This window comes from Bartonella sp. MM97QHHN, assembly GCF_042194285.1.
In the GTDB taxonomy this organism is placed as follows: Bacteria; Pseudomonadota; Alphaproteobacteria; order Rhizobiales; family Rhizobiaceae; genus Bartonella.
This window is the reverse complement of the sequence record NZ_JBHIMS010000118.1, coordinates 1-48,265: the sequence shown is the minus strand read 5'-3', so window position 1 is coordinate 48,265 and position 48,265 is coordinate 1. Positions and strand designations below refer to the sequence as shown.

33 protein-coding genes and 3 pseudogenes are annotated in these 48,265 nt (G+C 38.4%); 6 read left to right on the top strand and 30 right to left on the bottom strand.

The window, feature by feature from the left end; translation table 11 throughout:
* Positions 1-495 precede the first annotated feature (495 nt).
* The 3 genes from pyrF (at position 496) to ACFIJW_RS10445 (ending at position 4,299) form a co-directional block, all read left to right on the top strand.
* The gene (gene pyrF, locus ACFIJW_RS10455) at positions 496-1,341 is read left to right on the top strand and encodes an orotidine-5'-phosphate decarboxylase (protein WP_375634394.1); all 846 of its coding nucleotides are present in this window, start codon (positions 496-498) and stop codon (positions 1,339-1,341) included.
* A 349-nt stretch (positions 1,342-1,690) separates the two neighbouring features.
* A complete protein-coding gene (gene hisS, locus ACFIJW_RS10450) occupies positions 1,691-3,175 on the top strand; it encodes a histidine--tRNA ligase (RefSeq protein ID WP_375634392.1) in 1,485 nt (494 codons plus the stop codon).
* Between the two features lie 590 nt (positions 3,176-3,765).
* A complete protein-coding gene (locus ACFIJW_RS10445) occupies positions 3,766-4,299 on the top strand; it encodes a replication protein (protein WP_375618298.1) in 534 nt (177 codons plus the stop codon).
* A gap of 872 nt (positions 4,300-5,171) precedes the next feature.
* On the opposite strand, the gene ACFIJW_RS10440 is transcribed toward ACFIJW_RS10445, so the two are convergent.
* Positions 5,172-5,696: a peroxiredoxin gene (locus ACFIJW_RS10440; RefSeq protein WP_375634401.1), complete on the bottom strand. Its 525-nt coding sequence runs from the start codon at positions 5,694-5,696 to the stop codon at positions 5,172-5,174.
* A 217-nt stretch (positions 5,697-5,913) separates the two neighbouring features.
* On the opposite strand from ACFIJW_RS10440, the gene ACFIJW_RS10435 reads away from it, so the two are divergent.
* Together ACFIJW_RS10435 and ACFIJW_RS10430 are read left to right on the top strand one after the other, a co-directional pair.
* Positions 5,914-7,542: an alpha-D-glucose phosphate-specific phosphoglucomutase gene (locus tag ACFIJW_RS10435; protein ID WP_375634391.1), complete on the top strand. Its 1,629-nt coding sequence runs from the start codon at positions 5,914-5,916 to the stop codon at positions 7,540-7,542.
* A 1,073-nt stretch (positions 7,543-8,615) separates the two neighbouring features.
* A complete protein-coding gene (locus tag ACFIJW_RS10430; protein WP_375634389.1) occupies positions 8,616-8,951 on the top strand; it encodes a zinc ribbon domain-containing protein YjdM in 336 nt (111 codons plus the stop codon).
* A gap of 1,445 nt (positions 8,952-10,396) precedes the next feature.
* Here the strand turns inward: ACFIJW_RS10430 and ACFIJW_RS10425 are convergent.
* From ACFIJW_RS10425 to ACFIJW_RS10300, 26 genes and pseudogenes are all read right to left on the bottom strand, one after another.
* Positions 10,397-10,975 (bottom strand): NifU family protein, encoded by a 579-nt coding sequence (locus tag ACFIJW_RS10425; protein ID WP_375634388.1) that lies wholly within the window; start codon positions 10,973-10,975, stop codon positions 10,397-10,399.
* A 59-nt stretch (positions 10,976-11,034) separates the two neighbouring features.
* Complete coding sequence (locus ACFIJW_RS10420) at positions 11,035-11,526, bottom strand: universal stress protein (protein WP_375618294.1); 492 nt, start codon at positions 11,524-11,526, stop codon at positions 11,035-11,037.
* 62 nt (positions 11,527-11,588) lie between these two features.
* Entirely contained in the window at positions 11,589-12,659 is a 1,071-nt protein-coding gene (trpS, locus tag ACFIJW_RS10415; RefSeq protein WP_375634386.1) for a tryptophan--tRNA ligase, read from the bottom strand.
* Positions 12,660-12,719: 60 nt separating this feature from the next.
* Complete coding sequence (gene murJ / locus ACFIJW_RS10410) at positions 12,720-14,291, bottom strand: murein biosynthesis integral membrane protein MurJ (protein WP_375634385.1); 1,572 nt, start codon at positions 14,289-14,291, stop codon at positions 12,720-12,722.
* Positions 14,292-15,080: 789 nt separating this feature from the next.
* Positions 15,081-18,317 (bottom strand): BID domain-containing T4SS effector, encoded by a 3,237-nt coding sequence (locus tag ACFIJW_RS10405; protein ID WP_375634383.1) that lies wholly within the window; start codon positions 18,315-18,317, stop codon positions 15,081-15,083.
* A 317-nt stretch (positions 18,318-18,634) separates the two neighbouring features.
* Positions 18,635-20,599 carry a BID domain-containing T4SS effector gene (locus tag ACFIJW_RS10400; protein WP_375634381.1) on the bottom strand — a complete coding sequence of 655 codons (1,965 nt, stop codon included), beginning with the start codon at positions 20,597-20,599 and terminating at the stop codon, positions 18,635-18,637.
* A gap of 304 nt (positions 20,600-20,903) precedes the next feature.
* A complete protein-coding gene (locus tag ACFIJW_RS10395; protein ID WP_375634379.1) occupies positions 20,904-22,184 on the bottom strand; it encodes a BID domain-containing T4SS effector in 1,281 nt (426 codons plus the stop codon).
* 354 nt (positions 22,185-22,538) lie between these two features.
* Positions 22,539-23,384 carry a BID domain-containing T4SS effector gene (locus tag ACFIJW_RS10390; protein WP_375634377.1) on the bottom strand — a complete coding sequence of 282 codons (846 nt, stop codon included), beginning with the start codon at positions 23,382-23,384 and terminating at the stop codon, positions 22,539-22,541.
* Between the two features lie 344 nt (positions 23,385-23,728).
* Positions 23,729-25,174: a BID domain-containing T4SS effector gene (locus ACFIJW_RS10385; RefSeq protein ID WP_375634375.1), complete on the bottom strand. Its 1,446-nt coding sequence runs from the start codon at positions 25,172-25,174 to the stop codon at positions 23,729-23,731.
* Between the two features lie 310 nt (positions 25,175-25,484).
* Entirely contained in the window at positions 25,485-27,083 is a 1,599-nt protein-coding gene (locus ACFIJW_RS10380; protein WP_375634373.1) for a BID domain-containing T4SS effector, read from the bottom strand.
* A gap of 858 nt (positions 27,084-27,941) precedes the next feature.
* A pseudogene (locus ACFIJW_RS10375) lies at positions 27,942-28,061 on the bottom strand (integrase); the annotation flags it as partial.
* A 575-nt stretch (positions 28,062-28,636) separates the two neighbouring features.
* A pseudogene (locus ACFIJW_RS10370) lies at positions 28,637-28,828 on the bottom strand (type IV secretory system conjugative DNA transfer family protein); the annotation flags it as partial.
* A gap of 248 nt (positions 28,829-29,076) precedes the next feature.
* A complete protein-coding gene (locus ACFIJW_RS10365) occupies positions 29,077-30,705 on the bottom strand; it encodes a BID domain-containing T4SS effector (RefSeq protein ID WP_375634371.1) in 1,629 nt (542 codons plus the stop codon).
* A 515-nt stretch (positions 30,706-31,220) separates the two neighbouring features.
* Complete coding sequence (traG, locus tag ACFIJW_RS10360) at positions 31,221-33,140, bottom strand: Ti-type conjugative transfer system protein TraG (RefSeq protein ID WP_375634369.1); 1,920 nt, start codon at positions 33,138-33,140, stop codon at positions 31,221-31,223.
* A gap of 155 nt (positions 33,141-33,295) precedes the next feature.
* A complete protein-coding gene (locus ACFIJW_RS10355) occupies positions 33,296-34,930 on the bottom strand; it encodes a BID domain-containing T4SS effector (RefSeq protein ID WP_375634368.1) in 1,635 nt (544 codons plus the stop codon).
* 10 nt (positions 34,931-34,940) lie between these two features.
* On the bottom strand, positions 34,941-35,114 hold the full coding sequence (locus ACFIJW_RS10350; protein ID WP_375634400.1) for an antitoxin VbhA family protein: 174 nt from the start codon (positions 35,112-35,114) through the stop codon (positions 34,941-34,943).
* Positions 35,115-35,220: 106 nt separating this feature from the next.
* Positions 35,221-36,291, bottom strand: coding sequence for a P-type DNA transfer ATPase VirB11 (virB11, locus tag ACFIJW_RS10345; protein ID WP_375610602.1), 1,071 nt, complete (start codon positions 36,289-36,291; stop codon positions 35,221-35,223).
* On the bottom strand, positions 36,288-37,448 hold the full coding sequence (virB10, locus tag ACFIJW_RS10340) for a type IV secretion system protein VirB10 (protein WP_375612191.1): 1,161 nt from the start codon (positions 37,446-37,448) through the stop codon (positions 36,288-36,290). The genes virB11 and virB10 overlap by 4 nt, the downstream gene beginning before the upstream one ends.
* Entirely contained in the window at positions 37,441-38,307 is an 867-nt protein-coding gene (gene virB9 / locus ACFIJW_RS10335; RefSeq protein WP_375634366.1) for a P-type conjugative transfer protein VirB9, read from the bottom strand. The genes virB10 and virB9 overlap by 8 nt, the downstream gene beginning before the upstream one ends.
* Positions 38,304-39,008 (bottom strand): virB8 family protein, encoded by a 705-nt coding sequence (locus ACFIJW_RS10330; protein ID WP_375618279.1) that lies wholly within the window; start codon positions 39,006-39,008, stop codon positions 38,304-38,306. Before ACFIJW_RS10330 ends, virB9 begins: the two co-directional genes overlap by 4 nt.
* Positions 38,962-39,264, bottom strand: a complete 303-nt coding sequence (locus ACFIJW_RS10325; protein WP_375634364.1) for a type IV secretion system protein VirB7 — start codon at positions 39,262-39,264, stop codon at positions 38,962-38,964. The genes ACFIJW_RS10330 and ACFIJW_RS10325 overlap by 47 nt, the downstream gene beginning before the upstream one ends.
* Before the next feature lie 210 nt (positions 39,265-39,474).
* On the bottom strand, positions 39,475-40,461 hold the full coding sequence (locus ACFIJW_RS10320) for a type IV secretion system protein (RefSeq protein WP_375610597.1): 987 nt from the start codon (positions 40,459-40,461) through the stop codon (positions 39,475-39,477).
* Entirely contained in the window at positions 40,448-40,933 is a 486-nt protein-coding gene (locus ACFIJW_RS10315) for a type IV secretion system protein VirB5 (RefSeq protein ID WP_375634362.1), read from the bottom strand. The genes ACFIJW_RS10320 and ACFIJW_RS10315 overlap by 14 nt, the downstream gene beginning before the upstream one ends.
* Positions 40,930-43,284: a VirB4 family type IV secretion/conjugal transfer ATPase gene (locus ACFIJW_RS10310; RefSeq protein WP_375634398.1), complete on the bottom strand. Its 2,355-nt coding sequence runs from the start codon at positions 43,282-43,284 to the stop codon at positions 40,930-40,932. Before ACFIJW_RS10310 ends, ACFIJW_RS10315 begins: the two co-directional genes overlap by 4 nt.
* A 22-nt stretch (positions 43,285-43,306) precedes the next feature.
* Entirely contained in the window at positions 43,307-43,615 is a 309-nt protein-coding gene (locus tag ACFIJW_RS10305; protein ID WP_212112790.1) for a type IV secretion system protein VirB3, read from the bottom strand.
* Positions 43,616-43,936: a TrbC/VirB2 family protein gene (locus ACFIJW_RS10300; RefSeq protein WP_375634396.1), complete on the bottom strand. Its 321-nt coding sequence runs from the start codon at positions 43,934-43,936 to the stop codon at positions 43,616-43,618.
* A 398-nt stretch (positions 43,937-44,334) separates the two neighbouring features.
* On the opposite strand from ACFIJW_RS10300, the gene ACFIJW_RS10295 reads away from it, so the two are divergent.
* Positions 44,335-45,060: a hypothetical protein gene (locus ACFIJW_RS10295; protein WP_375634361.1), complete on the top strand. Its 726-nt coding sequence runs from the start codon at positions 44,335-44,337 to the stop codon at positions 45,058-45,060.
* Between the two features lie 1,634 nt (positions 45,061-46,694).
* On the opposite strand, the gene ACFIJW_RS10290 is transcribed toward ACFIJW_RS10295, so the two are convergent.
* From ACFIJW_RS10290 to ACFIJW_RS10280, 3 genes and pseudogenes are all read right to left on the bottom strand, one after another.
* Positions 46,695-47,738: a tyrosine-type recombinase/integrase gene (locus ACFIJW_RS10290; RefSeq protein WP_375634359.1), complete on the bottom strand. Its 1,044-nt coding sequence runs from the start codon at positions 47,736-47,738 to the stop codon at positions 46,695-46,697.
* Positions 47,739-47,747: 9 nt separating this feature from the next.
* Positions 47,748-47,960: a hypothetical protein gene (locus tag ACFIJW_RS10285; protein ID WP_375634357.1), complete on the bottom strand. Its 213-nt coding sequence runs from the start codon at positions 47,958-47,960 to the stop codon at positions 47,748-47,750.
* 119 nt (positions 47,961-48,079) lie between these two features.
* Positions 48,080-48,265, bottom strand: a pseudogene (locus ACFIJW_RS10280) (exonuclease); the annotation flags it as partial.

The window sequence follows — 48,265 nt, the reverse complement described above, 5'->3', positions numbered from 1 at the left end:
GAATGCGAGTTTCCATGTTTTATCTCCTTGAATATGCTGGAGATACAATGCCTTTTTGCTAATTATGTTCCAAAAGGGATAGATATGCGCCAAAAGGAATAGGAAAGATCTAAAGTTAAGATCGAGATCATCATGATGGGGCATTTTCTTTTGAAACTTTTGTTTAAAGCGCGTTCATAGAGAGTTTTTGTTGATCATAAAAAAGGGGGGTGAAAACGACAAGGCATGTCTATAGGGCTTTATGAGGTCATTATAATATAGATGCTGTTTTGTTTATATTCTTTCATAAATTTGAATTTTTATCTCATGACAATGTTTTTGTTGATAAACATATGATAAGCGTTACAAATGGGAATATATTTATGTTTCATAAATAAAAGCACATTTTGTATAGAGAGATCTTTCTTTGTGTTTTCGCTATTGTATTCTTTTGACAAATGCTTTTCTTTTTGATTGTATCAAAAAGTTTAAAGAGAGATCTTGTTAGGATATAAAATGTTTCGTTCAACTTTTTTTAAAAATCGTGAAATCTATGGACCTCTTTGTATTGGCTTTGATCCGAGCCATAAAGTTTTGCAATCGTGGAAACTAAGCTTTGATTATAAAGGTCTAAAAGATTTTTGTGATATTCTCTTAACAGCAGTTGTTGGTAAAGTGGGTATTATAAAGCCGCAAGTCGCATTTTTTGAATTATATGGTGTGGAAGGTCTTCAAGCTCTCAAAGAACTGATTGAAAATGCACACGAACAAGGTATATTGGTTCTGGCGGATGCAAAAAGGGGGGATATTGGCTCTACTGCTGAAGCCTATGGTAAGGCTTGGCTTGGTCCAAGTAGTGCGTTCAAGGTGGATGCCATGACAGTTAATCCTTTTTTGGGTTTTGATGCTCTTATTCCTCTGATAAAGGTTGCAGAAGAAACAGGAGCAGGGGTTTTTGTGGTTGTTCAGTCTTCTAATCCAGAGGGGAAACAAATACGAAATGCGCTTATTGGTGATCAGACACTCTCTCTTCATCTTGCACAGTGTATTTGTGATTATAATAGTCAGTCTTCGGTTATTTATCATAATATTGGCCCCATAGGTGCGGTTATAGGAGCGACATTAGGATCTGAATCAAAAGACACAATCGAGCAGTTGAAAAATAGTCTGTTTCTCGTTCCGGGTATTGGCGCTCAAGGTGGAACAATGACACAACTAGCAAATCAATTTCCACAAAGACTTTGGCAGAATGTTATTCCCTCTGTATCACGCTCTATTACAGATGCTGGACGAAATATTGTTGATTTAAAAAATGTTATCAATCATTTTGCAGAACAAGCGCAAAGCACACTGATGTCTTGAGGATTTTTGCATCTGTAATAAATCTGAAGAATTCTGAAAGGGAGGGCTTTTGAGGGGGATGCTTCCGATTTATCCAGAATCAACAGTCGCTTTGAGGTTTCTTTCAACAAGCACAGATGTCTTTTCATTGAATGTTAAGCGGGCATTTCATGTTGAGCGGGGGGCTATGTTCCTATTGAAAATGCAAATATTTTCAGTAGATTGCCTTAAGGGTAAAGGTTTGCATCTTTTAAAAGCAAAAGCTTATGTATATTGTTACCAGTTTCCAGTTGATAAAGTTATTGCAGCGTTTGTTTCTATAAGATAGACACACGTTATCGGTGAATATATATTGTTGTTAGAGAAAAATATGTTATCAAAACAAGAAAAAACCAAAGCCCGTTTACCCCGGGGTTTTGTTGATCGTACAAGTGCACAGTTGTATGCAACTGAAACAATGATTGCGCAAATTCGTGAAGTTTATGAACTTTATGGTTTTGAAGCACTGGAAACACCAATTTTTGAATATACAGATGTGCTGGGTAAGTTTTTACCGGATTCAGATCGTCCAAATGCGGGCGTTTTTTCGCTACAAGATGATGATGAGCAATGGATGTCTTTGCGCTATGATCTTACCGCGCCTCTTGCTCGTTATTTTGCCGAGAATTTTGAAGTTTTGCCAAAGCCTTATCGCAGTTATCGTCTTGGCTTTGTTTTTCGCAATGAAAAACCAGGTCCAGGGCGGTTTCGGCAATTTATGCAGTTTGATGCGGATATTGTTGGAACACCAACGGTAGCAGCTGATGCCGAAATTTGTATGATGGCAGCCGATAGTTTGGAAAAACTAGGGTTTCAGCATCATGAATATGCCATTCGTCTGAACAACCGAAAAATTCTCGATTGTGTTTTAGAGAAAATTGGTTTGGGGGGAAATGAGCAGGCTGAAAAGCGCTTAACTATCTTAAGAGCAATTGATAAGCTGGATAAATTTGGTTCTGAAGGGGTGCGTTTGCTTTTGGGAAAAGGGCGTTTGGATGAAAGTGGTGACTTTACAAAAGGGGCGGAGCTTAAGGATAAAGAGATTGAGTGTATTCTTACCTTAACTGCTGCTGGAGCTGAAACAGCAGAAGAAACGCTTGAGGCTCTTAAAGAAGTGGTTGGTGATCATGTTCAAGGGCGTGAGGGAATTTGTGAGCTTGAGGAAATGCAAGCAATTTTTGCCGCAAATGGCTTTCAGAATCGTATCAAGATTGATCCATCGGTGGTGCGTGGACTGGATTATTATACAGGTCCTGTCTTTGAGGCTACGTTGCTGTTTGATGTTTTCAATGATGATGGGCTGAAAGTTGTTTTTGGCTCCGTTGGTGGTGGTGGGCGCTATGATGGATTGGTGGCACGCTTTCGTGGTGAAAACATTCCAGCAACAGGTTTTTCAATCGGGGTCTCACGCTTGATCGCTGCTTTGCAAAATCTTGGAAAGTTGCCTATGAAGGAGACAACAGGGCCGGTTGTGGTGCTGATGATGGATAAAGAGCCAGAGGCGGTTGCTGGTTATCAAAAAATGGTGATGCAGTTGCGTGGTGCGGGAATTCGTGCTGAGCTCTATTTGGGGGCATCGGGGATAAAAGCGCAGATGAAATATGCAGATCGACGCCAAGCGCCTTGTGTGGTTATCCAAGGCTCACAAGAACGTGAGAGCGGAAAAATACAGATTAAAGATTTGATTGAAGGGGCGCGTTTGTCTCATGAAATTAAGGATAATCAAACATGGCGTGAAAGTCGACCAGCACAAGTGACGGTTGATGAAGAACAATTGGTCAAAACAGTACAGGATATTTTAGCCGCCCAAAAATGATAATGGTAAAGGTCTTTATCGAAGTGCTTGTTTGAAATATTTTGGAAATTTGAAATTCAATTTTTAAAATTTGTGCTTTGCTCGTTTATACGTGTTGGTGCACGCGTTCAAAAGCGGGGTTTTGAAGTGCGTGCGGCATAAAAGAGAGATTTTTTAAGAGATAAATAAGCGCTATTTGCTATAAAACGTGCCCTTCTGAGGATGCGATGATAATGCGTTAAAATGAGCAAAAAAAATTGTAACGAACAAAAACTCTGAGAAAATTAAAGGGTTTCACGTAAAGCTTCTGCAAAAGTTTATAAAAATATTGACAAGTTCATATTGGCTTCATCTTTGAATTCTCATCTATGAGTATCAAATCCTTTGATGTTCTCTTCTTGGACATTACAAAATCTAGCCTTATTGCAAAAGGAGGGAGAACTAGAGCGTTTTATCCTAAAAGACTTTTTAAGCTTCAAAAAACAATGGAATGACTTAAATCGAACAATTTTTTACAGGAGCATGTTTGGATGAATTGTAAGCTGCCATAATGGTAACTTACTAATAATATGCATTTTTCATAAAGTCAATTCTTTAACGGAGAAATGAAAATGGTCCAATATGATTTTACTCTGCTCTATGAACGAAATCCCTTTATTCTTGAAAGACCTGAGAATATTGGAAAATCATTTAAACTTCCTCCTTCAAATTTCGGATTTGAAGATCTTCCGCAAATTACCTTTTCAGGCGCCTCGTCGTGTCGGCGTATGATTTTTGGGCTATCATTTAGTGGTATGAAAGCATTTTTTGTGATGTTGTGGCAGGTAGGGAAAATGTTAGATGAGGGGGATGATGTGGATTTATGGTTTGATCAGATAACATTGGATCATGATATTCTTGAAGAATTTTTGACTTGCGATCTTTCAATTCAAGAACCAGAATATCTTAATTTTGAAAGTTTTAAAGAAGGTATCAAAGAATTAGAAACAAATAAAATTGTAGCGAAGGGGACAAAAAAAGATTGTTATTTCATCAATCCAGATATTTTTGGTCTTCCTGAATGTGATGAAGATTTTGAGTTTGATGAAGAGGAAGAGATAGAAGCACACTTTACGGTAGAATACCCGAATAAACAACTTCTTTAACCGTTTTTCTCTTAGAGAAAAATAAAAGCTTAGAATAAATGGCTATGAGAACAGTAATGAGTCTGTTTATGGTATGTGAATTGGAATGTTTGCGGGATTTTTTTGATTGAATCTTCTTTATAAACGGTTCTTTATGCAGAGCAGTTTTTATACCATATTTGCTTCTTTTTATGAGACATAAGTTAATTTGAACTGTGCGCCTCTTCAAACAAATGTTTGATCTGTATTTTCCCTCTTGATGCTTTTGTGAACCTTGCAGTCTTGATGTTCACAGCTTTCGCCTTTGAAAGCATTTACGAGAAGCATTTCCACTCTTTTTAATCGTTTATTCATATGCCAATCCCACATGTCGTGGGCAAGAAAATGGTTTTGATGGTTGCAATATAAGAAGGGATAAAATGAGACACTCTTATGATATTCAGCTTTCACATTCAATATGCAAAATTATAAATTATCTCTATAAATCAAACCATTTTCAACATAAAGGTTTTCTCAATATGAGGAGCTGAGCGTTGATTTTGCATAGTTTATCTATATGTTAATCCTTGATGTTTCCGAGAGAGTTTTGCATGAATTTGCGCATTTGGCAATTGCATCCTCATTTTTTGATAGCGTGCAACAGCTGTTAACTCTTTGATTTTTTAGTCCCACAACGGGATTTTTCATCGGCAATTTTCCAAGCTTTTGCAAAGCCGTTAAAACATGAAAGATTTATTGAAAAATTATTGTTGGAATATTTTCTCACTGAAGGCGCACAATCAACTTATCGTGTCTGCTTTCACGAATAGAGGTTGCAAAAAGTAAACGACACAAATTTCCTGAGGAGGGAGATTTGTGTCGTAAAATTTTGTTTAAATAGACGATTGGGGGAATTAGCTTTTCAAGGCTTTTAAAACATTTTGTGGTGAAGAAACTTCGTAAGGATCTGTTGCACAATTATCTGAAAAACCTGTTTCTTCGAACCATTGTTCAACCACACCATCATTAATAACAGCTGCATAGCGCCATGATCGCATGCCGAAACCAACATTGTCTTTTGCAACCAGCATACCCATTTTGCGCGTGAATTCACCAGAGCCATCGGGAATTAATTTCACGTTTTTGATATTTTGTGCTTTTCCCCAAGCATTCATGACAAAAGCATCATTGACGGAAAGACAATAAATTTCATCAATACCCGCTTGTTTAAATTCATCATAGAGTTTTTCAAAATCAGGCAGCTGAAAGGTTGAGCAAGTAGGGGTAAAAGCTCCAGGAAGAGAAAAAAGAATAACACGCTTTCCTTTAAAGTAAGCATCGCTGTTAACTTCTTGCCACCGATAAGGATTGTCTCCATCCACTGATTCATCGCGTACGCGTGTGTGGAATGTTACATTGGGAACTGTTTTTTTCATCATCATGATGCTCCTGTATTCTTTTACGAAAATTTTGTTTTAAAACAGCCTTCGTATTTAAAAACATATGGCAAAAAGCGTTTTAAATAAAAGGGCTTCTTTAAAAATTCTTACTTCTGGTGAGTGTGCAAATATTTCACACTTCCGTCAAGTAGAATTAATGGTCGACTTTGGATACTCTTCACCTTAAAATTATAGGAAAGAATATAAAGGTATGAATATGACCATAAAGACAGTTTTGACTACGGCTTTTGAGGGGCAAAAACCGGGAACGTCTGGTTTGCGCAAAAAAGTGTCTGTTTTTCAACAACCCCATTATGTAGAAAACTTTATACAGTCTCTTTTTAATAACATTGGGCCTCTTGAAGGAAAAATGTTGATTCTTGGGGGGGATGGGCGCACTTTTAATCGTACTCTCCTTCAGATTGTGTTGAAGATGGCAGCGGCGCATGGTGTCTCTCTTATTAAAATGGGAAGGGGCGGTATTCTTTCTACACCTGCCGTTTCGCATCTTATTCGTAAAACTCATGCCCATGGTGGACTTATTCTTTCTGCAAGCCATAATCCTGGTGGTCCAGAAGGAGATTGTGGTATTAAATATAATATTTCCAATGGGGGACCAGCTCCTAATTCTTTATGTGATGCTATTTTTGCAACATCGCAACGTCTTTCTTTTTATAAAATTCTTGAAGCACCAGATATTGATTTAGATAGGCAAGGTACGATCTTTATGGGAGCCATGCGGATTGATATTATCGATCCTGTCGCTGATTATGTTGCTTTGATGCAGGAGCTTTTTGATTTCGACTGTATTGCCAAGGCCGTTGATCGAGGTCTTACTTTACGGTTTGATGCCATGCATGCGGTAACAGGGCCTTATGCTCATGAAATTTTTGAAAAATGTTTAGGATTTTCTGAAGGGACGGTGGTTAATGGTATTCCTTTGCCAGATTTTGGAGGCTGTCATCCAGATCCCAATTTGGTTTATGCCAAGGCTCTTTATGATTTATTGATGTCAGAGAAAGGACCAGATCTTGGCGCAGCCTCTGATGGTGATGGAGATCGTAACCTCATTATTGGTCGTCAACAATTTGTCTCGCCTTCGGATTCTTTGGCTATTATGGCTGAACATGCACACCTCATTAAAGGATATCGGAAAGGCGTGGTGGGGATAGCACGTTCTATGCCGACGGGGCGTGCTGCTGATCTGGTTGCGGAAAAAAAAGGACTAAACTTTTTTGAAACGCCAACGGGATGGAAGTTTTTTGGAACCCTTTTGGATGCGGGAAAAGTAACCTTTTGTGGTGAAGAAAGCTTTGGAACGGGCTCTCATCACATCCGCGAAAAAGATGGTTTATGGGCTGTATTATTTTGGTTAAATCTTTTAGCGGTAACAGAAAAAACTGTCGCACAAATTGTTCAACAGCATTGGCACACCTATGGGCGTTTTTACACGTTACGGCATGATTATGAAGAAGTCGAAGCAGACAAAGCTTTGGAAATTATAGAGCATTTGCGTGCGCACTTACCACATGCAGGAACTGAAATTGCTGGATTTTTCGTTAAAAAAGCAGATGATTTTACATATCATGATCCCGTTGATCAGAGCGTTAGTACGCAGCAAGGTATCCGTATTTTTTTCGAGAATGGCGCACGGTTGGTGGTTCGTTTGTCGGGAACAGGGACGCTAGGTGCTACTTTACGGCTTTATTTTGAACAATATGAAAGTGATCCGCGCAAACACAATTTTAATCCGCAAGACGTTCTTAAACCTTTGCAACAGGTGGCATTAAAACTGTTAAATATACAACAAGCATTGGGGAGAGATCACCCTGATATTATCACCTAAGATCATTGGAATGTTTTTTTGTAAAGGTATGATGATTGATCACATGGGTGTGATTTTAGGGGCGTGATTTTATGTGCATAAGGGAGATCTTCCATTTTCAAGCTCTCTTTGTTTTTTCCTCTCTTACATATCAATCGGATTCCTAAAACTGCCGGATTCTTAAAACTAAATGCTGTAGGAAATTATAATCGAGCATAATCGGAGCATTTATGTCCAATGGGTTTGCTCAATGGCTTGATAGAAATTTTTGTTTAATAGGGGAATGTTTCTCATACAAAACAAAATACGATCATTGTTGCACATTTCATATGTTTGTTTTAAAGAATCTTCTCTCTCAAGACACTAAAAACGCATCTTATGCGTGTTGCTTTGAAAGGGATAACCGTCCCTTCATTGAGCAGCACCATTTTTACGCTTATGAGAGAGTAAGACGGCACCATTATTCACTTTGCCCGCTTTCAATGTTGGCTCTTATATTTGAGAGTATTTAGTATTTTGGATAATCGTTTTACACGGCTTTTCCTACTTGTAACATGCAAAAGGTTTTGGTTGTTTCAATGTAAAAGGGGTTGAGAGAATCTCAGCTTATTTATCGGCTCTCATTCAATATACAAAACCATTGACTATGATCATAAATCAGTCTGTTCTCTAACATTATGACTGTTATCTTTACTTAAATAAAAGGTTAAGTTGGGGACATCATTTTCTTGTTTCTCAATGCTGCAATAGTTTTTAGCTCTTTGAGAACGTTTTATTCAGAGATGTTCCTTTTCTAATTGTTTTTTTATCCATTCGTTAATTGCATTGGTGATGTATAAGAAAATGATTTTGATTAATTTATTAGAGAGAATGAAATGCGTAAATTTTATGATATGCGGGGACTCATTTGAGTTGTATAATGATCAATCATTTTTATAAACCCATGTATGGTATGTGATGAGGGCATTCATAAACACTGTTGACAGATGAGGATTGAAACAAAGGGAAACATTTTTCTAAAATAATGGACAATAAGCACTTCTTGCTTTATGACCAGTCATAATGAATGATTTTTCTTTTAATAAGGGGAATTTATGACCCAATATCCCAAATGTCCTCGTTGTGATTGTCTTTATACTTATGAAGATGGTGAAAATTTTGTGTGTCCTGAATGCGCACATGAATGGCCACAAAAAAACGATGATACGGTTCTTGTCAATACTGTTTATGATGCCAATAGTCAGATTTTAACAAACGGAGATACCGTTATGGTGATAAAAGATCTGAAAGTAAAAGGCGCTTCATCTGTTTTAAAAGGGGGGACGAAGGTAAAGAATATTCGCTTGGTGGATGGGGATCATAATATCGATTGCAAAATTCCAGGGATTGGTCAGATGAGTTTAAAGTCGGAGTTTGTGAAAAAAGTTTAGGCATTTATTTTCTTGCAATTGTTTTTGCATTTCATTGGTTTCCTATTTTTACATTCTTCTCTAATTGGGCATATTTTTCTCCAATGGGCTTCTTTTCTTGTTTCATAGATTACACCAATCAGATAGAAGCAATATGTTTTCCTTTATTGCAAAGCCATGTATCGCAGAGAAATAGCGACTCTTTCTTTTCTTTTAATATGCGGTTATGAGGGGACTGGATATTGACTCACAAGCAACAATAAAAGTATGCGCTTTATGAGAAGAACAACGCCGTAAAGTAGACAAACTTATTCCTGCTGAATTGAAAAAATATTCTTTCTTTTTATCAGATAATTTCTCAAACAACCATAATAGATCTGGCTTCGATGTATTTATTTTTTATGGGTAGTTACACCTTTTTCGTCATATTTATGGAAATGAGATTGAAAATGATAGGGGGGGAATTCTTGATTTTAAGAATGGAAAAAGGACGCTATGATCTTGACAAGGTCGTACAGTCATTCATTTTCCAGCTCTTAGTTCTGCAACAGTCTCTTATAAAAGTGTGCATAAGCGCTATTAAAAATAGTTTTTGTTATTATCCAGTTTGTGCTGTGTAAGCGGACGATTTTTATTGGTGCAACATAAACAGAATTGAAATAAGAAGAATGTCAGAATTCTCATTCAAGTTGCAAAATGTGATCTTTGTCAACTTGCTGCTACAACATATTGATTTATAATAATAAATTAGCATTATTCATATTGAATTAGAACCCCGAATAACGTGGGATTCTCTCATTTCAAATCTGTTCCATGTTAAATCAATTAAAATCACTTGCTTGCATACCACAAGCGGGGCTGGCGTGTGGGTAAAAACTGTACAAGAAAGGATTAAAAATGACTCTTATGAATCGTCTTAAGTGCCAAGGGCTATTGAATCGTCTTAAGTGCCAAGGGCTATCGCAACATTGGGGGCTGGCAGATATGATGATGGTGCCGGCTTGCTACAAGAAGTATTTTGCGTGATTTGTCGTTTGGAGAGCTGAGAAAGATGAAGCAAATGGGCACTCTATCTTGCAATGTTTTCTTTTTTTGGGGGCTTTTTTGTAACGAGGTCGTGTTTTCTTGATTAAAATTGCATGACAAGATTATGAGATAAAATAAATTTAAAATGTACGCTCATGCGTTGTACTTCTGTGTACGTAAATTGGTTTGTTGAAACAACGTATGTTTCCTAAAGGGAGCTTTGAAAGCTTTTTAAGGTATATGTGGAGGTGAAAGGTGGGTGAAGGTATCATTATTGGACAGATTTTTTTAACAGTACTCTATTTTTATGGCTGCATAGCTTACTTCTAAAATTTCAGGAATAAAATGACGTAAGATCTTTACATTCCATGTTTGAGCGCTGTTGAAGAGGGGCAATCGGTGTGGTTATTTTACCTATTGAGGTCAATATTTATTGTGATTTATTGTGGCATGGCTTCAACGCCTAAAACTTCAGGGATAAAATGACGTAAAAGATTTTCAATACCATGTTTGAGAGTTGCTGTTGAAGAGGGACATCCAGCGCAGGAGCCGCGCATATTGAGATAAACAATACCATTTTCAAATCCGCGAAAAGTAATATCTCCACCATCATTGGCAACTGCGGGGCGGATACGCGTTTCAAGGAGCTCTTTAATGGTTAAGACAATATCAGCATCTTTTTCGTCATAAAATTCTTCGTTAAGGGCATGGGTTTGTGCTTGTGTTGTAGCGTTGGTGGTGATCACTGGCTCATTGGATAGAAAATGTTCCATAATTGTGCCTAAAATGACGGGCTTGAGATGTTGCCATGCTCCTTCTTTTTTGCTTACGGTGATAAAATCATAGCCTAAAAAAACACCATTGATATTGGGAATATTAAACAGTTTAGCCGCCAAAGGTGAGTTTTTAGCTGCTTCTTCACGGTCACGAAATTCTAATACGCCCTCAGAAAGAACCACGCGTCCTGGCAAGAATTTAAGAGTTGCAGGGTTTGGGGTGGTTTCAGTTTGAATAAACATAGATTCTCCTTTTATAATGAAGGCTTGGGAAGATCTTACGTTGTAGAATATTATATTTTTTAGGCAATAGATCTAATATCTTCATCGGCAAGATTGCTAGGAATAACAATGACAGGGATTGAAAAAGCTGTTCCTTTATTCCCGATTAATTGAACAAGGGGTCCTGGTCCTTCTGTATGTCCACTGGCTGCTAAAACAATTAGTGCAATCCTTTTATCTTCGTCGACCAGTTTGGAAATCTCATCAATTTTTTTTCCTTCACGCACTACTATTTCTGTTTCAAGCGCATGGGTGGTGCGGACTTCACTGGCAATGTCTCCTAATATTTTATGAGCACTTTGCTTTGATTCTGTACGCATAACGTTGTTTACACCCAGAAAATGTTGAAATTCTACACTATCAACGACACAAAGTAATACCAATGTTCTACTGGTATTTTGGGCATGCTGTGCGGCAAACGCAACGGCACGCCGACACTCTGGTGTTTCATCGATAATAACTAAGTTTTTTTTCTTTGGTTCTTTTTTCGGATTTTGGGGTTTGGAAATCATGCACTTTCTCTATTTTGTACAAACGATTTTTTTGCTCTCTACAGTTTTTAGTTTTATTATTTTTATGTATTGTGCAAAAATCCAATAATTTCACGAATTTTTTTCATATTTTCTTCTGCGAGCATACTAGCACGTTTAGCGCCATCATGCAAAACAGAGTCGATATAACCGCTTTCTTGATGAAGGCGACGTAATTCTTCTGTTATAGGGGCAAGCTTATGGATAACAAGGTCGGCTAGAGCTGTTTTAAAATGGGAAAATTGTTGACCAGAAAATTCTAAAAGAATCTTTTCTTTGCTAACTTTGGCAAAGGCGGCATAAATACCAAGCAGGTTATCTACTTCTGGTCGTTCTTTTAAAGCGGCAAGGGTATCGGGAAGTGGAGCTGAATCCGTTTTGGCTTTGCGTATTTTTTTTGCGATAAGATCAGCGTCATCGGTCAAATTAATGCGTGAAAAATCTGAAGGATCTGATTTTGACATTTTTTTTGTCCCATCGCGCAAAGACATAACGCGTGTGGCTGTTGTTCCAATAAGCGCCTCTGGGAGGGGAAAAAAGCCTTGTCTTTTTTCTTCATCTGTTTGCATAGAGATACCAAAATTTAATTCGGCAATACGCTGTGCATAGTCGTTGTTAAATTTTTGTGCAATATCGCGTGTGAGTTCAACATGCTGTTTTTGATCTTCGCCTACTGGAACATGCGTTGCTCGATAGACTAAAATATCAGCAGCCATCAAAGTGGGATAGGCAAAAAGCCCGATGGATGCTTTTTCGCGATCTTTTCCCGCTTTATCTTTAAATTGTGTCATGCGTTGAAGCCAGCCGATACGGGCAACACAATTAAAAATCCAGGCGAGTTCAGCATGTTGAAAAACACGTGATTGGTTAAAAATAATGTGTTTTTGAGGATCGATACCGGCGGCTAAAAAGGCTGCTGTCACTGTTCTGGTGGATTCGCGTAAAGTAAGGGGATCTGGGTTGATTGTGAGCGCATGCATATCCACAACACAATAGAGGCAGTGATGAGAGTTTTGCAGTTCAACCCAACGCTGAATGGCTCCAAGATAATTGCCAAGATGTAAATGACCACTCGGTTGTACGCCGGAAAAGACAAGTGGTGTGAAGGTATCCATAGGAGTGCTCTTTCTTCAATTAAGGTTATTCATTTTATTGTTTTTGACAAAGTATAGATATTATGAGCGTTTTTTCAAATTTTTAAGCGTGTGAAAAAAGGAACGGGTGTTGAATAAAAAATAGGCACTAAAATAGATCAAAAATATGCCAATCATGATCCCAGCTAAGGTGATCGCGCGCAAGAAAAATGATGCTTGTGAGGATAAAGGAAAAGACAAAAAAACAAACACATTCAATCCGTAATAGAGGGCTAGTGCACTCAAAAGAGTTGCCATCATGAGACATAATATTCGCTTTATCAGTTGGAAGTCGTATTTCCAATAACCGCGTTTGATAAGGACACTCCACAGCAAAAGGGTGTTGGCCCATCCAGAGGTAATTTCAGCAATAACAATGCCTCGTGCAGATAGAATAGGAAATAATGTTAAGGCGAGACTGATATTGATGAAAACGCAAATACCTGTAAAAATCATCGGTGTTTTGGTATCTTCATGGGCAAAAAAATTAGGAATAAAGACCTTAATAAGAACAAAAGCTGGAAGTCCTAGTCCATAAAGCTCCAATAATTGTGCAACATGGTGTGTTGATTGACTGGTAAATTGTCCTCGTTCAAAGAGCAAACTGACAATGGGAGTGGAGAGCAGCAAAAAAGCGATGGATGCTGGAAGTGTTAACAACAATGTTAATTCAATAGAGCGATTTTGTAAATGGTGGGTTTCTTTATGCTTTTTGCTCCGCAAAGCACGTGTTAACTCTGGTAAAAGAACGGTTGCAACGGCAATGGCGATTACGCCTAAAGGCAATTGATAAAGACGATCAGCATACATCAAAGAAGAGACAGCACCCGATTGACTAGAAGCAATGTTGGTATTAATAAGCAAATTAATTTGCGTGATGCCACCTGTGATGGCTGCTGGGAATGCTAAAGTTAATAGCTTACGAACATTAGGACTTAAATGGGGCTGGCGGAAGGAAATTTTCATTCCACTTTGACGCAAAGCAAGGGCAATTAAGGTGAGCTGAAGAAGCCCTGCTGCCAATACACCCCAAGAGAGATTTAAGCCAATATGCCAAGCGTCAAGTTTATAGATCCAAGCATAGGCAAGCACACCAATCAAAATAATGTTTAAAAAGAGTGGGGCAATGGCGGCAATAAAATAGCGTCGCAGCGCATTAAGCATGCCCCCCATCATGGCAGCAAGCGACATGCAGGTTAAATAGGGAAACATGATTGCAGTAAAGTGAATTGTAGCGTTAAATTTTGTTGCATCTTCGGTAAAACCTGGGGCAATAATGGTTTGTACCAAAAAAGGCATACTCAGTTCCATCGCAATCGTTAACAGTAAGAGCAGCGAAAAGAGAACGCCAAAGACTTCTTCTGCAAATTTGCATGCCGTTTCGTGACCTTCTTCAGTGATTTTTTTTGCAAAAAGAGGAATGAAAGCAGCGTTAAAGGCACCTTCAGCAAAAAAACGACGAAATGTGTTGGGAAAACGAAAAGCAGCGTTAAAGGCATCAGAAACAGGACCTGTCCCTAGGGCTGCGGCCATAAGCATTTCGCGTACGAAGCCAAAAATACGGCTCATGAGGGTTCCGGAAGCAACTGTTGCAATTTTTTTAATCAATGTCATAAAGATATATCAGCTTTGTTGTAAAAGAGAAGCGATGACAGGAGAAATAAAGCGTTTTAAATCGTAAAAATCTGATCTCTATCCTAATCAAGGATACTTTTTGAAAGCGTTTTACGACGGTGTTTATCTTTCTGTCAACAATGGTGCTTGAAGACTTTTTTATGCTCCTTGTTTACTGTTGCATTAAAATTTTTATTGTTGCCATAAAATAATTAAAATTTCTTTTTCAAACTGAAATATGCGAGTGATATTATAACAGTTTGAAGGGATATGTAGGGATATATAATGATAATTTCTCTTTATGGTGTGATGTCGTGAATAGTGCAACCCAATACCGTTCTGTTTTATGTGAGGGGTGTGACCCTATTAAAGAACGCAAATAAAATAAAAGCGTGGAGCAATACGCAATTTCCATTATTTATTCATTATTAAAAAAACAGCGCTTTAGATGTTTTAAAAAGTCGTAAGGCTGAGCTAAAAGGTGATGGTAAAGCTGGTGATTTATTTTTATCTTTACGGCTTTATATTCTCCCCAAATTTGGCTGCCTTTTCGTTTTAGAGATTACATAAACAAGAGGATAGGAAGACATGATCTTTCAACAGCATTTTTCCTGTTCAGGTTTCTTTTCACAGTTGATGAGGATAAAATCTGAGGAAATAAGATCAATTTGTTCTCTCATGGTTTCCATTCTCGTTGAGGCGCAATTGATTTGCCGATGAAGGCAGAGGGGGGGGTAAAGGCTATCATTTTTACCAGAGGGGGCAAAAAAGTTAAAGTTTATAAACCTTTTAGATATTCATTGCCATTTCTTTTGTGTGCTCCGTTTTGTGAGGTTGAATATTTTCTTGTCTTTTGGGACTCTGATTGACGATTTCTGTCATTTTTTGCACTTTAATTGCTTCTTTATCAAGGGTGTTGGAACATTTTTTTTCATTATTTTTCTTTATAGATTGATGCTGGATAGATTGATACTGGTTTGGTGCTAAGCGCTCATCGAATTTATGGTTATAAAAATACATGGGTTGTATATGCGGTTCTATCTCTTTTATCTGCTTGACTATTTCCATAATCTCTTTTGCTTTGATGGTTGATGTGCCAAGACTCTTCGCAAGTCTTTCAGGATTATTTTCTTTTATAACTTCATGCTCGTTTGAAGATAAGCGCTCATTGATTTTTTTGATATAAGTCCTTATCTCTCCCCTTAATTCAGGAGAGTTTGATAAAGTTTCTTGCTGTTGTGCTTTTGACAAGGAAAGGAGATTTTTCATCCAAGCCTTAGGCATTTCTACCGACTGTTCACACCGCCTTTGTTTTACATGATGGGTATGGAGAATGTCTCTTTCTGTTTGTTTAGAAATATTGATATAACGATCAATGGCTCTACAGAGGGGCAAAATATTTTCTTCAGCATGGGCGCGCGCGTTGTTTTTGATGCCAAATACATTGCTACCAGAAAGCTTAGAAATCGATTGGGGAGAGGTGGTAATTTGATAGGTGAGTTGTTCTCCTTCAGTATGATTTTCATGGATCATCTCAATTCTTTCCCGCAAAATATGACGATTGCCATAAATGATTTGGCACAAAGTTTCTATTTCTTTTCTTCTTGCTTGAATGGATGCGTTGTTTTTTATCCTTGTGGCAATTTCATTGTTGGTAAGGGGGGCTATTGTTTGTGCGGGGATAAGCACTTCTTGCTGGTTTTGAATTTTTGGTGCTGTAAAGGAGAGGGCGTCACCGATTTTTAATGTCTGTATTTGCTCTGGGGTGAGATCTTTTTTATTTCCCAAGATGAAAATTCCGTTAGCATCAAGCATAAAGCCATTGGGTCCACTGCCTCTGTAAAAGCCTTTATAGGTATGACCTTCTTTTGCTGTTATAATAAGATGATGATGAATACTCTCAAGCCCGATATGTTTCATACTGTCCATGAATTCTTTTAAAATAAGTATTTTTTCTGGATTTGAGATATCTTCAAGCAGATGTTTCATTTCTTCTTTATCTTTATGTTTTAGCGATGCAATACTGGCAAGATTCATACGTTTTTCTGTTACAAGAGAAAAGTCGAGTGTGTGGCCAGCAACTTGCCCAAGTTTTTCAAAAAACATTCGTTGCGTGCGTCCATTGCCTTCTCTGAAAGGATGTGTATAGTTGAGCTGTATCAACATTTCAGTGACATGTTCAACAAATGTTTCGCGGGTTAAGCCTTTTAAACTATTCGTTTCTGCAAGTATTTTATCTAAATTTTCTAGACCCTCCTGTATCTGTTTTGCTGAGGCAAAAGAAATACCAGCTTTTTTCATCATTGGCATATAAGCAACGGTACCATCTTCAAATGTAAATGGTTTTTCGCGTGTTTGTCCGGCCCATTCAAAAGTATTTTTAAATAGGGTGTGATGAATATATTGGAGATATGTGGAGGTTAGTTTTTGTGGTGGCGCTTCTTGGCGCAGATGAATGATTGCTTTTGTTGTATCATGGGCACATTGCACTTTTAATTTTCCATAGTCTTTTATTCCATATTTATTCTTTAAGGTGATACTATTGGGGTAAAAGAAATTACGATGTATTGTCTTATTTTCTTCGGTTTCAGGCGGTGATGATAATTTCTCCTGTAAGGTGAGAGGGACGGTGTCCGTTTTTCTTGTACCAGTATCCCAGTATGCCATTGCTTTTTTTGGGGGCTGTTTTGTTCTTTCTTGATGATCAGAGCGTGTTTCCTTTGTCATTTTGACAGATATTGGATTATTTGTCGCTGTATTACTGCTCTGTAAAATGTTTTTTTGAAAATCTTTTTGCATTTGCCTCATAGCGGAAGCCGATTGAGCAATTGGTTGTGCCATTTGTTCTTTTTCTTGTTCTTGCAAACTTTGGGGCATAACTTCAACGCTGTCATGTAAAGCATGAGGGACAATCCACGGTGAAAAATGGGCTTGTTCTTTTTTCTTTGTTTGAATGGATGCGTTGTCTTTGCTCTTTTCAGTTATTTCATCGTTTTTAAGAGTGGCTCTTTTTTCTTCTGGAAGCAATGTTTTTTGCTGGGTTTTTTCTGGGTTTTGAACTTTTTGTGCTGTAAAGGAGAGGGCATCACCGATTTTTAATGTCTGTATTTGCTCTGGGGTGAGATCTTTTTTATTTCCCAAGATGAAAATCCCGTTGGCATCAAGCATGAAGCCATTGGGTCCACTGCCTCTATAGGTACCATGATAGGTTTCTCCTTCTTTTGCAACGACAGCGAGATGATAATTTTTTTCATCCAATCCAAGCTCTCTCATAGAGTTGGTGAATTCTCGTAAGAGGAGCAATTTTTCTGGATTTGAGATATCTTCAAGCAGATGCTTCATAGGCTCTGGGTTGCCATGTTCCATGGCAGCGGCGCGGACAAAGTCTTTACGTTTTTTGCTCACAAGAGAAAAATCTAGCTCATGTCCTGCTGCTTGAGAGAGTTTTTCAACAAACAGTCTCTTTGTGCGCCTATTGCCCTCTCTGAAAGGATGCAAGTGGTGCAAATCTATCATTATACTAGCTGCTTGTTCAACGAATTCTTCGCGCGTTAAGCCTTGTAAATTATTCTTTTCAGCAAGCGTTTTATCTAACTTTTCTAGTCCCTCCTGTATTTTTCTGCCAATCGCAAAAGGTTTTGTAAATTCTTTTCTTTTCAAAATGGGCATAGAAGCAACAGTGCCATCTTCAAATGTAAAAGGCTCTTCGCGTGTTTGTCCGGCCCATTCAAATGCACGGGAAAAGAGTCCTTGATGAAGGTATTTTAGATAAGAGGCATTAAACTGCTCTGGTAGAGGTTCTTGGTGCAGTTTTATCATTTCTTTTTTTACATCATTAGAACAGCATTCTTTTAATATTTCTTTATCTTTGATGCGGTATTTATTTTTAAGCACTTTGCTATTGGGGTAGAAAAAATTTTGCGCTTCTTCATTGATTTGCTTTGAAATGGCTGCATTAATTACAGAGTGTTGTTCTTGCAATTCTTCCTGTGTAGAGGAGGCACAATGTTCTGTGTTTTCTTTCATGCATATTTCCTTTCAAATGGTAACATTATTTTTTGATTTTTTTTGTTTACATTTTTTGCCTTATGTTATTTTCATAGTGTTTTCTTCAAAGAAGAATGCCTATTTGAATGATTGAAAAAATTGACCTTATTCGCATGGAACAAAGTTAAAGTTTGTAATTTTTATAAAGTATTATCGTGAAATTTTATCAATGAATTCTGTAAAATAATGGGGTGTCTTATTCAAAATTTTCTGTATTTCATACACCGTCTTTGGTGCAATCTTGGCAAGATAATTGCACCAAAGTTTTGGATGAAAAGCCAACGATGATTAGACTGTCACGACAAAGCCATTGCTTTTGATGTTTCGGCTCTGTGCGGTCGAATAGGCGATTTCTCTTCTTGCCTAGATGTTTCTACAACTTCTTGAAGTTGCTTTGCTGTTGAGCATTCGGGTAGCTTCGGGGACTGCGATAAGCTTTGCTGCTGTTGCAACTTTTTATCGAGATCGGTAGGTGGTTGATGACGTTTTTGTTGTTCTTCCTGATGGTTTTGCACAATGCCTTCTCTTAACTGTTTTACAGTTTCAGCATAATCCTTAATGGCGGTACAAAGAGTAGGAAGATTTTCTTCAGCAGCTTTGCGTGCTCCATTTTTTATGCCAAGGACTTGTCTACCAGCAAGCGGAGAAACAGATGTACAATCCTTTTCAATTTGAAATACAAGCTCTTCTCCCATCTCTGGAATTTTTTGCATATCTTCTATTCTATATTGCAAAATAAATGGATCCTTATAAACAATTTGGCACCAATATTGGATCTCTCTTTGACCATATTGAACCGATGGATCTTTTTGAACTCTGCGGGCAATTTCCTCATTTGAGAGAGGCTGTATTTTCTTTTCTGAATTGAGCGGATTTTGTAAATGTTGATTTGTTAGCTCTTCCTCTTGTGCTTGTCGCTGATGTTGTTGTTCCGTGTGAGAACCTTGTAAAATATTTTCACTTTTTGTATATTTTGAAGTATACACATAACCGTTAATGGCAGCACATAGGGTGGGAAGAGCTTCTTCAGCTTGTTTGCGCGCATGATTTTTTATGCCAAGAACTTTTCTACCAGCAAGCTTAGAAATAGACTTAGGCTGTTCTGTAACATCCCATAAGAGTTGTTCTCCCATATCAGGGTTTTCTTTAATTTCTGCTATTTTTTCTTCTAAAATAAGTCGGTCGCCATAAACCTTTTTGCACAAAAATCGTATCTCTTCTTGATATGCTACGAGCAATAGCTCTCTTTCCATTGTATTAATAGATGGTTTTTGTTCGTGAGACGGTTTTGGTTGTTCAATTGCTGTGTGTGGAGAGGCAGGCTTTTGGACGACAGTATCGCTTTGTTTTCTGTTTTCTATACGGTGCGGTTTTCTTGAAGGCGGGACGGCATATGTTCCACTGTCTTGTGATGATGAACTGCTTTGCTGCCTGACTTTCATATGTGATAGTGTTTTGGGTCTAACACTTGGTTCGTGTGTTTCAGGATTTTGGATTTTTGTGCCATTTTGTACTCTTTCTCTCATGCGTGGGGGAAGGGGCGGAGCAGGCGTTGCATAGAGATGTTCTCCCTCTTGAGCTGTTGTTTTGTTTTGTTGCTTATCTTTTGCGCGTGGAGGTCTTTGTGGAGCTGCTTTTGTGTGCGGAGAGGAGTGTTCTTGGATTTTTGAGTTGAGGATTTTTGCGTCGGCTTGTGTTTTTTCTCTCATGCGTGGAGGAGGGGGCGGAGTCACTTTTGTCTGTAGGGGGGGGGACTCTTGAACTGTCGGTTTATGTTGTTGTCTCTCTTTTGCACGTGGAGGTCTTTGTGGAGCTGCTTTTGTGTGCGGAGAGGAGTTTTCTTGGATTTTTGAGTTGTAGATTGTTGTGCCGGTTTGTGTTTTTTCTCTCATGCGTGGAGGAGGGGGTGGAGCCACTTTTGTCTGTAGGAAGGGGGACTCTTGAACTGTTTGTTTATGTTGTTGCCTCTCTTTTGCACGCGGAGGTTTTGGTGGAGCTGCTTTTTTTTGTGGGGGAGGCGTCTCTTGGTTTTTGGCGTTAGGAGACATTGTGTTGGTTTGCACTGAGCTTTTCATACGAGGGGGTGGTGGTGGAGCAACTTTTGGGTGGGGGGATAAATTTTCTGGGCGTTTTTCTACAGTTGCTTTTGGCAAACTTTGAGAAACTTGGGAAGGAGGGGTTCTGGTAGGGGATTGTTCAGCCTGTTGTTGAAATTTTTCCATCATTTCGGTGATAAAAGGGGAGGGATTTCTTTTTTTCATACATGTTCCTTTCAAACTCTTCCAATATTGTTTTTAAATACTATTTAAAAATGTACGTTGGTTTTTATTCTGTTTTATGCTTTTTCATTTGCTTTTATGAGAGAGGATATGAAACTGAATGGTCTCGCACGATTTGACTCTTATGGTTCAGATCATAATCATTCTCTAAAGATTATTTTCTCAGTGTTTGGGTTAAGGGATAGAAAAATAAATTTTGTTTCAATTTTTCTCTCTTTCTTGGCGCAAACACCTCTTTCCTGTGTTGCGCCAAGACGTTAGATTCAACGTGAAAACTTATGTCTGTTTAGCTGGCAAAAGCCATCGCTTTTGGGGCGGCAGTTTTGCGAGGACGAACATCTGTTTCTCTTTGTTGTCCAAGGGGTGTTGCTCCTTCATGCGTTACTATTGAAGGCTCAGGGCGTTGAGCAGACTGTGAGACGCTTTGTTGTTGATGCAAATTTTGCGCTCTGTCAGAAGGTGCTTCATTGTGTTCTTGTTTTGCCTGCTGAGTTTTTGAAAGGCTCTCTCTTACTTGTGTTACAGCTGTTGCATAATTGTCAGCGGCGTCAATGAGGTGAGAAAGACCCGCTTCAGCATGTCTGCGTGCTTTATTTTTAAAGCCACAAAAGTTATGACCAGCGTACTTGTGAAAAGATTGAGGATTTCCGACAAGTTGCTGTGCGAGTGCTTCTATTGTTTCAGGGTTTTGGAAAAGCTCTTCTGTTTGTGATTGCAAAATGTTTTCGTTCCCAAAAACAACTTTACACCAATATTGGATTTGGGCGAGGTGTCTTTTGACTTTTGAATGTTGTTGAATTTGGGTAGAAATTTCTGTCTCTGAAAGAGTTTCTTTTTCACGATGATTTGGTTTTTGCAGAAGTTTAGCGACGGCTTCCTTCCCCATGAAGCGTTCATAGTTTTTGAGTTCTTGCTCTGGAGATTGTACGAGGCTCTCTCTTGCCTGTTTTACAGCTTCTGTATAACAATCAACGGTGACACTGAGAGCGGAATAACTCTCTTCCGCGTGTCTACGTACTCGACTTTTGAAGCCCAACGCGCTGGTGCCGGAAAGTTTAGCAAAACTTTCAGGATATGCTGCCATGCGCCATGAGAGCTCTTCTCCTGCAGCGGGATTTCTTTGAATTTCCTGCATTTTTTCTTGCAAAATGTTTGGGTTACCATAGGCACTTGCGGATAAACGTTGGATTTCCTCTTGATAGGTTCGAACCAATGAATGGTGTGGAAGCAATAGAATGATTTCTTCCTCTGAGAGAACTCTTGTTGTTCTTTGGGTAACTTGTGAAGTAACTGTTGAGTGTGTCGTTTCAGGTTTTTGCTGCCTTTTGGTAGAGCTGCCTCTTGTTAACGAAGCTGTTGGATTTGTTGATGCATGTACAGTTTCTTCGCTTAAAAGAGATTGTCTTTCCTCATCTTTTTCCGGTATGGATGACAGTCTTTTGCTTTTTGAAGGTGTTTCTTTAGGAAGGGGGGCTGCGCCTGAGACCTCTGCCGCCGCTTGTTCATAGAGCTTTATAAGTTCTTGTATTGAAGAGGATGGAAAAGGATGAGGGTGTTTTTTTTTCATGCATGTTTCCTTTCAAAAATTGTTTTAGAAAACCTCTTTGGTGCATTCTTGCCTTTTATGCTTGGATCGCTTTGAGACAAAAAAAATATCGAGCTGAATGAGCTTCCAAAGATCTGCGCTATTTGCAATCGGCTTAATAGACATTTGTGTCTTTTATACAGTTTTTTTGTGAAATATTATCAATAAGTTATCAATAGTTATCGTGAATTACAGGCGCCATTTTTAGGACTATTTTTTGTAACATTATAAAACAATTCTTGGCGCAATCGCGATGAAACAATTTGCACCAAGAAACTCACTGAAAAAAAGATTACATGAAAAACAAAAACTATCTGTTTTTATGTTTATGCCCCTTTACATGGCATAAGAAAATCCTTTTTCTCCTTGTCTTTGTCTTTGTCTTTGAGGGCTGTGCTCTGAACTATTTTGTTCTTGTCCTCTTGCGTGATGACGATGATGATGATGGTGTCTCTCAACTTGCTGAGAATTTTCTTGACGGCGTCTTTGTTCCGCTAGAGGGGTTTGCGATAGCCTCTCTGTGGCTCTTTCTACAGCCTTTGTATAATCATCAATGGCGTCAACAAGCGATTTAAAACCCTCTTCAGCTTCTTTGCGTGTTTGACTTTTTAGTCCAAGTGCGGTACGGCCCGCAAGCTTATGTATAGACTCAGGATCTTCAGCAAGTTGATCTGAAAGCTCTTTTCCTTTATTGGGATCTGTAAGTATGCTTTGCAAATGTTTTTGGAAAATTGTATCATTGCCATAAACAATTTTACTCCAATGTATGACCTCTTCTGCACGTGCTTGGACCTGTGGATTTTTTAAAAGCATTACACTCTTTTGATCAGTTGTGAGAGAAGGTGAAGATGATCTTCCTTTTTGTTGTGGAGAAACCTCTGTATAGTCAGTTTCAGGATTTTCTGTCCTTTGATGTTTACCTCTTGAAGGAGAAATACTGCTAACGGATGCGTATGTAACCTCAGCTTCGCGTTTTGGGGGAGCAACCTCTGTGTAATCGGTTTCAGGATTTTCTCTTCCCCGATCAGGATGTCTCCCTCTTGAAGGAGAAACACTGCTAACGGATGCGTATAGAACTTCCTCTTCTGGGGTTGGTCCGCGCTGGTTTCCTCTGGTTGGTTTATTAATTTTTGCATAGAGGGCTTCTGGATTTGCAGAAGGATGTGGATGATGTTTTTTCATACATATTTCCTTTCAATATTTTTAGAAAACCTCTTTGGTGCATTCCCCACTTTTAGTTTTGATAACTTTGATATAAAGGAAGATATCCAACCGAATGACCTCCAAAGATTCTGCGCTATTCAATATTGATATGTAATGAACATTTATGTCTTTTATACAGTTTTTTTATGAAATTTTATCAATAAGTTATGATAAATTATAGGATCCACTTTTAGAACTATTTTTTGTAATATTTTAAAACAACTCTTGGTGCAATCACGATAAAATGATTTGCACCAAGAAACTCACTGAAAAAAAGATTACATGAAAAACAAAAACTATCTGTTTTTATGTTTATGCTCCCCTTACATGGCAAAAGCCATTCCTTTTTCTCCATGTCTTTGTTGTTGTGGGCTGTGCTCTGGACTATTTTGTTCTTGTCCTCTTGCGTGACGATGATGATGGTGGTAATGTCTGTCTTCTGTGTCTCTTTCTGGACTTTCGTGTCTTTGACTTCTTTCTCTTTCCTGCTCCCGTGTAAACTGTTTATGGAGCTTTTGTGTATTATGTATATGTCTCTCAAGAGCTGAGCAAAGGTGGGTAAACTCATCTTCAGCTTCTCTGCGGTTTGGAGATTTTACACCAAGTATTTTGTGACCTGCAAGCTTACCAGCGCTTTCAGGATTTTCTGCAAGCTCCAATAAGACTTTTTCTGCACCCTGAGGATCATCAAGGATCTTCGCAAGTGGTCCATTCAAAGCATGTTCGTTTTTATAAACAACTCTGCATCGCTCTTGGATTTCTCTTACACCATATTGAAAGTCTACGTTTTTTAAAAGCTTTGTTGTAACCACATCTTTTGGGGTTCTGGGAGGGGAGATTCTGCCTCCGCCAACGCCTTGATAGATGGGATTTTCTAGTTGTTCAGACTCTTGCCCGCCTTCAGCTCCCATGCCAACCGTTGCATAGACGGATTCGAGTGGCCTTTGGGGAGAGTGCTTACCATTTTCACCAACTTCAAGCTCTGCATAGAAATGTTTTGGTTCTTGGGGATGTCGTCCACCCTGTGCACCTTCACCAACTGTGTCGTAGGGTGTTTGCCAACCTTGCGCCGCCAGATCCGTTATTGAATAGGGGTTTACGAGTCCGTCGGTGCGTCGCCCATCACTCGGTCTCCCACCAAGTCTGTCATAGGGATTTCCTAGTGGCTTTTGGGGAGCATAGGCCGTTTCTGATGGTTGTTGAAGTGTATATTGAGGTGAGGTGCGCTGTTCTTTGGGTGGCTTATTAACCCTTGCGTAGAGGTCTTCTACATTAGAAGCTCCTAGGTTTTGTTGGTCAAGTGGCTTTTTGGGAGCATAAACCGTTTCTGGTGGTTGTTGAAGTGTATATTGAGGTGAGGTGCGCTGTTCTTTGGGTGGCTTATTAACCCTTGCGTAGAGGTCTTCTACATTAGAAGCTCCTAGGTTTTGTTGGTCAAGTGGCTTTTTGGGAGCATAAACCGTTTCTGGTGGTTGTTGAAGTGTATATTGAGGTGAGGTGCGCTGTTCTTTGGGTGGCTTATTAACCCTTGCGTAGAGGTCTTCTACATTAGAAGCTCCTAGGTTTTGTTGGTCAAGTGGCTTTTTGGGAGCATAAACCGTTTCTGGTGGTTGTTGAAGTGTATATTGAGGTGAGGTGCGCTGTTCTTTAGGTGGTTTATTAACCTTTGCGTAGAGGTCTTCTACATTAGAAGCTTCTAGGTTTTGTTGGTCAATTTGTTGTCTTAGTTCCTCTACATTGGTAGAAGGGCTTGGGTGACTTTTTTTCATGGCTGTTTCCTTTCAATATTTTTAGAAAACCTCTTTGGCGCATTTCCCACTTTTTGATATTTTTTAAGACAAAAGAAGAATATCAAACTGAATGGTCTCCAAAGACTTCGCGCTATTCATATTGATATGTAATGGACATTTATGTCTTTTATACAGTTTTTTTTATGAAATATTATCAATAAGTTATAGTAGATTACAGGATTCATTTTTAGGACTATCTTTTGTAACATTTTAAAACAATTGGTGGGCGTAATGGAGATAAAATGATTGGTATAAAGAGTTCTGTTGGAAGGCAAAAGTTCACGCGTTTTTAGCCGGTAAGAGCCAGCGATGAGGAACGACTAACTTTCAAGCTGCGAGCTTGGCATTGTGCTTCTTGGGTGTTCTTTACAGTATTCGCAATTTCTTTTGCTTTGCTTTCCGATGTCCCAAGGAGGCAAGCTAGTCTGGTATAATCTTTTTCTTGTATGGCTTTACGATCTTCTGAGGATAGACGATTGTGTAGTTGTCGTGAAAAGGTATGGAGTTCTTGTCGCAGTGAACGAGAATGGAATAAAGCTTCCCTTTGTTGTTCTTCTGGTAAGGCAAAAAGGTTTTGTAAATTTTTTCCAGGTTTTTCGACAGTGTGGTTCAGGCGATTTTGTTCTCTTTGGTGTTGCTCTAGAATTGCATCTTTTGTTTGTTGTGTTATTGCGCCATAATTTTTAAGGGCTTGGCTGAGTTGTGGAACAGCCTGTTCGGCTTGTCTGCGATTTGAACTTTTCATGCCAAGTATTTTACTCCCAGCAAATTTAGAAATTGATTGAGGGTTTTGTAAAGTTTCATCGGCAAACTGATTTCCTAAGTTTGGAGCTGCCGTTATGATATCTAATGTTGTCTTTAAGGCGTGGGTTTTACCATAAACAGTCTTTGATAAATTTTCGATTTCTTTTCGGCTCCCTTCAACATAAGCGTCATTTGAAATCCTTTCAAATAACTCTTCATGGGTAAGAGGGGCTAATGTTTCTTTTGGGATCAGTGTTTCTTTTAAGCTTTGAACGTTGGTTTTTTGAAAGCAGAGGCGGGCACCGTTTTGTAATGTTTTGACGAGTTCTGGGGTGAGATCATCTTTGTGTCCGACGACGAAAGCCCCTTCTATTTCCATGACAAAACCTTCTGCTGAAAAACCTCTAAAGATGCCTTCATAGGTTACATCTTCCTTTGCTGCAACAACAACACGATCGTTAATTTCATCCAGTCCAGCGTTTCTCATTTGGGAGATGAACTCTTTTAAAACAAGGGATTTTTGCGGATGGGTGATATCTTCAAAAAGATCTTTCATCGGTTGGGGATTGCCATATTGCATGGCTTCAATACAAGCTACTGCCATGCGTTCTTTTGTGATGAAAGAAAAGTCAATGGTATATCCTGCGGCTTGTCCAAGTTTTTCCATAAACATTCGATTTACGCGCCCATTGCCTTTTCTAAAAGGATGTGCGTGCTCGAGCGCCATAAAAACTTCAGCGGCACTTTCAGCAAATTCTTGGCGCAATAAACCTTTTAAATTGTTCTTTTCATTAAGTGTTTTTTCGAGTTGTTTTAGTTCTTTTTGAATCTGCGGTCCAATAGCAAAAGGAATTTCATAGGCTTTGGGACGCATCGCCGGCATATGGGCAGTGGTGCCATCTTCAAATGTAAAGGATGTATCACGGGTTTTTCCAGCCCATTCAAAAGTTTTGTAGAAGAGGCTCCAGTGGATTAGTTTTAGATAGGAAGCATCAAATTTTTGTGGGGGTGGTTCATGGCGAAAATTTACGGCTGCTTTAGTGACGTCATGGGTACTGCGTTGATACAGTTTTTTAGGGTCTTTGATGCCATATTTATTTTTGAGTGTTTTGGTTCCTTTATATAGATAATTTTGCTCTAACATGTAATCTCTCCTAAGTAGGTAGGGTGGTGGTTGATGAGCGTCTTAAACGCTGCATGTGAAAAATTCCCCTTCGCGTATTCTTTTGAGATTTTGGGTGTTATGAGAGGGAGTGCTTTTCCCTTCAGTGTATGGATGTTGTATCAATCGTTTTGTGATGCTTTTGAAAAGCTTTTCTGATGTTTCCTTTGTTTATTATCTTGTACTGTAAAATGCTGGTATTTAGGGCGCTGATATGAAGCCCATGAGTGGTCAGAAAATGGATTTTCTATAAATTGACTCTGGGTAAAATCTTCATTTTTTGAGGTGTAAGGAAGAGGTCAAAAAGAAAAATGTTGCTTAAAATTGTTGTTTTTTCCTTTAACAAAGTTGTTTGCAAGAGCGCTTTGATGAGGGGCGTGGATATAGCGGGTGTAATCGCTCTTGGTTAGTGGATGGTGCTGGTACTTTTCATACACAGCTCTCAGATTGGTGAATCTATGGGCAAAAGCAGTCATCAAAAATTTTTCTCCATTATATTTTTTTTATTGCTCCATATGAATATCTTGCCATACGAACATCTTTTTTGTGTATTTTTGCAACAAAATGTTTTTTACTTTGTGTTGTTGCTCTTATTGTATGCGCTGCTTTAAGATTTAAGACCCATAAGAGAATAAAAACTTTTCTTTGGTTGGGGAGAAAAGCCTTTTTCAGCGCTTTATCATTAAAATAGAACACTTTATGATATCGTAAAGGGGGAAAAGCTTGTATAAGAATGATTTATTCATTTTGGTGTATATCTTGGATGTTTTTTGGGGGGGAGGGAGAAAATCGATGTTTGTCGTGTGGGGGGGTTGAGAGCTTCTTGTCTCAAAGGCAAATCTTTTGTTGATTATGTTCTTTAATGGAGGAACGCCCTTGACGTAAAACAGAATACCATTGGGGTGCTAATTCACGGGCTTGTTTTAAAGAGACATCTTTTAACACACCCATTTGGCGACGGTGCTCATAAATGGTACAACGTTAAAGCCTCCCATGAAGTGTATAAAATCTATTGAGCTTTCCCATTTTTACGCTTCATAAAGAAGCCAGTATCCTCACATACTTTGAGTGCCTAATGTTTCGGACAAGACCTTGGTCCTTAGAGACGGTTCATAAAAAGGTATGCCTTTCTTGTACAGTTTCACTCTACATGAGGCTCTCGCTTGTGACATGCAGGCGACAGAGTTTTGATTGATGCAACACGACATGGAACAGATTTAAGATGAGAGAATCTTACGCTATTTAGTCTCTTATTTAACAAAAAAATATAAATTATCATTTATAAATCAATTTATTATATAAATTATAGATGAAAAACTTTGTAGAAATGGGTTCCTTTTCCAAGTGGAGATATTAGTGTCGCTATTGGTTGGGTGTATGGGCGTTTTTATAAAGACTTTTTAAAGACCATGGGCGCTGATAAAGCTGATAAAACGATGCACAAAATATAAAACAGAAAATATAAAAAGAAAAATCACGGATTTTTTGAACCTGTTTTTCTTGTATGCGGGCGGTTATTTTTTGTCAATATCGCATCATGGAGGATAGTTTTTCTTTTGTGGGGTAAAGTGGTTTTTTGTAGCTGCGGCTAACATTTTTTTCCTTCTGAAATAGATGGCGCAACCACATTGCGAAGGGGAGCCTTGCATCAGAATAATTTGTTCATCTTGACGCATTTCTCGAATAACTTCGTGGGGTAAAATGAGTGCTCTTTTTAAAATATTCATATAACCACGAAAATCGACTCCATCTAAGACAAATAAAATAGGCTTTTGTAGCTTTCGTCAGTAGTAATCATGACGTTTAAAAGGAATTAACAATTATCCTGTCCAATTGCTTTGGATATGGTCTATATGCTATGTGCAAAATTGGTGGTAGGGCGCTTAAGTAGTCTGTTTTTTGCATGTATGATAAGAATATTAAAATATCTCTTCCACATAGGTGTTTAAATCAAAAAAACAAAGTTTCATATTTTTTAGTTGGCCATAGAAAGTGTATTTGAACGATTTTGTGTGCGTGTGTAGAATTGGCTATGAGCGTTCCTTGCTTTTTGAACAATGTCGGTAATTTCTCGTGCTTTCTGTTCTGATATACCAATACTTTGTGCAAGTGTTTCATAATCTTTGTTTGTGATCGCACTACATTCGTTTGATGAGAGACGATGTTCTAAACTGTTTATAAAAGTACGGAGCTCTTGGTGTAATTGAGGAGATTGAGACAAGATTTCTCTTTGTTTTTCCGGTGATAAAGCAAAAATATTTTGCAAGTTTTGACTGGGATTCTCTACCGCTTTTCCAAGGCGTTCTTGTTTAATTTTATGGTCTCGAGTGATTATATTATAGGTAGCTTCTACAGTATACACATAATTCTCAATTGCAAGAGAGAGCACATCAAGATAATTTCGAGCGTGTATACGTGCCGGATTTTGTAGACCGCATATACTAAAACCTGCAAGAGGAGAAACAGAGTGCGGTGCCTGTTTAATCTGATTAGCAAACTGTCTGCCTAATTCTGGATTTTTAATAATCTCTTCTATTTGTTCGTTTAATACGTTTGCGTCACCATAAACAGTTTTTGTGTAAGCTCGGACTTGCTTTTGAGCTTTGAGAACGTAACTATCTAGCGCAACTGTTTTGGCACATTCACTTTTTGTGAGAGGTGCTAATGTTTCTTTTGGAATAAGCGTGTTTTCAAGCTCTTTGCTGTTGGGGGCGGTAAAGGTAATGATATCACCAGGTTTTAGTGTTTTTAATCGTTCTGGTGTGAGATCATCTTTGCTACCAATGATGTAAGTTCCTTGCACATCGAGTATAAAACCTTCTGAATAACAACCTTTATAAGTTCCTATATAGGTTTCTCCTGCCTTTGTTGCTATAACAAGACGATCACCCACGTTGCGTCCCGTATTGTTTATATGGTCCATAAATTCTTTTAAAAGACGTATTTTGGGGGGATTGGAGATATCCTCAAAAAGATCTTTCAACAGTTGTGTATTGCTATATTGCATTGCTTCGCTACAGGCAGCCATCATACGTTTTTGTGTGACAAGCGAAAAGTCAAGCTGATGTCCTGCAGCTTTGGCAAGATTTTCAAAAAAGACTTGTTCTGTGTGCTCATTGCCATCTATGAATGGGTGGATTTTGTGAAGAGAATAAAATAGACTCGTTGCTTCCTTGACAAATTCTTCGCGTGTTAAGCCTTGCAAATTGTCTTTTTCGGCAAGCGTTTGATCTAATTTTTGTAAGAGTTCAGGGATTTCTTCACCGGTTGCAAAATTATTGCCCCATTCCATTCTTTTCATTTCTGGCATGGCGGCAATGCTATCGTCTGTAAATGCGAAGGGGATATGGCGCAGATGTCCAGCCCATACAAAGGTATTTTTAAACAATTGTTGGTGGATATGGCATAGATAAGTTGAATTAAAATATTCTGGCAGGGGTTCTGCACGCAGATTGATCATGGCTTTTTGCCTATCATGTGAGCATTTTTCCAGAAAGCGTTTTAAATCTGTTTCTCCATATCTATTTTTGAGAATTTGGGTACCAAGATAGATATAATTATGGGGTGAGGGAATTCCTTTTGTTTTTTCTTTTGCTTTTGGCATTGTTACATTCCTATAATGTTACATTGTCCATGAGAGTGTGTTAAACTTTTTGTTTGAAAATCCCCCACGCATATTGTTTTGAGATGTTGAGACTTGGGTGAGGAAAAAATCCCTCAAATTCGTAGGTGTTTTTGAGTGTATCAATCTTTATCTTGGCACTTTTTTCTTTTACTGAGAGAGAATGGTTCATTTGGGTTGTTTTCATGCATATTGTCTTTTAATTTTTTTGTAGAAAAATTTCCCTATAAAAGCGGTGCCTTCAAAAGTTTCTTGATAGGATTCTCAAGGCATAGATATGATTGGTATTTATTATTTGGAGATGAGGAGAGTGCTTTATAAAGAAAATTGGCATTGGTAAGCACAGGCATAATACCATCATTTAAAGACTTTTCCCCATATTTTTCTTGTTGTATCAAGCGGGAATTCCTTCTTTATAGGCTTTTATGAGATAGAATCTCTGCTTTTATCCTTTGATGTTTTTGTTTTGATGCATGGCCTCCATTAGAGGGTGTTTTTTAGTTTTTCTGTGCTTTTGGGGCAAAACGGCTTTTTGCAGCTGCGGCTAACATTTCTTTTCTTCTAAAATAGATCGCTCGACCACAACGTAAAGGGGGTTGTCCTTGCATCAGAATAATTTGTTCATCTTGACGCATTTCTTGAATAACTTCGTGGGGTAAAATGAGAGCTCTTTGTTGGTAATTGATGTTGTAAGAGCTCTTTCCTAAAGATAAGCCTCTTGATTTGTTCGTTCCGGTTACTTCAACGGTCATTTGACCACAGCGTTCTGAAATGTCTTTGGCAGTTTGGAGATCTTTAATGGCAGCATAGCTGACAAAGGAACAACTTTCAAACCATGAACGTGCTCCTGCTTCTCCAAAGTGGTTGACCAACTGACCAGAGGATTGATAGAAGAGCATCAAGGATGTACCGTATTTACGTCCACGGTCGCGGGCTTCTTCTAAAATATTCATATAGCCTAAAAGATCAACTTCATCTAAGACAAATAAAACACGTTTTTTATAGTTACCGTCTGCTGTAACCATGGCATTGAGAAAGGCGCCAATAATCACACGTCCAATAGCTGGATAACTGTTTAAAATGCTTGCGGGGAGATTGAGAAAAACATCTGTATTGCCATTGGTAATATCTGAGGAAAAAAAATCATCTCCGCAGACAAGATCTGCATAATTGGATAAAGAAAGCCATTGGGTGTCTTTTGAGGCGGTGGTATAAACCCCTGAAAAGGTTTGCTCTGCCATTTCTGTAAAAATACCAACCATTTCACGAATAAAAGGAGAAGGTGTTGTTTCTTGAATCATGCGTAATTGATTAACAACAGCTGTTTCTGATTGAGAGAGAATACCACGCAATGTTTTTAAATTGCGCTCGCTGTCTTCATATTCATCAGAAAATACAACATGAGCAAGAAGAGCCGTTAATAGATTATGGGCTTGTGTTGAGAAATATTCCGCTGAAGAATTATCTGATTTTTTATCTGTAAGAAGCAACTTTGAAAAGCTTACAATATTTGCTTCGCGTTGTGTGCGTGGTACGCTGTCATCTAAAAGCCAATCGATGACATTAAAGTTTTTTGTTAACAATGAGTTGGGATCGAGAACAATGACATTTCTATTTCCCATTTTTTGACGCGCAAATTTGACCATTGGGGCAACTTCTGTTGAAGGATCAAGACAAATAATAGACCCTGGATAGGTTAAACACGTGGGAACTACTGTACTTGTTGTTTTATAGCCACCAGAACCAGCAAAAAAGATCATATGAGTTGAACCAAAATCAAGATTAAAGGTTAGCAAAGGGGCTGTTCCACCCTTTCCCCATGTTGTTTTATTGCCAGGTGCAAAGGGAATGTTGCACACATTATCTTGATCGACACGGTATCTTTCACCCACAACAATTTGCCCATTGGCAGGAAAGATTTTTGCTGCTTCTCTTAAATTCATCCAAGCGGCCTCACCAAAAATACCTTTTTTTGCACGCTTGACCTTACTTTTAGGGGGAAGGGTTGTTACGAATTGAATGATGGAAAAAAAAACACCAATGATGATGCCAAAAACAACCATGGGGTCCATGAATTGAAGAGCATAGCCCCATGTTATTCCTTGTTGGCCAACATAGGGACTTAAACGTTTTATTTCACCACCAATATAGTAAAGAGCGGTTGTTCCAAAAAAGACAACGGAGACAAAAGTGATCATTTTACGCAGGTGTAGTTTTTGCGAGAGACTATACAACAATGAAACAGCAGCCGTTAGTGCTAAGACTAATAAAGGCTCAGAACGAAGAGTCCAATAAATTTGATCGCTTTTTAGTCCATTTGTTATAAACAATAAAAAATGAGGGACAAGGAATATCGTTAAAGCACCTAAAGCGATCGGTGTTAAAATGAGTACCATTTGTGTTTTGGTATATTTCATTGTATTTTACTTTCAATTCTGTCAGAATATGTTGCGAAATGCTCTTTTCTAGGTGTGTGATATGAACTCTCATCTCTTTTTGCAAAGGTGCAGATAACGCCAAACAGTTTTCGCTTATGAGCCTTTCTCATTAAGGAGGGAGGTTTTGTCTATTCTTAGCAGGCCATAGCGAATGCTTTGGAACGGTGCATTGTGCATACTTGTGCTTGCTGGTGTACTTCTTTGGTTTGCTTAATAATTTGTGTAATTTGTTTGGCTTTATTTTCTGATACACCAATGCTTTGAGCCAATGTTTCATAATCATTATTTTGAACTGCTTTATGTTCATTTGGTGAGAGACGGGTGTTGATCTTTTTTACAAAGTTGCTGAGCTCTTTTTGACATAAAGGATTTTTTGCTAAAGCTTCTTGTTGTAATTCTTTTGGCAAGGCGAAGAGGTTTTGCAAGCTTTGACTTGGCATTTCTACCATTTTTGCAAGGCGACTTTGTTCTGTTGCATGTTCTTGCGTAATTTCCTTTTCAGCATGTCTCACTGCATGGGCAAAATTTACAACGGCAGTACAGAGCATCTCAAGATGATTTTTAGCGTTTGCACGTGCCTGATTTTGTAGTCCACATAAACTGAAACCGGCAAGATGAGAAATAGAGTGCGGTGCTCTTTCAATCTGGTTGGCGAGCGGTTGGCCTAAGTTTGGATTTTTGATGATTTCTTCCATCTGTTTGTCTAATGTTTTTGTACTACCATAAACAATTTTTGACAATTGCTGGACCTGTTTTAGGCTTGCGTGGACACAAGAATCTTCTGCAACCATTTGGGCCGTTTCATTTTCTGTCAAAGGGGCTAATCTTTCTTCTGGAATGAGAATGCTTTCAAGCGCTTTTGTTTTGGGAACGGTAAAAGTAAATCTATCACCGGGTTTTAATGTTTTGAGTTGTTCTGGTGTGAGTTGTTCTTTATTGCCGATGATGTAAGCGCCTTTCACATTGAAAGCAAAGCTATCATAACCAGCACCCCTATAGGTGCCCGTGTAAGTTTCACCTTCTTTTGCAACCATAACAGGACGATCATTAACATTGCGCCCAAGTTCTTTCATGTTGCTCATGAATTCCTTTAAAAGAAGTATTTTATTGGGATTAGAGATATCTTCAAACAGATGTTGCATTGGTTCTAGATCACCATTTTCTGCTACAGCAACACTGGCGAGCATCATGCGTTCTTTTGTAACAAGTGAAAAGTCAAGCTGATGCCCTGCTGCTTGAGCAAGCTTTTCAAAAAAGACCCGTTGTGTACGTCCATTGCCTTCTCTAAAAGGATGAAGTTGGTTAAGGGCGTTAAATAAGCTTATTGCTTCAGCGTTAAATTTCTCACGCGTTAAGCCTTGCAAATTATCTTTTTCGGCAAGCGTTTGATCTAATTTTTGTAAACCGTCTTGGATTTCATCGCCGAGTGCAAAAGGATTTTCCCATCCTGTTCTTTTCATTTCGGGCATAGCGGCTATGGTGCCATCTTCAAATGTAAAGGGGAGATGGCGCATATATCCAGCCCATTCAAAGGTATTTTTAAATAAGTGGTGATGAATAGAGCATAGATAGGAGCTATCAAACTTTTCTGGTAAGGGGGCTTCACGCAAATTAACCATTGCTTCTGCTGTATCATGTGAGCATTTCTCCAGAAAGGATTTTAAGTCTTTTATTCCATATTTATTTTTGAGTGTTGTGGTGTTTGGGTAAACATAATGATGGGGAGAAACTATCTGTATATTTTTTGTCTTTGCTTTTGCTTTTGGCATCGTAGCTTCCTTATAATTTTACGTTGTCCATAAGAGTGTTAAATTCCTCGAGTGAAATATTTCCCTTTGCGTATTCTTCTAAAATTTTGAGTGTTGTAGGATGAAGCGCTATTCCCTCTATCGCATGGGTGCTGATGGCTGCTTCAACGGCTTCACGGCGTTTTTTTAATTCTTCTTCTGTCATCGATAAAAGATTTTCTCTATTTCTGTTTCGTTGGTTTTCATGTATTTTTTCTCTTATTTGCAATTGTTGCTTTAAAAGAGCCTTTGGCAGCCGGTGTGATCTTCTTTTAGTCACCTCCAAAGATGTTTCGTTGTTTGAAGGGATCGTAATAAATTTCTGTGACCTTAAATTTTCCTTCAATCCGTTTGCATTGGATGATGATATCAATCATTGAAATCAACAGGCCTCGAATATCATCACGCTCTAAATCACCACCGCCTTCACTTTCTTTGACCAAAAGGGTCATCTGCTCAAAGGCTGCAAGTGCTGTTGATGCGTGAACCGTCGTAATGGAACCTGGATGGCCTGAATTGACATTGCGGATATAATAAAAGGCTGTACCATCTCGAAGTTCTTGCAAAAGAATACGATCAGGACGCATCCGTAAAGATGATTCAAGTAACTCTTTGGGCCCAACGGAGGCTAAGCCTTGTCCATCTTTTGAATAGAACATTGAGACATGGTTAGGGTGTGGTATCACCAATTCTTGCGTGTCTTCAATGGTGATAATACGCTCTTCTTGAGGGATTTTGGCGATTAATGCTTTTGATAATGTTGTTTTACCCGAACCGGTTTTTCCCGCAATTAAAATATTTTTCTGGCATTCTACAGCTTGATTTAAAAAAGAGACAAAGTCTTTATTACAGTAGGCATTGGCTAATTTATGCTCGATGATTTTGAGTTCATTAAAACGAGAATGATAGTCATTCAAAGGTGTGAAAGAGACCTGTTCACAGAGCGAGAAGAGGCCTTTCTTGGCGAGTTCTTCGAGAGAAAAACTCTGCGATGATGGTTTACGAATTGTCATACTAATCGTGTCTTTTTCGACAGCCGGCGGAATGACAATTTGAATGCGCTCATTGCCTGGTAGCGTTGCAGATAATATTGGGTTTTTGTCCGATATGTTTTGCTTGGAATAGGAGGCGACAACTTTCGCAATCCCCATAAGCTCATTAAAAGAGAGCCCCGGTGCTTCTATTGTTTTCCATCCATCAAATCCTTCAGTCATGACTTGATAGGGACGATTGATAACAATTTCAAAGAGTCTATCATCTTTCAAAAAAGCACTGATGGGTTCAAGTTTTGTGAGAACAATCGCAACGGTTTCATCGCTCATGGTATGTAAGTTTGAGTTCATTCTAAAGTTACCGCCGAATTTTTGTAAAAGTTTCTTGAAACAGCTCGATTGATAATCTGTTTTTTGTTTTCGATGACTTTCAATTTATAAACGCTGGAAAAATCTAAATCGCGGGCAACAAAGATATTCACCATTTCCCCTTGGTTTTTGGATAATGTTGGAGGAATATTGGCGTAATTTTCTACGAGAATGTTTGCGATGTTTTGTCCTGAAGAGATTGTTTCAGTTTCTTCTTTTTCCTGTTTTTTTGATAAACGTTTATTGGCATAGTGTGTTGCATCTTTTATTAGTGAGACAAGAAGCGCAGACCCAATCCTCTCGAGCCAATGGTTATCAATATCTCCATCCATACCAGAACGCCCTAAAGCATCCGTTGCCGGTGAAGCTAAAGATATAATGATACCATTGGGGGTTTTTGCTCTATTCCATAGTACAAAGAGACGTGTTTGGCCTTTTTTCAATCCGGCGCGATATTCACCAACAATTTGGGTGCCTTTATCAAGAAGCACAACACGACCATTGTCTGATAAGATATCTCTGGAGATGATACAACTGGCAAAACCTTGTTGATCACTGTTGATGGCTGTTTCTAAAATACAAGGAATAGAAGTTCCCATCGCGATGATGTAGTTTCGATTGCCAAGGGTTGAAGCACGAATACCTTCAAGCACTGTGGGTTTGAGAAGATGATTAAAACGTTGTGTCGTTTCATCAGGTTTGCTTTCAAGTTGGTGAGGCAAAGCACCATTATTTGTTTGTGAATCTATTTTGCCTTGTTGTGTACTTGCATAAGCTAATACAGGAGCACGTTGTGCTGCCTCCAGCAGTGAGTCATCAGAATTTAATTGATTGATGTTTGGTGTTGGTAGCTCGACTTTTGGTAATAGAGCGTTATTTCGTTGAGGCTGTTCAAAGGGGGGAGGGGTAGGCTTTGCAGGATGAAAAAGCTCTGTTTGTTTTATAACTTTTCCTTCTTTTGAAGATTCAATTGGTTGCTTTTTGTCTGTAACAAGTGTTGAATAGGCTAAATAAAGACAGACACTGAAAAGAATAATAAGAGCAATAGCTTTCCCCACATTGTTTTGTTGACTTTTCCCTTGAGCATTTTTTATTGTATCGCGATCATTAATGCTTTTTTCATCCACGGTGTTATTCATGGCTGCTTCCTAGGTTCACTTTACGTTGTACAGATGGTGATGTCGTACCTGTTTCAGGATTAATTCCTTTTGGTACGAACCTTTTGTTAAAGATGCACAATACTTCATTCCCACGTCGTAGCGTGAATTGTGCAGCTGTTGCATGAACAATAACCTTGTTGCCTTTAATCGATTTGGGAATAAGCGCTTCTTGCCCATCAGGCGATACAATGTAAATGGCAGGGATTTCAATGTTGCCTAAAAAGGTAAAGGTTGTTGTTTTCCCATTATCATAGACAGAAGCAGGTTCAATAAGGGATGAGCCTTGAGCTTCATAAGCCCAATTGCGTGGTCCAAAATCTTCATGGATATTTAAAATATCATTGACAAAGTTTTCTTCACGTTGTTTTTCTTTTTCTGCTTCGGCTAATTTCTTACGTAAGGCTTCATCTTCTGGATAACGAAACTTTACCAAGAAATACGTCTCATTGCCGGCTGAAACATCGCCTTCACGGACTTGTAGCTCGAATTGATAAGAGCGTTGTGTTCCATCTTGGCGGCTTGTGACAATTTGTAAATTTGTCACAGGCTGAACTTCACGTGGTTTGAGAAAAACAAAGTGTCCAGCCGGTGCAACTTGCCAAGCAACCGAATTTCCAATTCCTACATAGGTTACTTCTTCATCAACGGCAAATTCTAGTTGAACCGAAGAGCGAATGGAGCCAATGATTTGTACGACGTTGTAGGGGTCATAATTGACAAATCTGATGCGGTTATCTTTACGTGCACTGACAGGCGCTGTTTCTGCAAGTGAGAGAACTGTGTGAAAGCTGACAGTGATCGTAAAAATTAAAGAGATTGTTTGTAAAAGTCTGATCATTTTATCACCTCTGGATCAGATCTATATTCCGATACTTGAAAACCAAGAGGGTTGATAAGACGATCAGACGTTGAAATGTGTGCGTTCACGTAGGAAAAATTTAAGATTGAAATCCAATGGGAAATATTTTCTTTTTCATTCAAGTCTCTGATCGTTTTATAGTAACGAACTTGGATAAGATCTTTGCTTATAAAAGAAATTGATTTGATTGTGACCGTAGCAATCATGTTATGATAAATATTTTGCGGACTTTCTGGATTATTGCCCGCGTACCATTTTGCAAAACGGTTTTGTTCTTTTGGAGAAGATAAAAGAGAGATTAAGCGAAAATTGTTTTCTGCTTCTGATGCTTGAAAACCTTCACGAGCGCGAACGTATTGGCTGGCAAAATAACGCGTTATCGCTTCATCATAGTCGTTAGGGGATTCTTTTAGGGCGCTTACAGTATCAATAATGCCTGTTGAGTTATCAACGCGGATAACAAAAGGTTCTACCGTTTTCAAAGGCGTCAAAGCTGCGACAGCTAAAGCCAGCGCAATTGTCATCAATCCAAAAAGCACTGTTAAAGCCATGGAGATTTTCATCCGCACGCGCATGCTATGCATGCGATCAATGTCAAATGAGCGCGCTTCTTTTATATATTCTTCAAGGGCATCACTTTTCACGCATAACCTCCACAGTTTTATCAGATCGTGCTTCATGAATAACCGGCTTTAATAAAGCTGAATTGGCTGTTATTTTTTCACTTTCCAAAGTATTGAGAATGATGGGAGTGGTAACAGGCTTTACGCTCTTTTCTGGGTAGACAATGTTTTTATTGTCCCAATTCCACTTATCTTTATTTAAAGCACGTGTATGTTTGCCATTACAGCGTGGTGGTTTTTTAGGGACACTCAAAGAGGCACAACCAGTAAGAGCGATTGTTAGGACCATAACAAAAGTTATTTTTCGTTTCATTTTTTGAACTCACAAATATCTTGGAATACAATGCATGAGAGCCTTTGTTCTGAACATTTTTACAAGTTTATGTGATGCAAGATTTTGATTGGTTTTGTTGTTAGACCCAAGATGTTAGATCTTATTTGGAACAGGATCATGGCGTGTGCGCCAAAGGGCGCACACAAGGCAAAAACAAAAATGCTTATTCTTTTAAAGAGGTGATTTATCTTAAAATCGACCACGACCGCCTCCAGATTTACCTGCTTTTGCTGCTGCCCCTGCCGCACTTCTAACAGCGTTACCGGCAGCTCCTGAGATTTGTGAAGTGGCACTTTTTACTGCATTGCCACTCGCTCTTGCACCATTGGAAAGCATTGTAAAAATCTGTCCTCCTGAAGAGACACCAGCGTTAAAGTATGGTCCGCCAGAGGCCAGCGCTGTTGCAATACCAGGAAGCGCACGGAAGATAATAACTCCTATGATCGAAATGACGATGACAGGGGGAAAAAGAACGTAAATTGATTCATATGAAACTTTGAGAACCTGTAGGATAACTTGACATATAATGGTTCCAAGCATGATTACGAGAACTTGTAAAATGGTAAAATTGATCAAAGTTGTAATCCATGCATCGGAGTATTTTCGCGTTGCATTGAACAAATACAAACTAATAAATAGAGGACCAAGACCTATAATCATGACGAGTGCAACTTGTGCAAACATTTGCACAATAAAACCACCTATACAAAAAAGAATAACCGCGAGAAGCATGATAGAACCAAGAAGACCTACAATGATCTTTTCAAAAAACCAAGCATTGTATAAGACTTCTTGATAACGCGAACTTGCCTTTAACAAAATATAATCAAAAACATTGGAGCTTGCAGGATTACTGTTAAGCGCATTCCCAATAGCATTGGATAAATCATTGAAGAAAATATCCTTGACATAAGTATTAAATGTATCCGCATTCGTTGCCATTGTTGTAACAACAACGATTTTAACAACATTATTGAGAAGACTATGCATGGAAAGGGCAACGCGACCTGTCATAACATTATAGCCATAAAGAAAGATAAAAATGATTGCGGCGAGATTTAAGGGCGCTGAAATAGCAGAAGACAGCCCACTCACCGTTGTGTCCATCACATTATCGAGGGGTTTTAAAATATACCCAGAAACGCTTTCAAAGGGAGAAAAACTAAAGTCTGACATTTGTACTCGTACTTTCAAGTTTTTCTTTTAATTTCTTTTCTTTTTCTTTTAATTGTGCCTCAAGATATTTATGCTTTTGTTGTTCCTTTTCTTCACGTAGCTCATCTTTTGTTTTCGTATCTCTTGCTTGAATCATATCAAGAGACTGAAGTTTTAAAGAACTTACTTGAAGACCTGCTTGAAGAAGAGAAAGTTTTACTTGAATCTCTTGTCGAAGGGCTTGCAATTCTTCTGGTTTTGTTTCTGGTTTTGATTTAATATTTTCAAGTTCTTGACTTATGTCTTTAATTTTTTTTGCAGTATCAGTTGCACTTTTATAAATGCTTTCAGCTGTTTCAGATTTTGCAGTATTTAATTTTTGTGTGTTCTCGAGTGCTTGTTTATAATATTCATCTACATCGGGTGTTGTTTGCGCTATTGCATGAGAAATAAAAGAAAAAGATAACAGTGTAACTAAGCCATATTTTTTCATTGATTTTTTCTCCTTTGATAAAATATGGGCAGCCATTTGTCAGGGGCAGCTCCATATTCGTTGATAATTTCATTCATGAGTTCAATGTTTTTTGTTGTGCCGCTTAAAACGGCGATCTCATCATTCATTCCACGTAAGTTAAGTTCTGCAACGACGGAACTTTGTCCTTGTTTGATGAGAAAACGACGGGATTCTCTGCTTAACTCTGACTGTATCAGTTCAAATTCACGCTCAGTAAGTTTGAAAGCTTCGACATAATCATTGTAATTTGCTTTTTGATTTGGAAAAAATATTTGGGTGGGGCATTGCTCAATGATTGTGTGCGCGATTGTTGAGTTCAAAGCATCTTTAGGACTTTGTGTTGCAAAGAGCATCATGCCATTTTGTTTACGAATTGTTTTTAGCCGATCTTGCGCAAAAGCTTTAAATGAATCATCTTCTAAAGCTTTCCAGAATTCATCAACGACGATAATGATGCGCCGCCCATCAATCAAATCAAGAATGCGGTGAAAGAGATACATCATTAAGGGGCGTCGAATTTCTTCATTATCTAAGAAATCGGTCATGTCATAGCCAATGAACTGCGCATTTAAATTGAGATCATCTTGGTCATTATCAAAAACCCATCCTAAATCATTGCCTCTAATCCAGCGTTGCAGCCGTATGGCAATCCCTTCTTTGGATGTGTTGTCAAAAAACAGTTGAAGGGCACCAAGAGAGCGCTGGGTTGGGGGTAAGTTTTCTAAGGAATCGATGGCTTTGGCGATATCTTGTCGCTCTTCTTCCGTTACGATTTGCCCTTCAGCGGTTACCAGCTTTAAGATCCAATTACGAAGAAATATTTTATTTTTTTCGGTGTATTCCATGCCCTTTAAGGGAGCAATACCCGTGGGTTGCCCATTTTTTAAAGGTTTGTATTTCCCTCCTCCAGCCCGTACAAAAATCTCTGCTCCTTGATCTTTATCAAAAAAAACCATTGTTGGATTGTGTTTTTGTAATTGTGCAAGAAGAAAATTAACAATCACTGTTTTACCAGATCCTGATGGACCACAAACAAATGTGTTTCCAAGATCGCCATAATGAAAATTAAAATAGTAAGGTGAACCAGCCTGTGTTTTTAGCAATGCGACAGCAGCTCCCCAAACATTATCGTTCAGTTTGCCAACAGGGAAAGAATGGAAGGGCGATAAAGCGGCAAAATTTCTGCTGGTAATGGCGCCTGAACGCGCACGATAGCTAAAGTTTCCAGGAAGTTGTGCCCACCATGCTGCTTCCAATCCTAAATCTTCTCTGGCAATCACGGCTCCTCCATTGGTTAAATGGGAACGTGCTTTTGATAAGTTTTCAGACAATATTTTAGGATGATCAGCAAAAACAGCTAAAGAAATGTGGTGTTCTCCCAAAACAAAACGGTTTGATTCTAAATCATCTAGCGCTTCATCCAGTGCATCGATTTGTGAGCTAGCACGGTCAGCTGCATTGATCATTTGATTTTGTTTGCGGCTCATAATCGCACTGGCGGCTGCCTTACTTTTAAAAACAAAGGATTGTGTTAAGATGAATTCAAATGGCACCGTAAGCAGACCATCAGTCATACCTGGGCGTGTTTTAGAAGGATACTCTTTCCATCCAAACATGCCCACAAAGCGTTCATTGCTTTCATGGCGAATTTCGATAATTTCTTTCCCAAAAATAACACGATCCGAGTAAATTGTTGAAGCAATAGTTCCAAATGTGAGAGGAATACGCTCACGTCTTCCCCCCACTAGCTGGTGGAGAAATTCACTTTGTTCGGCAAATAAAAGTCCTTCATGTTCATAGATTGATAGTAGACGGACTTCATACTCTTCCAAACCTTGCATAAGATCTTGACTTAACTCTTCGAGTTTACGAATAGCTTCCTCATCGGGCTCAGATTGTGTTTTCTTGGCTTTGCTCAAGCGCTGAAAAAATGAAACCAGCTTTTCTGTTTTATCCGCGGCCGGATTCCAAAGCAGTGAAATAAATAGATCATTTCTATACAGTTCTTGCGAAACCATTTTCTTTTTATATTTTTCATCTAATGTTGTTGCAAAAGATGAAAGAAAATGACCTTCTGGGTATATCGTTTCACGGCGGCGGATGATGTGAGAATATAAAGCAAGCCGTTCGTCTGCGATATTTTTAAAAAGGGTGTTTAATTGGTTGTGTAAAGAATTTAATTGATCAATATCCGCAGTGTCAAAATTTATACCCTCAACAGCCATCACAACCATTAAACAGCGTGAATTTAAAGCAACGACATGTTGGTTGATGTAGCGTATATAGGGAATATATTCTTCAGGCAAAGTTTCCCGTTTCATTATTGACATCTGTTTCACCAGTTTCGTTCCTTCAGCTTAGTTCCTTATAAGTGCGGATAAGGCGTAAAGGGGAGGTTGAACCTCCTCCCCATCTGTTGAGGTTTTTTTGTTTTCCTCGGGTATTGAGCCATGCAAATAATACGCGAAATTGGTTGTGATCGTACTTTGTCACTTCTCGCAAAATAAAGTGCATCCCAATCCCAAGACCAAACATGGTAAAATCACTGGTTAAAATGAAAAGAATGGATGTTGCCATGACATTAAGCGCCATCGCTTCCATTGTAACACCAGCAAACATGGCCGGGCGCGTACAGGCAAGGAAAAGAGTATCTTCGTTCATTTATGTTGTGCCCGCTAATTTAGTGACGAGAGCAGGGGCACCAAAAACAATAGCAATCCCCAGAACACAGTAAGCTGCTTTGCGTAAATCAATAAAGCCGTACATCCAGCCAATCCCCACAGCAGCAACACATATAATTGCAATGAGCCTTGCCGTTGGACCCGTCATCATTGTGACAATGTTGCCTAAAACACCATCAAGATTTCCCAGACCACCTCCACCAGTAGTAGAAGCAGCATAAGAAAGATCAGATACAAAAACTGCCGTAAAAAGCAGCATGGTCACGATAAAAATGATGTTTTGGAATCTATTATCTGTCATTTTACCTCTCTTTAACAAATAATATTTGTTCATATGTCGACATTCCATTGCCTCTAACAAACTAAAGAGTGCTGTCATTTGATGACAGTTTAATTCTTCTCGTTTGTTTGCTTTAAAAGCCTTGATCGTGGATCTGTTCACTCTCAAGCTCTTCTTCGTAAAGAGACAGAAGTCTTTTCAAATTGAGATTGTGTTACATGAAAATGGCAATTTTAAGTTGTGTATATTGGTAAAAATAACAGTATTAAAATAATGAAAGAAAGAATATCATTCTTTACAAAATGTAGTTAATCTGCAACACTTATATTTGGATTTTTTCTTTAAAAACAAGGGGATTGCTGATCAATAATCTGACATGATAGGAAAAAAACGAATTTTTTGAGCGAGCGTGTTAAGAGATGCTATTTAAATTGATTGTTATTATTTACATTATGGGGGCGACAGTGTGGGGATTAAGCCAATATAAAGATAAAATGGATTTCAGCATTCTTAAAACATTTGAGACGCAAGATATCCAAGATATTGTCGATCTCTATCGAGAAGAAAAAAAGTTGGGTAGATCTATCACCAAACAGCAATTAGAAAAAAATGAACCAGCTCTCGATTTGCAGAAGAGTGTTTCATTAAATGATGTTGCAAATAATGTTGTTGTTTTTCATGGTAAGTCTTCTGTTACAAGTGGGGTTACATTTAAATTACTGACGCCTGCTGCACAATCTTGGCGCTCACATATCTCCCGTGATATTCATCTTTATGGTGTGGATACATGTGCACCCCGTCAAAAAGCAAGATTAAATGATCAAGAATGGCCCTGTGGTGCGGTTACAACGGCTTGGCTTGTCACCAAAACACTTGGACAGGATTTATCCTGTAAACAGGCTTTGATGCACAATGGTGTTTATTATGCGCAATGTTTTGTTCAAGGGGTTGATTTAGCTGAGGCAGGTCTTACAGAAGGTATGTTGGTACTCTCAAAAGAGGGGAAAAATCCTATTCCAGCCCAGTATCATCATGCGGAAGAAAAAGCACGTGGCAACAAGATTGGTCTTTGGTCGAGTGATTTCACTGAACCTTTAAAATGGCGGCGAGATAATGGATCCTATAATCCCTTTGCTAGTCCATGATTGGTTTTAATGAACATATTTACTTAAATTTTTATAGAGAAAACTTTATCAATAAAATTGTACCAAATCGTAGAGCAAATTTGAATAAACGGTGAGATTATTTTCGTTTATGAAGTAAATGGATGGTACTTCCCTTTTCAAGGGAGGGTTGCTTTCAAAATCGCTTCTCTATTTTTACTTATGTGTTTTATAAAAGCGGGAAAATGTTATTGTTGGTGGCAAAGCATTTTTGAGTATTTGTGTTTGAAGGAGAAAGTGAGGCGATAAAAAACGCTCAAGAAACGGATTTCTAGAGCGGTGTTGATAAAAGTAAAAAATGAACAGCCCCAAAAATGGTGTAACGTTTAATATAATGGATAGAATCTTTCACAATGCCTTAAAAGAATTCATAGCAAAAGTTTTTTCATCAGAATTTTGTCTTCAGGATTGGATCACGTTTTTTACTTCTTTAAAAGTGATCAATCTGTTGCCTTCCTTGAAAAGCTTTCATAATTATCTGCTTTTAAATTCAGACTTCCAAATGATGGATGGATTTCAAATAGACTCTACACGAAGAAATCTTCGTAAAAATGATTTGCATTGCTGATTGTTTTCTATATATCACAAAACGTTTCTATTTAGGCCTTCGATGGGGAACAATAATCAACATATAAATAGGTAAAAAGAGCTCATACTTTTTTGTTATGGCTTTGTGGTTTAATGATCGTGAGACTTAAGTCTTATAATGCTCATAGGCTTTCTATAGGGCTAGGGGCGATGCCTATTGCAATGTAACTATTTGAAATCAGTTGAACAAAAGCATTAATGCGCCTTCTGATTTCATCATTTGTATTCAGTTTGGGCTCTTTCCCTTCTTATTGTATTTTATGACAAACTCATACGATGGCTATTGTGAGCTCTTCTTGCGTTACTTTACTCAGAGTGTTCACTTTGAAAGCAAGCAAGTGGATAGTGAGGTTGTATTCTCATACAGTGTGAAAATTCAACCCTCATTTGGGGGGATAATATTAACAGATAAGGTATTTAAAGAGGGATAAAATGAAAAAAAATTATTTTATTATGCATGGCTCTATTATTCGTCTTGGGGTGTGAAAAAAAACTATAGCGTAGAAGATTGAAAAAAAGATGCAAAATTAAGAGAAGAATGGGGAACGAAGTGTTTTCTTTCAGGACAATTTGTTAAGGAATCTAAAAATTGTCAAAATGTCTTACAAGCAGATACTGAAATGTTTTTCTCGCCAAAGCTTGATGCTCTAGACCGTGGTCATGTATTTTAATAAATATATATTACTCAACAGTAAAGTGTGATATAAAAATTCTAAAATAAAGAAGTTACGGCTCAACGAATGCTCGCTTCTTCAATTGTTATAGCGGAATTTTTTATCATTTTTCATCTTTTAGATGAGCTCCCCAAATCATATTCGCAATCCTATTGTTTGTTTCAACTTTATCAGATTGAGGATTATAATCATGAGAGAATTGGATAGCATTGTCTTATAGAAATATCTCTCAAGGTATCCAAGCCTATTTTGCGACGCTGTTCGTAAAGGGTATATAAAAAGCAAGTAAAATAAAATAGTTATGTCTAATATGGGGGAATAGGTGAATCTTGATTCTATTGAGTTTTTTTGCCTCTATCCCTCATCTTTTTGAAGCTTTTTTATCGCCTCTATAGCTAACCTTTTGCGATCTGCGCTCTTTGTGTAAAGAGATGCCATAGCATCATTTGTCCAGCCAAAAATTGCTTTGAGTTGTGATACTGTTGCACCAGAGTTAGCTGCGCGTGTTGCGGCTAATTTCCTTAATCCATGCGCCGATTTTTTAATTCCAGCCGCATTACAAGCGTCTCTAAATGTATCGCCAAAGCTTTCTTTGGAGAGTTTTTGATTAGTTTTACTACAGATGAATGTTTCTACTCCAATAGGACCAGCTTCAAGCGTTTTGGCTAATTCCGGTAAAATAGGTAGAAAGACATCTGTTTGGAATTTACTTTTCTCTGTTTTGAGATGAATAATATTGTCTTTGACATCTTTCCAGCCAATGCGAACCGCATCACCACGACGTAAGCCCGTATACAAAAGGACATCAATCCAGACACGTTCATGGGTACCATGGGACCATCTTTGATAATATTTCTCAACATCTTCTTCTGTCCAAACAGGAAAGCCGCTTTTATTTTTAAGAGGAGGTTTTTTGACGCCTAAAGCTGGATTATTTTCCAAAAGACCTTGATCAATTGCCCAATTAAAAAGTCCATTAAGGGCTTTCAGAAAGTTTCTAGCCATTGCTGGTGTTTCTTTGCGCCGTTCAACACCGGCTATGATATGTTTCTTTTCAATTGCTTGGTATGGAATATTTCCTATGGAGTCGCATATCTTCATAAGAATGTATTCTTTTTGTTTCTTTGTAGTATTAGAGTAGCTATGCCAATTAGAGCTGTTAAAGTATTGTTTAAGCAGCCATGCAAATGAACCTTCAACAAGTTTACCGGTTTTGGATTTAGGAAGTATAAGCCCTTGTAACTCGGCAAGTGCGCTTTTGTAGTTATCAACAAACTCTTGCGTTCCATAGGTACCGCGTATTCTAATGCGTTTGCCGTGACCAATACGTACATACCATACAATTTTGCCATGTTGAGTAATTTGTTTAACGAGATGAGGGGGGCGTGGTTTTGGCATGGTGATCACCTATAAGACGATATCAAATTCATAATCATCACGAGATAAATTCCATATTTTATCAGGATGTGCTGTTGAGTTTGGTATTGGAATATCTGCTTTAAGGTAGATAAGCAGTTCACCGGTAGGTTTGATTTCTATGAGTTCGCATTTTTGCTTTTTTGCTTCTCTTAAAGCTCGTGCAATGTCTGCTTGCGTTATAATAGCTTTACGAGGCGCCATATCTTTTCTCCTTACATTGAGATGCAATTCACGTGTGGCGTGAATCACGCATTACTTGAAAGTGTTAAGAAGGGTGGGGGTGCTCGTAGATATGCGGGGAACAAAACACCCCCATAAGGTTAAGCAGCTTTTGTTGAGAGTTGTTGTATCTCTTGTTCTATCTCTGCTAAAAAGGTTTCAACAGCTTGATTGATCTGTTCAATTTGTTGATCATCACGGAGAATACGCTTGACTTTCATGCGCAAGTGAAAGAATTCCCCCGTAAAACGTGGGTCATAGCTTACGAAATCACACCATTTTCGTCC

Excerpts from the sequence above, each read along its gene's own strand:
- pyrF (WP_375634394.1), top strand. The coding sequence starts at position 496 with ATGTTTCGTTCAACTTTTTTTAAAAATCGTGAAATCTATGGACCTCTT.
- hisS (WP_375634392.1), top strand. The coding sequence starts at position 1,691 with ATGTTATCAAAACAAGAAAAAACCAAAGCCCGTTTACCCCGGGGTTTT.
- ACFIJW_RS10445 (WP_375618298.1), top strand. The coding sequence starts at position 3,766 with ATGGTCCAATATGATTTTACTCTGCTCTATGAACGAAATCCCTTTATT.
- ACFIJW_RS10440 (WP_375634401.1), bottom strand. The coding sequence starts at position 5,696 with ATGATGAAAAAAACAGTTCCCAATGTAACATTCCACACACGCGTACGC.
- ACFIJW_RS10435 (WP_375634391.1), top strand. The coding sequence starts at position 5,914 with ATGACCATAAAGACAGTTTTGACTACGGCTTTTGAGGGGCAAAAACCG.
- ACFIJW_RS10430 (WP_375634389.1), top strand. The coding sequence starts at position 8,616 with ATGACCCAATATCCCAAATGTCCTCGTTGTGATTGTCTTTATACTTAT.
- ACFIJW_RS10425 (WP_375634388.1), bottom strand. The coding sequence starts at position 10,975 with ATGTTTATTCAAACTGAAACCACCCCAAACCCTGCAACTCTTAAATTC.
- ACFIJW_RS10420 (WP_375618294.1), bottom strand. The coding sequence starts at position 11,526 with ATGATTTCCAAACCCCAAAATCCGAAAAAAGAACCAAAGAAAAAAAAC.
- trpS (WP_375634386.1), bottom strand. The coding sequence starts at position 12,659 with ATGGATACCTTCACACCACTTGTCTTTTCCGGCGTACAACCGAGTGGT.
- murJ (WP_375634385.1), bottom strand. The coding sequence starts at position 14,291 with ATGACATTGATTAAAAAAATTGCAACAGTTGCTTCCGGAACCCTCATG.
- ACFIJW_RS10405 (WP_375634383.1), bottom strand. The coding sequence starts at position 18,317 with ATGAAAGAAAACACAGAACATTGTGCCTCCTCTACACAGGAAGAATTG.
- ACFIJW_RS10400 (WP_375634381.1), bottom strand. The coding sequence starts at position 20,599 with ATGAAAAAAAGAAATCCCTCCCCTTTTATCACCGAAATGATGGAAAAA.
- ACFIJW_RS10395 (WP_375634379.1), bottom strand. The coding sequence starts at position 22,184 with ATGAAAAAAAAACACCCTCATCCTTTTCCATCCTCTTCAATACAAGAA.
- ACFIJW_RS10390 (WP_375634377.1), bottom strand. The coding sequence starts at position 23,384 with ATGAAAAAACATCATCCACATCCTTCTGCAAATCCAGAAGCCCTCTAT.
- ACFIJW_RS10385 (WP_375634375.1), bottom strand. The coding sequence starts at position 25,174 with ATGAAAAAAAGTCACCCAAGCCCTTCTACCAATGTAGAGGAACTAAGA.
- ACFIJW_RS10380 (WP_375634373.1), bottom strand. The coding sequence starts at position 27,083 with ATGTTAGAGCAAAATTATCTATATAAAGGAACCAAAACACTCAAAAAT.
- ACFIJW_RS10365 (WP_375634371.1), bottom strand. The coding sequence starts at position 30,705 with ATGCCAAAAGCAAAAGAAAAAACAAAAGGAATTCCCTCACCCCATAAT.
- traG (WP_375634369.1), bottom strand. The coding sequence starts at position 33,140 with ATGAAATATACCAAAACACAAATGGTACTCATTTTAACACCGATCGCT.
- ACFIJW_RS10355 (WP_375634368.1), bottom strand. The coding sequence starts at position 34,930 with ATGCCAAAAGCAAAAGCAAAGACAAAAAATATACAGATAGTTTCTCCC.
- ACFIJW_RS10350 (WP_375634400.1), bottom strand. The coding sequence starts at position 35,114 with ATGACAGAAGAAGAATTAAAAAAACGCCGTGAAGCCGTTGAAGCAGCC.
- virB11 (WP_375610602.1), bottom strand. The coding sequence starts at position 36,291 with ATGAACTCAAACTTACATACCATGAGCGATGAAACCGTTGCGATTGTT.
- virB10 (WP_375612191.1), bottom strand. The coding sequence starts at position 37,448 with ATGAATAACACCGTGGATGAAAAAAGCATTAATGATCGCGATACAATA.
- virB9 (WP_375634366.1), bottom strand. The coding sequence starts at position 38,307 with ATGATCAGACTTTTACAAACAATCTCTTTAATTTTTACGATCACTGTC.
- ACFIJW_RS10330 (WP_375618279.1), bottom strand. The coding sequence starts at position 39,008 with ATGAAGCACGATCTGATAAAACTGTGGAGGTTATGCGTGAAAAGTGAT.
- ACFIJW_RS10325 (WP_375634364.1), bottom strand. The coding sequence starts at position 39,264 with ATGAAACGAAAAATAACTTTTGTTATGGTCCTAACAATCGCTCTTACT.
- ACFIJW_RS10320 (WP_375610597.1), bottom strand. The coding sequence starts at position 40,461 with ATGTCAGACTTTAGTTTTTCTCCCTTTGAAAGCGTTTCTGGGTATATT.
- ACFIJW_RS10315 (WP_375634362.1), bottom strand. The coding sequence starts at position 40,933 with ATGAAAAAATATGGCTTAGTTACACTGTTATCTTTTTCTTTTATTTCT.
- ACFIJW_RS10310 (WP_375634398.1), bottom strand. The coding sequence starts at position 43,284 with ATGTCAATAATGAAACGGGAAACTTTGCCTGAAGAATATATTCCCTAT.
- ACFIJW_RS10305 (WP_212112790.1), bottom strand. The coding sequence starts at position 43,615 with ATGAACGAAGATACTCTTTTCCTTGCCTGTACGCGCCCGGCCATGTTT.
- ACFIJW_RS10300 (WP_375634396.1), bottom strand. The coding sequence starts at position 43,936 with ATGACAGATAATAGATTCCAAAACATCATTTTTATCGTGACCATGCTG.
- ACFIJW_RS10295 (WP_375634361.1), top strand. The coding sequence starts at position 44,335 with ATGCTATTTAAATTGATTGTTATTATTTACATTATGGGGGCGACAGTG.
- ACFIJW_RS10290 (WP_375634359.1), bottom strand. The coding sequence starts at position 47,738 with ATGCCAAAACCACGCCCCCCTCATCTCGTTAAACAAATTACTCAACAT.
- ACFIJW_RS10285 (WP_375634357.1), bottom strand. The coding sequence starts at position 47,960 with ATGGCGCCTCGTAAAGCTATTATAACGCAAGCAGACATTGCACGAGCT.